61 protein-coding genes, 2 pseudogenes and 1 riboswitch (1 of these 64 running past the window's edge) are annotated in these 57,671 nt (G+C 32.6%); of the genes and pseudogenes, 23 read left to right on the forward strand and 40 right to left on the reverse strand.

The annotated features are described in order from the left end of the window. The first annotated feature begins 306 nt into the window (after window positions 1-306). Window positions 307-1,080, forward strand: a complete 774-nt coding sequence (locus BG261_RS03615) for a GntR family transcriptional regulator (protein ID WP_070791812.1) — start codon at window positions 307-309, stop codon at window positions 1,078-1,080. A gap of 52 nt (window positions 1,081-1,132) precedes the next feature. Here the strand turns inward: BG261_RS03615 and BG261_RS03620 are convergent, their stop codons facing one another. Further along, window positions 1,133-1,933, reverse strand: coding sequence for an alpha/beta hydrolase (locus tag BG261_RS03620; RefSeq protein WP_070791813.1), 801 nt, complete (start codon window positions 1,931-1,933; stop codon window positions 1,133-1,135). 302 nt (window positions 1,934-2,235) lie between these two features. On the opposite strand from BG261_RS03620, the gene BG261_RS03625 reads away from it, so the two are divergent. Next, the gene (locus BG261_RS03625) at window positions 2,236-3,759 is read left to right on the forward strand and encodes an ABC-F family ATP-binding cassette domain-containing protein (RefSeq protein ID WP_070791814.1); all 1,524 of its coding nucleotides are present in this window, start codon (window positions 2,236-2,238) and stop codon (window positions 3,757-3,759) included. Between the two features lie 51 nt (window positions 3,760-3,810). On the opposite strand, the gene purD is transcribed toward BG261_RS03625, so the two are convergent. The 14 genes and pseudogenes from purD to BG261_RS03695 form a co-directional block, all read right to left on the reverse strand. Next, window positions 3,811-5,061, reverse strand: a complete 1,251-nt coding sequence (gene purD, locus BG261_RS03630) for a phosphoribosylamine--glycine ligase (RefSeq protein WP_070791815.1) — start codon at window positions 5,059-5,061, stop codon at window positions 3,811-3,813. 254 nt (window positions 5,062-5,315) lie between these two features. Next, window positions 5,316-6,860 carry a bifunctional phosphoribosylaminoimidazolecarboxamide formyltransferase/IMP cyclohydrolase gene (gene purH / locus BG261_RS03635; protein ID WP_070791816.1) on the reverse strand — a complete coding sequence of 515 codons (1,545 nt, stop codon included), beginning with the start codon at window positions 6,858-6,860 and terminating at the stop codon, window positions 5,316-5,318. A 2-nt stretch (window positions 6,861-6,862) separates the two neighbouring features. After that, window positions 6,863-7,447, reverse strand: coding sequence for a phosphoribosylglycinamide formyltransferase (gene purN, locus BG261_RS03640; RefSeq protein ID WP_070791817.1), 585 nt, complete (start codon window positions 7,445-7,447; stop codon window positions 6,863-6,865). Then, window positions 7,437-8,480 carry a phosphoribosylformylglycinamidine cyclo-ligase gene (purM, locus tag BG261_RS03645; RefSeq protein ID WP_070791818.1) on the reverse strand — a complete coding sequence of 348 codons (1,044 nt, stop codon included), beginning with the start codon at window positions 8,478-8,480 and terminating at the stop codon, window positions 7,437-7,439. The genes purN and purM overlap by 11 nt, the downstream gene beginning before the upstream one ends. 10 nt (window positions 8,481-8,490) lie before the next feature. Beyond that, the gene (gene purF, locus BG261_RS03650) at window positions 8,491-9,930 is read right to left on the reverse strand and encodes an amidophosphoribosyltransferase (protein WP_070791819.1); all 1,440 of its coding nucleotides are present in this window, start codon (window positions 9,928-9,930) and stop codon (window positions 8,491-8,493) included. Further along, complete coding sequence (gene purL / locus BG261_RS03655) at window positions 9,915-12,137, reverse strand: phosphoribosylformylglycinamidine synthase subunit PurL (RefSeq protein WP_070791820.1); 2,223 nt, start codon at window positions 12,135-12,137, stop codon at window positions 9,915-9,917. Before purL ends, purF begins: the two co-directional genes overlap by 16 nt. Then, the gene (gene purQ, locus BG261_RS03660) at window positions 12,130-12,816 is read right to left on the reverse strand and encodes a phosphoribosylformylglycinamidine synthase subunit PurQ (RefSeq protein ID WP_070791821.1); all 687 of its coding nucleotides are present in this window, start codon (window positions 12,814-12,816) and stop codon (window positions 12,130-12,132) included. The genes purL and purQ overlap by 8 nt, the downstream gene beginning before the upstream one ends. Then, window positions 12,816-13,064 carry a phosphoribosylformylglycinamidine synthase subunit PurS gene (purS, locus tag BG261_RS03665; protein ID WP_070787064.1) on the reverse strand — a complete coding sequence of 83 codons (249 nt, stop codon included), beginning with the start codon at window positions 13,062-13,064 and terminating at the stop codon, window positions 12,816-12,818. The genes purQ and purS overlap by 1 nt, the downstream gene beginning before the upstream one ends. A 43-nt stretch (window positions 13,065-13,107) precedes the next feature. Beyond that, window positions 13,108-13,818, reverse strand: coding sequence for a phosphoribosylaminoimidazolesuccinocarboxamide synthase (gene purC / locus BG261_RS03670; RefSeq protein WP_070791822.1), 711 nt, complete (start codon window positions 13,816-13,818; stop codon window positions 13,108-13,110). Between the two features lie 205 nt (window positions 13,819-14,023). Next, window positions 14,024-15,388, reverse strand: a pseudogene (locus BG261_RS03675) (aldehyde dehydrogenase family protein); the annotation flags it as partial. Between the two features lie 162 nt (window positions 15,389-15,550). Then, on the reverse strand, window positions 15,551-16,681 hold the full coding sequence (purK, locus tag BG261_RS03680) for a 5-(carboxyamino)imidazole ribonucleotide synthase (RefSeq protein ID WP_070791824.1): 1,131 nt from the start codon (window positions 16,679-16,681) through the stop codon (window positions 15,551-15,553). After that, window positions 16,665-17,153, reverse strand: a complete 489-nt coding sequence (gene purE / locus BG261_RS03685; RefSeq protein WP_070791825.1) for a 5-(carboxyamino)imidazole ribonucleotide mutase — start codon at window positions 17,151-17,153, stop codon at window positions 16,665-16,667. Before purE ends, purK begins: the two co-directional genes overlap by 17 nt. Window positions 17,154-17,248: 95 nt before the next feature. Beyond that, window positions 17,249-17,707: a GNAT family N-acetyltransferase gene (locus tag BG261_RS03690; protein WP_070791826.1), complete on the reverse strand. Its 459-nt coding sequence runs from the start codon at window positions 17,705-17,707 to the stop codon at window positions 17,249-17,251. Window positions 17,708-17,720: 13 nt separating this feature from the next. Beyond that, the gene (locus BG261_RS03695; protein WP_324609671.1) at window positions 17,721-18,134 is read right to left on the reverse strand and encodes an HIT family protein; all 414 of its coding nucleotides are present in this window, start codon (window positions 18,132-18,134) and stop codon (window positions 17,721-17,723) included. A gap of 111 nt (window positions 18,135-18,245) precedes the next feature. Between BG261_RS03695 and BG261_RS03700 the strand changes: the two genes are divergently transcribed. The 5 genes from BG261_RS03700 to BG261_RS03720 all read left to right on the forward strand — a co-directional run bounded on the left by BG261_RS03700 (window position 18,246) and on the right by BG261_RS03720 (window position 22,066). After that, window positions 18,246-19,133: an ABC transporter ATP-binding protein gene (locus BG261_RS03700; RefSeq protein ID WP_070791828.1), complete on the forward strand. Its 888-nt coding sequence runs from the start codon at window positions 18,246-18,248 to the stop codon at window positions 19,131-19,133. Beyond that, on the forward strand, window positions 19,130-19,975 hold the full coding sequence (locus tag BG261_RS03705) for an ABC transporter permease (protein WP_070791829.1): 846 nt from the start codon (window positions 19,130-19,132) through the stop codon (window positions 19,973-19,975). Before BG261_RS03700 ends, BG261_RS03705 begins: the two co-directional genes overlap by 4 nt. A 15-nt stretch (window positions 19,976-19,990) precedes the next feature. After that, entirely contained in the window at window positions 19,991-20,443 is a 453-nt protein-coding gene (locus BG261_RS03710) for a LytTR family DNA-binding domain-containing protein (RefSeq protein ID WP_070787073.1), read from the forward strand. An 8-nt stretch (window positions 20,444-20,451) separates the two neighbouring features. After that, window positions 20,452-20,844 carry a DUF3021 domain-containing protein gene (locus BG261_RS03715; protein ID WP_070791830.1) on the forward strand — a complete coding sequence of 131 codons (393 nt, stop codon included), beginning with the start codon at window positions 20,452-20,454 and terminating at the stop codon, window positions 20,842-20,844. 244 nt (window positions 20,845-21,088) lie between these two features. After that, window positions 21,089-22,066, forward strand: a complete 978-nt coding sequence (locus tag BG261_RS03720) for an LTA synthase family protein (protein ID WP_070791831.1) — start codon at window positions 21,089-21,091, stop codon at window positions 22,064-22,066. Window positions 22,067-22,373: 307 nt separating this feature from the next. Here the strand turns inward: BG261_RS03720 and BG261_RS03725 are convergent, their stop codons facing one another. From BG261_RS03725 to BG261_RS03740, 4 genes are all read right to left on the reverse strand, one after another. Continuing rightward, window positions 22,374-22,649 carry a hypothetical protein gene (locus BG261_RS03725; protein WP_070791832.1) on the reverse strand — a complete coding sequence of 92 codons (276 nt, stop codon included), beginning with the start codon at window positions 22,647-22,649 and terminating at the stop codon, window positions 22,374-22,376. Window positions 22,650-22,802: 153 nt separating this feature from the next. After that, window positions 22,803-23,228: a GNAT family N-acetyltransferase gene (locus BG261_RS03730; protein ID WP_070791833.1), complete on the reverse strand. Its 426-nt coding sequence runs from the start codon at window positions 23,226-23,228 to the stop codon at window positions 22,803-22,805. Window positions 23,229-23,271: 43 nt separating this feature from the next. After that, a complete protein-coding gene (locus BG261_RS03735; RefSeq protein WP_070791834.1) occupies window positions 23,272-23,649 on the reverse strand; it encodes a VOC family protein in 378 nt (125 codons plus the stop codon). Between the two features lie 46 nt (window positions 23,650-23,695). Next, entirely contained in the window at window positions 23,696-24,958 is a 1,263-nt protein-coding gene (locus BG261_RS03740) for a hypothetical protein (protein ID WP_070791835.1), read from the reverse strand. 176 nt (window positions 24,959-25,134) lie between these two features. Here BG261_RS03740 and BG261_RS03745 point away from each other — a divergent pair, with 176 nt between their 5' ends. Then, the gene (locus BG261_RS03745; RefSeq protein WP_070791836.1) at window positions 25,135-26,256 is read left to right on the forward strand and encodes an NAD(P)/FAD-dependent oxidoreductase; all 1,122 of its coding nucleotides are present in this window, start codon (window positions 25,135-25,137) and stop codon (window positions 26,254-26,256) included. 47 nt (window positions 26,257-26,303) lie between these two features. Here the strand turns inward: BG261_RS03745 and BG261_RS03750 are convergent, their stop codons facing one another. The 3 genes from BG261_RS03750 to BG261_RS03760 form a co-directional block, all read right to left on the reverse strand. Beyond that, entirely contained in the window at window positions 26,304-27,164 is an 861-nt protein-coding gene (locus tag BG261_RS03750; protein WP_070791837.1) for an NAD(P)-dependent oxidoreductase, read from the reverse strand. Window positions 27,165-27,239: 75 nt separating this feature from the next. Further along, complete coding sequence (gene gdhA, locus BG261_RS03755; protein WP_070791838.1) at window positions 27,240-28,589, reverse strand: NADP-specific glutamate dehydrogenase; 1,350 nt, start codon at window positions 28,587-28,589, stop codon at window positions 27,240-27,242. A gap of 122 nt (window positions 28,590-28,711) precedes the next feature. After that, complete coding sequence (locus BG261_RS03760; protein ID WP_070791839.1) at window positions 28,712-30,622, reverse strand: fructose-bisphosphatase class III; 1,911 nt, start codon at window positions 30,620-30,622, stop codon at window positions 28,712-28,714. Window positions 30,623-30,825: 203 nt separating this feature from the next. Here BG261_RS03760 and BG261_RS03765 point away from each other — a divergent pair, with 203 nt between their 5' ends. Further along, entirely contained in the window at window positions 30,826-31,368 is a 543-nt protein-coding gene (locus tag BG261_RS03765) for a biotin transporter BioY (protein ID WP_070791840.1), read from the forward strand. 9 nt (window positions 31,369-31,377) lie between these two features. Continuing rightward, window positions 31,378-31,695 carry a CHY zinc finger protein gene (locus BG261_RS03770; RefSeq protein WP_070791841.1) on the forward strand — a complete coding sequence of 106 codons (318 nt, stop codon included), beginning with the start codon at window positions 31,378-31,380 and terminating at the stop codon, window positions 31,693-31,695. A gap of 46 nt (window positions 31,696-31,741) precedes the next feature. Here BG261_RS03770 and BG261_RS03775 read toward each other — a convergent pair whose 3' ends face one another. Next, on the reverse strand, window positions 31,742-33,211 hold the full coding sequence (locus BG261_RS03775; RefSeq protein WP_070791842.1) for an MDR family MFS transporter: 1,470 nt from the start codon (window positions 33,209-33,211) through the stop codon (window positions 31,742-31,744). Window positions 33,212-33,465: 254 nt separating this feature from the next. Then, window positions 33,466-34,038, reverse strand: a complete 573-nt coding sequence (locus BG261_RS03780) for a GNAT family N-acetyltransferase (RefSeq protein ID WP_070791843.1) — start codon at window positions 34,036-34,038, stop codon at window positions 33,466-33,468. Between the two features lie 122 nt (window positions 34,039-34,160). On the opposite strand from BG261_RS03780, the gene BG261_RS03785 reads away from it, so the two are divergent. From BG261_RS03785 to BG261_RS03795, 3 genes are all read left to right on the forward strand, one after another. Then, window positions 34,161-34,661 (forward strand): GNAT family N-acetyltransferase, encoded by a 501-nt coding sequence (locus BG261_RS03785; RefSeq protein WP_070791844.1) that lies wholly within the window; start codon window positions 34,161-34,163, stop codon window positions 34,659-34,661. 10 nt (window positions 34,662-34,671) lie between these two features. Beyond that, window positions 34,672-35,283 carry a thiamine diphosphokinase gene (locus tag BG261_RS03790; protein ID WP_070791845.1) on the forward strand — a complete coding sequence of 204 codons (612 nt, stop codon included), beginning with the start codon at window positions 34,672-34,674 and terminating at the stop codon, window positions 35,281-35,283. A 70-nt stretch (window positions 35,284-35,353) separates the two neighbouring features. Next, window positions 35,354-35,842 carry a hypothetical protein gene (locus tag BG261_RS03795; RefSeq protein WP_083318262.1) on the forward strand — a complete coding sequence of 163 codons (489 nt, stop codon included), beginning with the start codon at window positions 35,354-35,356 and terminating at the stop codon, window positions 35,840-35,842. Window positions 35,843-36,288: 446 nt separating this feature from the next. Here BG261_RS03795 and BG261_RS03800 read toward each other — a convergent pair whose 3' ends face one another. From BG261_RS03800 to BG261_RS03830, 6 genes are all read right to left on the reverse strand, one after another. Beyond that, complete coding sequence (locus tag BG261_RS03800; RefSeq protein ID WP_070791847.1) at window positions 36,289-36,774, reverse strand: GNAT family N-acetyltransferase; 486 nt, start codon at window positions 36,772-36,774, stop codon at window positions 36,289-36,291. A gap of 10 nt (window positions 36,775-36,784) precedes the next feature. Next, window positions 36,785-37,300 (reverse strand): AAA family ATPase, encoded by a 516-nt coding sequence (locus BG261_RS03805; protein ID WP_070791848.1) that lies wholly within the window; start codon window positions 37,298-37,300, stop codon window positions 36,785-36,787. A 61-nt stretch (window positions 37,301-37,361) separates the two neighbouring features. Further along, window positions 37,362-39,965, reverse strand: a complete 2,604-nt coding sequence (mgtA, locus tag BG261_RS03810; RefSeq protein ID WP_233278893.1) for a magnesium-translocating P-type ATPase — start codon at window positions 39,963-39,965, stop codon at window positions 37,362-37,364. Between the two features lie 163 nt (window positions 39,966-40,128). Then, window positions 40,129-40,295: riboswitch (M-box (ykoK) riboswitch) on the reverse strand. Window positions 40,296-40,356: 61 nt separating this feature from the next. Further along, window positions 40,357-41,163, reverse strand: coding sequence for a hypothetical protein (locus tag BG261_RS03820; RefSeq protein ID WP_070791850.1), 807 nt, complete (start codon window positions 41,161-41,163; stop codon window positions 40,357-40,359). A 9-nt stretch (window positions 41,164-41,172) separates the two neighbouring features. Next, window positions 41,173-41,583 (reverse strand): SRPBCC family protein, encoded by a 411-nt coding sequence (locus tag BG261_RS03825; protein ID WP_070791851.1) that lies wholly within the window; start codon window positions 41,581-41,583, stop codon window positions 41,173-41,175. Beyond that, on the reverse strand, window positions 41,584-41,907 hold the full coding sequence (locus BG261_RS03830; protein ID WP_070791852.1) for an ArsR/SmtB family transcription factor: 324 nt from the start codon (window positions 41,905-41,907) through the stop codon (window positions 41,584-41,586). It abuts the gene before it with no gap. A 126-nt stretch (window positions 41,908-42,033) separates the two neighbouring features. Between BG261_RS03830 and BG261_RS11440 the strand changes: the two genes are divergently transcribed. From BG261_RS11440 to apf, 5 genes are all read left to right on the forward strand, one after another. Then, window positions 42,034-43,074 (forward strand): GNAT family N-acetyltransferase, encoded by a 1,041-nt coding sequence (locus tag BG261_RS11440; RefSeq protein WP_070791853.1) that lies wholly within the window; start codon window positions 42,034-42,036, stop codon window positions 43,072-43,074. 16 nt (window positions 43,075-43,090) lie between these two features. Continuing rightward, window positions 43,091-43,840 carry an HAD-IIB family hydrolase gene (locus BG261_RS03840; protein ID WP_070791854.1) on the forward strand — a complete coding sequence of 250 codons (750 nt, stop codon included), beginning with the start codon at window positions 43,091-43,093 and terminating at the stop codon, window positions 43,838-43,840. Window position 43,841: 1 nt separating this feature from the next. Next, complete coding sequence (locus BG261_RS03845; RefSeq protein WP_070791855.1) at window positions 43,842-44,432, forward strand: hypothetical protein; 591 nt, start codon at window positions 43,842-43,844, stop codon at window positions 44,430-44,432. A 27-nt stretch (window positions 44,433-44,459) separates the two neighbouring features. After that, the gene (locus tag BG261_RS03850) at window positions 44,460-44,639 is read left to right on the forward strand and encodes a hypothetical protein (RefSeq protein ID WP_070791856.1); all 180 of its coding nucleotides are present in this window, start codon (window positions 44,460-44,462) and stop codon (window positions 44,637-44,639) included. A gap of 499 nt (window positions 44,640-45,138) precedes the next feature. Next, complete coding sequence (gene apf, locus BG261_RS03855; RefSeq protein WP_070791857.1) at window positions 45,139-45,774, forward strand: aggregation-promoting factor; 636 nt, start codon at window positions 45,139-45,141, stop codon at window positions 45,772-45,774. 113 nt (window positions 45,775-45,887) lie between these two features. Here the strand turns inward: apf and BG261_RS03860 are convergent, their stop codons facing one another. From BG261_RS03860 to BG261_RS03870, 3 genes are all read right to left on the reverse strand, one after another. Then, the gene (locus BG261_RS03860; protein WP_070791858.1) at window positions 45,888-46,820 is read right to left on the reverse strand and encodes a terpene synthase family protein; all 933 of its coding nucleotides are present in this window, start codon (window positions 46,818-46,820) and stop codon (window positions 45,888-45,890) included. Between the two features lie 34 nt (window positions 46,821-46,854). After that, a complete protein-coding gene (locus BG261_RS03865; protein ID WP_070791859.1) occupies window positions 46,855-47,808 on the reverse strand; it encodes a hypothetical protein in 954 nt (317 codons plus the stop codon). A gap of 105 nt (window positions 47,809-47,913) precedes the next feature. Next, window positions 47,914-48,339 carry a CsbD family protein gene (locus BG261_RS03870; protein ID WP_070791860.1) on the reverse strand — a complete coding sequence of 142 codons (426 nt, stop codon included), beginning with the start codon at window positions 48,337-48,339 and terminating at the stop codon, window positions 47,914-47,916. Between the two features lie 200 nt (window positions 48,340-48,539). Here BG261_RS03870 and BG261_RS03875 point away from each other — a divergent pair, with 200 nt between their 5' ends. The 4 genes and pseudogenes from BG261_RS03875 to BG261_RS03890 form a co-directional block, all read left to right on the forward strand. Then, complete coding sequence (locus tag BG261_RS03875) at window positions 48,540-49,544, forward strand: YeiH family protein (RefSeq protein ID WP_099098640.1); 1,005 nt, start codon at window positions 48,540-48,542, stop codon at window positions 49,542-49,544. Window positions 49,545-49,648: 104 nt separating this feature from the next. Beyond that, entirely contained in the window at window positions 49,649-50,245 is a 597-nt protein-coding gene (amaP, locus tag BG261_RS03880) for an alkaline shock response membrane anchor protein AmaP (protein ID WP_070791862.1), read from the forward strand. A gap of 18 nt (window positions 50,246-50,263) precedes the next feature. Then, window positions 50,264-50,440 (forward strand): DUF2273 domain-containing protein, encoded by a 177-nt coding sequence (locus BG261_RS03885; RefSeq protein WP_070791863.1) that lies wholly within the window; start codon window positions 50,264-50,266, stop codon window positions 50,438-50,440. A gap of 46 nt (window positions 50,441-50,486) precedes the next feature. After that, window positions 50,487-51,008, forward strand: a pseudogene (locus tag BG261_RS03890) (Asp23/Gls24 family envelope stress response protein); the annotation flags it as partial. Between the two features lie 292 nt (window positions 51,009-51,300). On the opposite strand, the gene BG261_RS03895 reads toward BG261_RS03890, so the two are convergent. The 6 genes from BG261_RS03895 to BG261_RS03920 all read right to left on the reverse strand — a co-directional run bounded on the left by BG261_RS03895 (window position 51,301) and on the right by BG261_RS03920 (window position 56,301). After that, window positions 51,301-51,663 (reverse strand): EamA family transporter, encoded by a 363-nt coding sequence (locus tag BG261_RS03895; protein ID WP_070791865.1) that lies wholly within the window; start codon window positions 51,661-51,663, stop codon window positions 51,301-51,303. Further along, window positions 51,663-52,040: an EamA family transporter gene (locus BG261_RS03900; protein WP_233278894.1), complete on the reverse strand. Its 378-nt coding sequence runs from the start codon at window positions 52,038-52,040 to the stop codon at window positions 51,663-51,665. The genes BG261_RS03895 and BG261_RS03900 overlap by 1 nt, the downstream gene beginning before the upstream one ends. A 2-nt stretch (window positions 52,041-52,042) precedes the next feature. Further along, complete coding sequence (locus BG261_RS03905) at window positions 52,043-53,032, reverse strand: alpha/beta hydrolase (protein ID WP_070791867.1); 990 nt, start codon at window positions 53,030-53,032, stop codon at window positions 52,043-52,045. Window positions 53,033-53,070: 38 nt separating this feature from the next. Then, window positions 53,071-54,381, reverse strand: a complete 1,311-nt coding sequence (locus BG261_RS03910; protein WP_070791868.1) for a bifunctional folylpolyglutamate synthase/dihydrofolate synthase — start codon at window positions 54,379-54,381, stop codon at window positions 53,071-53,073. A 151-nt stretch (window positions 54,382-54,532) separates the two neighbouring features. After that, window positions 54,533-55,705, reverse strand: a complete 1,173-nt coding sequence (locus BG261_RS03915; protein ID WP_070791869.1) for a DUF998 domain-containing protein — start codon at window positions 55,703-55,705, stop codon at window positions 54,533-54,535. A gap of 77 nt (window positions 55,706-55,782) precedes the next feature. Further along, entirely contained in the window at window positions 55,783-56,301 is a 519-nt protein-coding gene (locus BG261_RS03920) for a 2'-5' RNA ligase family protein (protein ID WP_070791870.1), read from the reverse strand. Between the two features lie 127 nt (window positions 56,302-56,428). On the opposite strand from BG261_RS03920, the gene BG261_RS03925 reads away from it, so the two are divergent. Continuing rightward, window positions 56,429-56,980: an NADPH-dependent FMN reductase gene (locus BG261_RS03925; protein ID WP_070791871.1), complete on the forward strand. Its 552-nt coding sequence runs from the start codon at window positions 56,429-56,431 to the stop codon at window positions 56,978-56,980. Between the two features lie 72 nt (window positions 56,981-57,052). Here the strand turns inward: BG261_RS03925 and BG261_RS03930 are convergent, their stop codons facing one another. Further along, window positions 57,053-57,671 carry the end of an acetate--CoA ligase family protein gene (locus tag BG261_RS03930; protein ID WP_070791872.1) on the reverse strand. Its footprint extends 1,499 nt past the window's final position, so the window shows 619 of its 2,118 coding nt (coding positions 1,500-2,118); its start codon lies beyond the right edge, outside the window; its stop codon occupies window positions 57,053-57,055.

Raw genomic sequence — 57,671 nt, forward strand, 5'->3', positions numbered from 1 at the left:
CTGCTATACCAAATAATAATGGTACTGACGCAAGTGCAACAAATGGACTTAACTTTTTAGTCATGATCAGAATCATGAACACAACGATAAGAGCATAAGCCATAAATGTTATCATAAATAAATCCTCCTTCTTTTATGTTAAATATAGCACATACACCAATTGAAAGCGCTTCTTTTATTGTTTTTGAGTTGTACTCCTTGTTTTTCTGTTGTTTTTTTACAAACAGGATGAAAGCGTTTTTTAATTGTGATAAAATAGAAATGACAACTAAACTCAAATGTTTAATTTTAAAAGGGGGGATTAAATTGAGTGATTTTAATTATAAAAATGAGTTAATAAATAAGATAAACTTCAAACAGCATAAACCATTATCTGATATTGTCTATGATGCTCTTAAGGATGCAATTTTAGATGGTACAATACCTTTAGGAGAAAGAATTAACGAAAATTATTTAGCAGAACTTCTTTCAATTTCAAGAACCCCAATTAGAAAAGCAGTAAAAAAATTGACCGAAGAAGGTTTAACTGAATCAATTCCTCAATATGGAACTGTAATCAAATATGTATCTACAGATAAGATTGATGAAATTTATAAAATAAGACTTGCATTAGAATTAGTTTTACATCAAGAAGTTCTTAAAAAAATAAGTAATTCCGAACTAAAAGAATTAAAAATTCTATCTGAATATATGATTAAATATGAAAAAGATGACAATATAGAACATTTAACTGAAATACTAAATAAATTTAATAACATGATTTCAACAATTGCTAATATGAGTACATTAAATATTTTACTTGAAGACTTAAATACATATTTTAAAAATTTCAGAAATTTTTCCTTTGCTTCAAAAGAAAGAAGGAAAATTGCCACAAAAGAACATGCAATGATTATAAGAGCAATTGAATCTGAAGATATTGAAGTACTTAATAAAATTGTAAGTAAACACATTAGACATGCACACAAGGCTGCGATTGATACTTTTGCAAGAAATGATAATTCATATATAAAAGATAATATTGTAAAAATTTCATGTGATAATCTAGAGTGTCCCATTCATAAGCATCATAAAAGGTAGTTTACCCATATAAGGATAAACTACCTTTTTATAATTTATTGTAATTTACTTATTACCTAACTAAAGATTCAGCATAGTTAACAACTTTTTTATTTACTAAAAGTTGAACATGCCCCACTTCATTCTCATTACCTTTAAATTCCTTGTAATGAATATTATTTTTTGGGTATAACTGCTCTGACTTCTTTATTGTAGCAAGCGTTACAATTGTATCATTTTTTCCACCGTTTACATTTCCATAGAGATTATATAACTGAACGTTCTGTGGAATTCCACTAATATTTTTTTTCCATGCTTTCAGATAATCACTATCTTTTGTATCATTTGCATTAGCATATGAAATATCATTATATGGTGCTGCAATAGCAACAATCTTATTGATATTGAAGTATTTAATTGGCTTAACTTGAGTGAAATAGCTCGTTAGAGCTACAGGTCCATTACTGTGTCCTATAAAATTAACATTAGAAATATTATATTTTTTTTCCAAATATTCAAAAGCAGTTTGCAAATATTTTGATTGGCGAAGCATTGAATCAATATCATCATCTGCATCCGAAAAAGCAATCACAATATTTTTTATTTCACTGGGCTTTAAACTAACCTTTTGAGACTCTACTACATTGTTATTCTCATCAATATTAATTTTAAGTATCCCATCTTGTTCTATCCTTGCTATTTTAAAGTAATCATCAAAATCATTTATAGTACCATATGTTCCAGGCACATAAATACTAGGTAATTCTTTTATTGAAGATGATCTTGATGACACACTTATACCGTAAACTAAAGATCCAACTAATAATGTGATAACGATAATGCTTAAAATATTTTTTTTATCATCTTTTTTCATATTAATCCTCTAAGATAATATAACACATTTTAAAAAATAATACAGTATTAGACATCGAGATATTTTTATGTTATTCTGTATTACTGAGGTATATGACTTATGAACAGGAAAACATGTTTAAAATTTACTAGAAAAATAGCTCTTTACATAAGATAATGATGAAGCATTGTTGAGAGCATTATATAAAAGCTTCATCGAAAATGGAGGCTTTTTTATGTACTCTTTTTTCGGTGAAGTCAAGAAGCTACGAAAACAATGAATTCGTAGCTTTTTATATGCAGTGAACTAGGAAAGGAAAACAAATGTTAAAATTAACAAATATTAGCCAACAATTTGGCGATAAAATACTATATCAAGATTTAAATTTACAAGTAAATAAAGGGGAACATGTAGGTCTTATTGGGCAAAATGGTGCCGGAAAATCCACATTAATAAAGATCATTACCGGTGAAGTACTTCCAGATGAAGGAAATGTATATTTTCCACCTAGCATGCAGCTTGGATATCTAGATCAGTATGTAGAAGTTGATGAAAACTTGACAATCATGGAATTTTTACAAACAGCTTTTCAAAAAGACTTAGATAAAGAAAAGCAAATTAATCAACTATATATTGATTATGCTGAAAATATGGATGACAAACTTTTAAATAAGGCTGGAGAACTTCAAAATCAATTAGACCAGGGTGATTTTTACCAAATGGATACTCTTATTCATGAAATGGCGACTGGTCTTGGAATTGATGTGTTAGGACTTGATACCAGTCTCAAAAGTCTAAGTGGTGGTCAAAGATCAAAAGTTATACTGGCAAAACTTTTGCTTGAAAAGCCAGATACTCTTATACTTGACGAACCAACTAACCATCTCGATGATACTCATGTTGAATGGTTAACTGAATTTCTAAAAAATTTCGATGGTACTTTCCTCGTAATTTCACATGATAGAAATTTCCTAAATGAAATAACAACTCATATTGCAGATATTGAGTTTGGCAAACTGACTAAATATACTGGTAATCTTGATAAATCACTTAAGCAAAAAGAAGTAAACCGTGAATCATATATTAGAAATTATGAATCACAAAAGAAACATATCGAAAAAACCGAAGCCTATATTAGAAAATATAAGGCAGGATCTCGTTCTACAATGGCCAAAAGTCGTGAAAAGCAGCTTGATAAAATTGAACGTCTCACTCCACCAGACCATGCTGCAAAAGCAAACTTTAACTTCCCATATAGAGAAATTGTCACTACTCTTGCACTCACCACTGATGAGCTATCAATCGGGTATGAAAAACCTTTGCTTGATCCAATCAACTTAACAATTCGTTACGGTGAAAAAGTCGCTATTAAGGGATTCAATGGAATTGGTAAATCTACGCTTTTAAAGACGCTTTTAGGTGTTATACCTAGTATTTCTGGTGAATTTGCCTTTCCAGCAAAAACTTCAATTAGCTACTTTTCTCAGGATTTAGATTGGGACTCTCCAATGCAAAGTCCTCTACAATATTTAAGTAATTTATATCCAAAAGCTACTATCAAGGATTTAAGAGGGCAATTGTCACGTGCTGGTCTTGTCAATGAATTAGCCCAGGAACCACTTAAACGACTTAGTGGTGGCGAACAAACTAAGGTAAAACTTGCCCAAATGACAATGGATGAATCTAACTTTTTAATGTTAGATGAACCAACCAATCACATTGACCATGAAACTAAAGAAAGTTTAAAAGAAGCAATCGAAAAATTCCCAGGAACCGTAATTATCGTTTCCCATGAGCAAGATTTCTACGAAGATTTTGTAGATCGTATCATTGATATAGCTGATTAATATGTTATCCAAAAAAAGTTCCCCCAAATCTCTTGATTTCAGGGAACTTTTTTATTTTGCTTTATCTCCAATATCACTTCGATAAAACATATCTGGTAATGAAACTTCTTTTAGAGCAGAATAAATTTTATTTTGTGCATCTTCAAGTGAATTTCCTGAAGCTTCTACAAGGAATATTCTTCCACCACTTGATACTAATTTACCATCTTCTCTTGCAACTCCTGCATAATATACTTGGATATCTTGATTATCAAATTTTGGAATTTCCATCCCTTTTTTATAATCATTTGGATAACCATCCGCTGCCACAACGACACCAAGTGTTATGTCATCATTCCATTCTATTTGGGGAACCCTATCATTTAATAGGTCATCAATAATTTGAGCAAGTGATGAATCAAGTCTTGGTAAGACAACTTGTGTTTCAGGATCTCCAAATCGAGCATTGAATTCAATAACTTTTGGTCCATCAGTAGTTGCAATCAAGCCAGCATACAAAATTCCTGTAAATTCTTTACCATCTAGTAGCATTCCATTTGCTGCAGGTTTTAATACCGTTTCAACTGCGGTATCAACCATTGATTGAGGGATTTGTGGTACTGGAGAATATGCTCCCATTCCACCAGTATTCGGTCCCTTATCACCATCAAATGCTCGTTTGTGGTCTTGTGAAATTACCATTGGATATACATCTGCACCTTTAACAAAGGCAAGAAGTGAAAACTCTTCACCAGCCAGAAATTCTTCGATAACAACTTTAGCACCAGACTGTCCGAATTTGTTACTTTCAAGCATATCTTCGACTGCTTCAATAGCTTGGTCTTCTGTTTCAGCTACTACTACACCTTTACCAGCAGCCAAACCATCTGCCTTAATAACTATAGGAGCCCCTTGAGATTTGATATAATCTTTGGCTTCATTAGGGTCGGTAAAAGTTTTATATGAACCAGTAGGTATATCGTATTTATCCATTAATTGTTTGGCAAAATCCTTTGAACCTTCAATTTGAGCTGCTGCTTTTCTAGGACCAAAAATTTTCAATCCTTCCTTTTCAAAATCATCTACAATACCATTCGCAAGTGGAATTTCAGGACCAACAAATGTCCAATCAATTTCGTTTCTTTGGACAAATTCAATTAATGAAACATGGTCATCTTCAGCAATATCTAGAATCTTAATTCCATCTTCAACCATACCTGGGTTACCCTTAGCACAGTATACTTCTTGAACTTTATCATCTTCAAGAAGTTTTTTTGCTATAGCGTGTTCTCGACCACCACTACCAATAACAAGTAATTTCACTCATTCTCCATTCTATTTAATATTAATAAAAACAGTCATTTTAACGCTTCTTTTTTTGTCACACAAACGGCTATGAACCGTGTGCTCACCTATTAATTGATTATTAACATTCACTACACACTTCCTCTTTGTCATGCTTCAACTCCTAGAATTTTCAACATAAGTATGTTTACAGCTTTGAACAGCGTTCAAAGTCAATAAACTGTAAACCTACCTTATGCTCAAATTCTGACCAGTCATTTCAGCACTTCCTTTTAATGTCTGAAGTGTCTTACGTCGGTAAAGATCATTGCGATTCCATATTTGTTTGCCATATCGATTGAATCCTGATCCTTAATCGAACCACCTGGTTGGATAATTGCTTTGATTCCATGTTCTCCTGCGAACTCTACACTATCATTCATTGGGAAAAAGGCATCACTAGCAAGTACTGCTCCTTCAAGTTTACCAGCTTCCTGTGCTTGATTAATGGCAATTTTAACAGATCCCACACGATTCATTTGTCCAGCACCGATACCGACTGTTTGTTCTTTATTTGCAAGCAAAATAGCATTTGATTTAACGTGCTTAACTGCATTCCATGCAAATTCTAAAGCTTCTAACTCTTCGTTTGTTGGTTGACGATCAGTTACAACGTGCCAATCTTGAATTTTATCAGCATGAGGAAGGTCCTGTTCTTGAACCAATAGACCACCCAAGACAGAAACATACTCTTTTTCTCTAGTTACAGTGTTCGTGAAATCAAGAGTCAAGAGTCTAACATTTTTCTTTTTAGTAAGAACTTCCAAAGCTGCATCAGTAAATTCTGGAGCAATAATAATTTCTAAGAAAATTTTACTCATTTTTTCTGCAGTTTCTACATCAACTGGACGATTTAGAACAATAATCCCTCCAAAAATTGAAACTGGGTCTGCATCAAAGGCAAAATCGAATGCTTGATCAATATTAGAAGCAGTTCCGATACCACATGGATTCATATGTTTAAGAGCAACTACAGTTGGTTTGCTGTATTCACGCGCAATACGTAAAGCTGCATCTGCATCCTTGATATTATTGTAAGATAATTCCTTACCATGTAACTGCTCAGCTTGAGCGATTGAATAAGGTGTTGGAAGTTGATTCTTATAAAAAGCTGCTTTTTGATGTGAATTCTCACCATAACGTAAATTTTGTTTTAAGTCATATGAACGTGTTAATTTTTCAGGAGTTTCAAGACCAACCAAGTCTGTTAAATATTCAGAAATCAAAGCATCGTAAGCTGCAGTATGTCTAAATGCTTTTGCAGCTAATTTTTTCCTTGTTTTGAGGGTAGTAACCCCTTCCTCCGTAAGCTCTTTAAGAACTTGCTCATAATCAACTGGGTCAACTAGAATTGTCACAGAATCACTATTTTTAGCAGCAGAGCGAATCATACTCGGTCCACCAATATCAATATTTTCAATTGCTTCTGCCTCTGTAACTCCATCTTTTTGAATTGTTTCTTTAAATGGATAAAGGTTAACAACTACTAAATCAATCGGTTTGATATCATGGTCTTCCATTGCCTTAACATGTTCTTCATTATCTCTTTTCGCAAGAAGTCCACCGTGAATTTTTGGATGTAAAGTTTTAACACGACCATCCATCATTTCTGGAAATTCCGTTACACTATCAATTGCAATCGTTGCAAGACCAGCATCATCTAGTGCTTTTTTTGTTCCCCCAGTTGAGATAATTTCAAAACCTAAATTTGCTAATTCTTCAGCAAATGCTACGATTCCTGCTTTATCTGATACGCTAATTAGTGCTCTTTTAGACAATTTTATTCTCCCTTATTAATTAATTTCGCTAAAGTGTCTGGATATATAATATGTTCAGTCTGATGAATCTTTGCTTCTAAACTTTCTAAATCATCATCAGGTGCAATATCAACTACTGCTTGATTAATGATTTTACCGGTATCAATTCCTGAATCTACATAATGGACTGTCACACCTGTGTATTTAACCCCATAATTAAAGGCGTCCTCAATACCATGAAGTCCAGGAAATGATGGTAGAAGTGATGGATGGATATTAATAATTCTTTGTGGAAATGCATCTAATAGTTCATTACCTATCAGACGCATATAGCCAGCAAGTATCAAAATATCAATCTGATTTTCCTTTAAAATTTTTAGTAGTTCTTGCTCATATTCTAGCTTTGAAGAAAAATCCTTAATCATAAATGAAGTAAAAGGTATTTTATGATTTTTAGCTCTTTCAAGAACATAAGCATCTGGTTTGTCAGAAAATACTAATTCTACACTACAGTTAATTCTTCCTTCTTCAACAGCTTGGATAATTGCCTCAAAATTGCTACCATTTCCTGATGCCAAAACAGCAACTCTTTTTAAACTATTCCCCATGAAAAATTACCTGTTTATCATCTTCTTTTTTCACAACCTTACCAATTTCATAGAAATCAGAGTTTATAGCATTTAATTTTTCTTTTACTTCTTCAATTTTAGATTCGTCAATTGCTAGAACCATACCGATTCCCATGTTGAAAATTTCGTACATTTCCATACTTGGAATTTGACCAAATTTCTCTAAGGCTTTAAAAACTGGTAGAACTGGCCATAAACCAAGTTTAATTTCAGCTGCTAAATCTTCAGGAAGCATGCGAGGAATATTTTCTACAAAACCACCGCCTGTGATATGTGAGATTCCATTTACTAACTCTTCTTTAACTAGAGGAAGTAGGTCATTGACATAAATTTTTGTTGGTTTGAGTAGTTCTTCGGCGACACTCAATCCTTTGAGTTCTTCTGGTTTATCAGAACCTTTGAAATCATTGGTTTGGAAGAAAACTTTTCTAACGAGTGAATAGCCGTTTGAATGAATCCCAGTAGATGGGAGTCCAATAAGGATATCTCCTTCTTTAATTTTTTCTCCTGTGACCAACTGAGATTTTTCAGCGATGCCGACAGCAAAACCTGCCAAATCATAGTCTTCTTGATCATACATTCCAGGCATCTCAGCAGTTTCGCCACCGATAAGAGCTGCTCCCGCTTGAACACATCCCTCAGCAACTCCAGCTACTACCTGTTCAAGACGAGCTGGGACATTTTTTCCAGTAGCAATGTAATCAAGGAAATAAATAGGTTCAGCACCCTGAGCTACGATATCATTAACACACATTGCCACACAGTCAATACCGATAGTATCATGTTTGTTTTCTTGAATGGCAAGCATCAATTTTGTGCCGACACCATCAGTTCCTGATACTAAAACTGGTTCTTTAAGGTCAAATTGACTAATATCAAAACAGCCACCAAATCCACCAAGAGCTCCCATAACACCCTTACGTTCTGTTCTCTTAGCGTGTTTTTTAATTCTTTCAACTACTTCATAGCCAGCTTCAACGTCAACACCAGCTTTTGCATATTCATTTGCCACGTTTTTCCTCCTAGAAAAATTTAGTCGTTTCTTCAAGTGATTTTTGGTATTCTTCTTCGTAATCATAAAGTGGTGTTGGAAAATCACCAGTGAAATATGCCATACATAAACCACCATATGGTGCATCATAATCTAATCCAACTGAATCAACTACACCATCAACCGAAAGGAAGCTTAGAGAATCTGCTCCTATATATTGACGAATTTCTTCAATTGAGTGATTAGCTGCAATCAACTCATGACGAGATTGAATATCAATCCCATAGAAGCAAGGATATTTTAGTGGTGGAGATGCAATTCTTACATGGACTTCCTTAGCTCCCGCTTCTTTAAGTAATCTAACGATTCTTCCAGATGTAGTACCACGAACAATTGAATCATCAACCATGATAATTTTCTTGCCTTCAACAACTCCTCGTACTGCAGAGAGCTTCATACGAACTCCTTGTTCACGAAGTTCTTTAGTTGGTTGGATAAAAGTTCTTGCTACATATTGATTTTTCACAAGACCAAGCTCATAAGGAATACCTGATTCCTCAGCATATCCACTAGCTGCAGAAAGAGATGAATTAGGAACACCAATTACCATATCAGCATCTATATATGTTTCACGAGCCAAGGCGCGTCCCATATTCTTTCGAGCAGTATGTACATTTACTCCAGCAATATTTGAATCAGGACGAGCAAAGTAAATATATTCCATTGAACAAATGGCAGGCATTACATCATCAGTATAGTTTTCAATCGTAATACCTTCGTCATTGATATAAACAAGTTCACCAGGTTTTACAAACTGAACAAAGTCAGCTCCAACCGAATCAAGGGCACACGTTTCAGAAGCGACAACATAAGCTCCGTTCTTCATTTGACCAATTGAAAGGGGTCTAAAACCATTTGGGTCAAGAGCTGCAATCATTGAGTCTTTAGTCATCAAAAGATAAGCAAAACCACCTTTAACTTCATTCAAAGCTTCCTTAAGTTGTTCACGGAAAGTATCCTTGTGACTTCTTCTGATTAAATGCATGAGAATCTCTGTATCTGAATTTGAATGGAATATTGCTCCATTTCGTTCTAATTCTTCACGAAGAGATTTAGCATTTGTTAAATTTCCATTATGAGCGAGAGCTACTTGCCCATCATAAAAATCGAAAAGGAAAGGTTGAATATTATCAACGCTTCCATTTCCAGCAGTAGCATAGCGAACATGTCCAATCGCACCATCGCCACTTAACTTACCAATCGTCCTATCATCAGAAAAAACTTCCGATAAAAGACCAAGATTTCTATATCCTAAAAGTCTGCCCCCATCGTTAGAAACAATACCAGCTCCTTCTTGACCACGATGCTGTAGGCTGTGAAGTCCGAAGTAGGTTACACGAGATGCATCGGTGTGCCCCCATACTCCAAAAACCCCGCATTCTTCGTTAAGACTTTTCACTTCATAAGACATGGAATGGCTTCCTCCCAAACTTTCTTAGCCTCTTTCGTTGAAATAGATAATTCAGCATCAACAGTTTTAATTACTAGTTTTCCAGAGTTAGTTACATTTCCGATTTCAACTGCATGACTTCCAAAAACTTCTTCAATCTGTGCTTTATTTTCGGGTTTTACAGATAGAATAAAACGAGATTGAGTTTCTGAGAAGAGCTTTTCTTTTTCAAAGTCGACTGTTACGTCAAGACCAAATTCATTTTTGAAAGCTGATTCAGCTAGTGCAATTGCAAATCCACCTTCTGCTAAATCGTGGGCTGAAACAACGAGTCCCTTTTGGATTGAAGAAAGAACTAAATCTTGTATTTCTTTTTCATAGTCAATATCAAAGTTCATCAACTTCCCTTCAATTCGACCTTTTTGCATTTTTTGGATCTCACTACCGTTATAATCAGCTTCAGTTTTTCCAACTATATAGATTAAATCACCAACATTTTTAAACTCTTGAGTAGTCACATCTTCGAGATTTTGAATTAGACCAACCATACCAATCATTGGAGTTGGATAAATAGATTTTCCGTCAGTTTCGTTGTACATTGATACATTTCCTGAAATTACTGGTGTATCAAGAACTCGACATGCTTTAGAAATACCATCTGCTGATGTCCAAAGCTCCCAGAATCCTTCAGGTTTATCAGGTGAACCATAGTTTAGACAGTCAGTGATTGCAAGTGGTTTACCACCAGAGGCTACGATATTACGTGCTGCTTCTGCAACTGCAATTTGCCCACCAATTTCTGGATTTAGATACAAGTAACGACCATTACAGTCAGTAGTCATAGCTAATGCTTTATTAGTTCCACGAACACGAAGGACGGCAGCATCAGAACCTGGGCGAACAACTGTATTCGTTAAAACTTGAGAATCATATGTTTCGTAGATTGATTTTTTAGAAGCAATTGTTGGTTGTGCTAGAAGATCCAAGAGAGTTTGTCCAGCATCCTCAACAACTGGAACAAAGTCTTCCATTTGAGCAAATTCAGCAATACGTGTTGGCTCAGTTTTTTCTTTGAGATATTCTGGAGCATCCTCTGCAAGGGCATCAACTGGTAAATTAGCTACTTCAACTCCTTCATGGTACAAGCGATATTGTCCATCATCTGTAACATGACCTATAGTTACTGCATCTAAATCATATAGTTTGAATAAATCAACGACTTCATCTTCATGACCTTTTTCAACACAGATGAGCATGCGCTCTTGCGATTCTGAAAGCATCATTTCGTAAGGAGTCATGTCAGTTTCGCGTTGAGGAACATCATCAAGATAAAGTTTAAGACCTGATCCTGCTTTTGAGGCCATTTCAGCACTTGATGAAACTAGACCAGCAGCACCCATATCTTGAATTCCAACAAGAATATCAGAATGATCAAGAATTAATTCAAGACAGGCTTCCAATAAAAGTTTTTCCATAAATGGATCACCAACTTGGACTGCTGAACGTTGTTGTTCTTCACCTTCATTGAATTCTTCAGAGGCAAAAGTTGCTCCGTGAATTCCATCACGTCCAGTTTTTGCTCCAACATACATGATTGAATTTCCAACACCCTTAGCTTGACCTTTTTGGATATCTTTATGGTCAATTAATCCAACACACATTGCATTTACTAATGGGTTTCCTGCATAACATGGATCAAATGATACTTCCCCACCAACTGTTGGAATTCCAATACAGTTACCATAACCTGAAATACCAGCAACAACTTGTTCAATTAAATATTTTGTACGAGGATTATCAATTTCACCAAAACGAAGTGAGTCAAGAATCGCAATAGGACGAGCTCCCATTGAAAAGATATCACGAATAATTCCACCTACACCAGTTGCTGCACCTTCATAAGGTTCAACTGCTGATGGGTGATTGTGACTCTCAGCCTTAAATACAACTGCTTGATTATCACCGATATCAACAATACCTGCTCCCTCACCTGGTCCTTGAAGAACTTGAGGTCCACTTGTTGGAAATTTTCTTAGAACTGGCTTTGAGTTTTTATATGAACAATGTTCACTCCACATTACTGAAAATAGTCCAGTTTCAGTGTAGTTTGGTAAACGTCCAAGAATATCTTCTGAAATCATACGATATTCTTCATCAGTAAGTCCCCACTCACTATAAATTTTTTGGTCTTTAATTTCTTGTGCTGTTGGCTCAACTATTTTAGACATTTACTGCTGCTCCCTCTGAAAAGTTTTTAAGTAGTGATTTAAAGAATTTCTTGCCATCTTCTGAACCAAGAATAGCTTCCATTGCACGTTCTGGATGTGGCATCATTCCCAAGACATTACCAGCTTTATTTGTAATTCCTGCGATGCTTTCACGACTTCCATTAATATTTTCTCCGTCGTACGTAAAGATAATTTGATTATTAGCCTTTAACTCTTCAAGAGTTTCATCATCACAGTAGTAATTTCCTTCACCATGTGCAACAGGAATATTGATAATCTCATTTGCATCATATTCACTTGTGAAATTAGAATTATTATTTTCTACTTTCAAAGGAACTGTTTTACAGATGAATTTAAGGTCACGATTTCTAAGCAAAACTCCTGGTAGAAGACCAGCTTCAGTTAGGACCTGAAATCCATTACAAGTACCGAAAACTGGCTTTCCTTCTTCTGCAAAACGTTTAACCTCATCCATGATTGGAGAAAAGCGGGCGATCGCTCCACAGCGAAGGTAGTCTCCATATGAGAAACCACCTGGGAGAAGAACTCCATCAAAACCTTCAAGACTTGTAGCATCATGGCGAACATATTCAGCATCTGCCCCCATAATATCTTTGATTGCCCAGTATAGGTCCATGTTACAGTTGGAACCAGGGTAAACGATAACAGCAAATTTCATTATGCTTCCTCCGTGATTTCGTAAGAGTATGTTTCCATGTTCACGTTAGCAAGTAACTTGTCACAGATTTCTTCAATTACAGCCTCAACATCACGATCAGATTTTTCTACTTTGAACTCAAAATATTTACCAATACGCACATCCTTGATTTCATCATATCCAAGATTATGGATGGCACCCTTAACTGCTTCACCTTGAGGATCTAAAACTGATTCTTTGTAGGTAACATAAACTTTAACGAAATACATAATTTTCTCCTGATTTTCTTTATTTTATTAAAAATGTTAATTCTTATAATGTGTTAAGACGATTTAAAACTTCCTCATAAACTGGAATCAAATCTCCCAAATCACGACGATAGATGTCCTTATCTAAGTGGTCATTTGTATCCATATCCCACAAACGACATGTATCTGGTGAGATTTCATCTGCTAAAAGAATATTTCCTTGTGCATCACGACCAACTTCAATCTTAAAATCAATTAGTTTAATATTCACTGAAGCAAAAAGTTTTTTCAATTCCTCGTTAACTTTAAGTGCTAACTCTTTAATTTCCTTTACTTCTTCATCACTTGCAATATCTAATACCTTAACATGCATATCATTAATAAATGGATCATCTAGTGCGTCATCTTTATAGTAAAATTCAACAATAGGAAATGGTAATTTAACACCTTCTTCAACATTCAAACGTTTTGAAAATGAGCCAGCAGCAAAATTCCGAACTACAACTTCCAAAGGAACAATCCCAACCGCTTTAATCAATTGTTCGGTATTTGATATTTTTTCAATGAAGTGACTTTCAATTCCTTGGTCAGCTAAAATTTCAAATATTTTTGACGTAATTTGATTATTCATTTGACCTTTACCAACAACTTTATCTTTCTTTACACCATTGAGGGCAGTAGCTTGGTCTAAATATTCAACCCAAAGTACTTCTGGTTGATCAGTCAAATAAAGTTCTTTTGCTTTACCTTGATAAATTGAATTACCTTTTTCCATTTTTTCTCCATATTCTTAATTTTAATTAGTAATTTGCAGATAATATTCGTTTTTCTGTAAATAAAGTATAACACCAGCAAAATGGTATAGTCAATTTAATTCTTATCGTTTTGATAAAATTTATTCTTAACGTTCGTTTTTTTAAGATAAAAAAAGCACATTTTTATTAAAATGTACTTTTTACTTATTTAAAAATATTTGTTTATAAATCTTCTTTTCTTAGAGCTATTCTCTTAATGTTTAGTAAATCCATCGCTGTAGTATTATGTGATAGTGAATTGCGTCCATAAGAACCACATCCTAAAGTAAGCGAAGGTGTCAAGTTATTAAATAAATCTCCAATCGCTCCTTGTGAAGATGGTGAATTAACTAAAATTCGACAAGCTTTTATTCTACGACCAAATTCTTTCTGTAATTCTTTATCTTCAGTATGGATACACGCTGTATGTCCAAGACCGGCAACATTAAGCATTCTTTCAACCTTGTCAATTCCGTCTTGGCTATCACTTGATTTAACCATTGCAAGAACTGGTGATAATTTTTCTCTTGAAAGTGGATAATCAACACCTACATCATCAATTTCTGCGATTAACATTTTTGCAGTTTCAGGAACATCTGTAATTCCTGCCATTTTTGCAATAACTGTTGCTGGAAGACCAACAATCGCTCCATTAACCATTGTTTTTTCTTCATTCAGAACAACATCTTCTAGACGCGAAATATCTCCATCTCTAACAAAGTATGTATCCCTTGCTTCAAGTTCACTTTTTACTTCATCATAGATATCTTCATCAACAATCAGAACTTGCTCAGCAGCACAAATCATACCATTATCAAATATTTTCGAGTTAAAAATATCCTCAACAGAACGTTTGATATTTGCAGATTTTTCAACGTAGGCTGGAACATTTCCAGGTCCAACTCCAAGTGCTGGTTTTCCTGTAGAATATGCTGCTCTCACCATAGCTGCGCCACCTGTGGCAAGCACTATTGCTACTCCAGGATTATTCATTAATAGGGCAGTAGCTTCAATTGATGGTTCAGGAAGCCACTGGATACAATTTTCCGGAGCACCAGCTTCAATTGCAGCATCACGCATTAATCTTGCGGTTTCAGAAGATGATTTTTGAGCTGCAGGGTGGAATGCAAAAATAATTGGATTACGAGTTTTTAATGCAATCAGTGATTTGAAGATAGTTGTAGATGTTGGGTTTGTTGTAGGTACAACACCACAAATCACTCCAACAGGCTCAGCAACATACAATAAACCTTTTTCAGTGTCTTCATTAATTATTCCAACAGTGTCTTCATTTTTGATATCGTTATAAACATTCTCCGCAGCAAAGGTATTTTTTATTACCTTATGTTCATAAACACCTCTTCCTGTTTCTTCGTGAGCCATTTTTGCTAATTTTTCAACATTTTGCATTGCAACTTCTGCCATTCGATCAACAATTTTATCAACTTGAGTTTGATCAAAATGGTTCATTACATTTAAGGCTTCATTTGCATTGATAACAAGTGAGTCAATTACTTCACTTAGTTCCGTTTTTTGAATAGTTTCTAACATAAAAATTCTCCTTCTTTTTTTGTTTTATAAGCTAACTAAACAATATCACAAAGCAGTTTTGTTGTAAAACATTACCATCATTGTTTTGCAACAAAGAACACTAAAGTACAAATTTTTATAGACAAACAAAAAAGAACAACAAAATTGTTCTTTTTATTAACATTACCAGATTTTAGTTTTTTCTACTTCACCTAAAGTTTTTTCAATACAATCATTTAAGATTGTAATATGACCCATTTTACGATTAACTTTTGATTCCTCTTTTCCGTAATTATGGAAATGCCAGTCATTTTTTTGAGGAATTAAATCATATGTGCCTTCAATGTGTTGTCCAAGAACATTGACCATAAGCGCTGGTGATAAAAGTTCAACATCTGCAAGTGGCCAGCCAAGTACTCCTCTAATATGTGCATCAAATTGACTGAAATTACAAGCTTCAATTGAATAGTGGCCTGAATTATGAGGTCTAGGAGCAAGCTCATTAACATAAATTTTTCCATCTTTAGTTAAGAACATTTCAATGGCTAGTACTCCTCTTAAATCAAGCTTCTCAGCAATTATCAAGCCAATTTCTTTTGCTTTTTCAGATATGTCATCGCTAACACGAGCAGGAGCAATTGTTTCATGAAGGATATTATTTACATGAATATTTTCTACAACAGGAAATACCTTAAACTCATATCCATTACCAGCAACTATAACTGAAATTTCCTTATCAAAAGGAACCCATGCTTCAAGCTCACAAACTGCACCTGTGCTTAACAATTTTTCAGCATCAGAAATATCTTCAACTGATTTGAGTACATATTGACCTTTTCCATCGTAGCCACCACGTATTGTCTTAAGAACAGATGGATACCCAATTTCCTCAAGAGCGTTTCCTAGCTGCTCACTTGTTTCAACTTGCTTATGTGGCGCAATATCAACTCCACATGATTCTAAAAATTCTTTTTCAGTAAGTCTATCCTGAGTCTTGGCAAGTAAATTTGTACCCTGAGGGAGATTTATTGTGTCTGACAATTTTTCTAGTGTTTCAACTGAAACATTCTCAAATTCATAGGTTACAACATCAGATTTTTCAGCTAGCTCTTTTAAGGATTGAAAATCATCATATGAAGCTACAATTTGACTATCAGCCATTTGTCCTGCGGGACAATCAGCCGTTGGGTCAAGTACTATAACCTTATATCCCATTTCTTTTGCTGAAGTTATCATCATTTGACCCAGTTGACCGCCACCAACAATTCCAATGGTTGCTCCTGGTAATATTAAATCCTTAGTCAAGTTGATCACTACTTTCTAATACTTGTTCTTCAAGCTTTTTTCGACGATTATCTAGTTTTTCTGCGAGTTCAACGTTAGTAATTGATAGGATTTCTGCAGCTAATAATCCTGCGTTTGTAGCTCCTGCAGCTCCAATAGCCGTAGTCGCTACTGGAACTCCTCCAGGCATTTGAACAATTGATAAAAGAGAATCCAAACCATTTAATGTTCGACTTTTAACAGGGACTCCGATAACAGGTAAAGTAGTTTTAGCCGCAACCATTCCTGGTAAGTGTGCCGCTCCACCTGCACCTGCAATAATTGCTTTTAGTCCACGCGCACGTGCACTTTCCGCAAATTCAAACATCAAGTCAGGTGTTCTATGAGCAGATACAACCTTCTTTTCGTACGAAATTTCAAGCTCTTCCAATATATCACAAGCCAACTTCATAGTCTCCCAATCGGAAGTACTTCCCATTATCACTGCAACTTCAGCACTCATTATAAATAAACTCGCCTTCTATTATTGATAATTTAATTTTAACAAGGCTTAAAGTTATTGTCAAAGTTTTTACGAATGATTTTAGACAAAAATAATTAATCGTTCGTTTTTATTTTGTATTCATACATTCTAGTCAACATATTATCATCATCTCTTACCTCAGTTAAAAAATTCCAATTTAATTTTTCATATAAATTTACATGGTCGGTAATCAAATATAGTATATCAATATCTAAAGAGTGCATATCTTTATAAACAAAATTTAGAAGGTCACGAGCTATACCTTGTGACCTATATTCCTCCTCCACATATAGGGCACAAATATTAGGTTTCAAATCTTTTCTTTCATGAAAATCATTTTCAATAACTCCGACTCCAGCTATGATTTTATTTTCATTGACGACTAAGTACCACTGAGGAATAGCTCCAATGCCTTCCATCATTTGAAACATACTTTCAATATATGCTTCCTTTGGAATATCCCACTTTTGACTAAACCAAACTGCTGCATTTTGAATAAAATCACTTTTCTCTCTTAATTTAATAAATTCCATAATTATTCCTATACTATTTCTTAAGTACCAAAGATAATTTTTCTAAATCCATGTGGACTTCTTTAACATGAAAATTATCCCAGAAGCCATCCTCCTTGTACCTAGGAATAATATGCTTATGAAAATGCACTCCTTCATCCATTGTAAGTCCGTTATTTTGAAATATTGTCACATCGAGGATATCAAAGTTTTCTTTTAGTATACCTACAATCTCTTTTTCAAATTTAAGCTCATCAAGTAAGACTAAATCAGGAATATCTTCTAAACTTTCATAGTGTTTCTTAGAAATAATCAGTAAATGTCCGATTTGATTAGGGTTAATATCTAAAACCAAAAAGAAGTCATTAGATTCACGTAAAATTTGCTTCTTATCAATTTGACTACAAAAGATACACATATAACACTCCCACCCTTTTTTTGTAATTATAGCATGATTTTTTCACCACTCATAATTGCAATTTTACCTCTTATCTAATCCTACGATATTTTTCAAATGAACTAATTTATACTTGGTCTATAAACTTAAAGGAGGAAATATATGTTAGAAGCAAAAAATCTTTCCAAGCGTTATGGGAAAAATATTGTTGTAAATAATGTGAATTTGAAGATTGATTCAGATAAATTCATTGCTATCCTGGGTCCAAATGGTGCAGGAAAATCTACTTTGATAAATATGATGATTGGTCTTCTTGAACCATCTAGTGGTCAAATTACTTATGGCAATTTAAAGGTAAATTCTTCAGAGTATAAACAAAAAATTGGAGTTGTTTTCCAAGATAGTATATTAGATGAAAACCTCTCAGTAAAAAAGAATCTTACTTATCGCCTGCAAATGTATAAAGATATTGATAATGCTTGGTTTGAAGATTTATTAGATGAATTTATGTTAAGAGAACTTCTAAACCAAAATTATGGGAATCTATCTGGTGGCCAAAAAAGACGTGTTGATATTGCTAGGTCTTTATTAAACAAGCCAGAAATTCTATTTCTTGATGAACCTTCAACAGGTCTTGATATACAAAATCGTAAGCTTATTTGGGATATTCTGATGAAACTAAAATTAAAATATAAATTTTCAATTGTATTAACCACTCATTATCTTGAAGAAAGCGAAGCGGCAGATTTTATTTATATAATTGATAAGGGAAATATTATTGCAAGTGACAGTGTTGGAAATCTTAAAAATGAATATGTTAAATCAATTTTAACTCTTAAAACTAAAAATCATGAATCTCTTAATAGAATATACGAAAAATACAAAGCTTTTTCGCAAAAAAAAGACGAAGATACTTTAGTAATCAAATTAGATGGTGCCAGACAAGCATATAAAATACTCGAGGATGCTGACTGGATTGATTTTGAATTTCAAAAAGGGACAATTGATGATATTTTCTTAACACTTACTGGAAAGGAGCTTAGGGCATGAAATCATTCATAAATAGAAATTTGAGACTTTTCTTCTCACAACCCAAAAACGTTATACTTTCACTTTTTTCATCAATTATTTCATTGACACTCTATCTAGTTTTTCTTAAAAATAATTTGCTTGATAGTATGTCAGGGATTAGTAATACAGATAAAATACTCGACCTTTGGTTGATAGGTGGTATTCTTACAATTACCGCTATGACCACGAGCTTTACCGGTATTAGTCAAAGCGTCTATGATAGAGAAAAGGGAGTATTAAAGGATTTATCGCTAACATCTCTAAAATCAAGTGAAGTTTCCTTATCTTATCTATGTTCATCTGTGATAATTTCCTTTGTCATGCAAGCTATGGTCTATCTATTGACCTTTGCTTTATTCTTCACCCTTGATGACCTTAAAATAGACGTTGAAACAAGTCTAATACTACTTCCAATTTTTATCCTTAATAGTCTGGTTTGGTCAGGGTTTAACCTACTTGTCATAAAAAATATTAAGAATATAAAAAGTTTAGGCCGAATTGAAGCACTTCTATCAACTGCAATCGGATTTTTCGCAGGTGCCTATATACCACTAGGTGTATTTTCCAAATCAGCTTACTCAATAATAAAGCTAACTCCTGCTCCTTATTCATCTTCCCTTTTTAGAGAAATTCTTTTAAAAAGACCTTTGGAAAAAATAAAAATTCCAACTAGCGAGGAATTTGATTTTAGGAAATTATTAGGTATTGGAATTGAGTTTTATGGAAAACTAACGAGTGGCTATCAAAATGCTTTGATCTTAATATTCTTTTGCCTAATTTGTCTAATCGGTGGTATGATAATAGATAAAATAAGAAAGTAAAAGAAAAGGATAATTATGGATATAAAGTACCGGGAAAATCCTAAACTGGCAGAAAATGAAATAAAGGTAATTATTGAAGCAAGTGAATTAGACAAGGATGTTATGAAACTTATGTCTGATATTGAAAATTTAGGAAGTAAGAGAAGCATTCTAGCTATTAATACGGAAGATAGGCTTGAAATGCTTTCTTACAACCAAATAATATTAATTGAAGTATTTACAAATCAAATTATCATACAGTCAGTTGACAAAATATATGAAACAAAGGGTCAACTCAAAACTATATATAATCAACTACCTAAATCAACATTTATTCAAATTTCTAAAAATACAATAATTAATATCGACCACCTAGATTATTTAGAAGCAGCATTTTCTGGTAATATGACTGCTTTCTTGACAAATAAAGTTAAGACAAATGTTAGTCGCAAGTATCTTCCTGACCTAAAAAAATTAATTGGATTGTAGGTAATAATATGAAAAAAATTTTAAAATACGGAATAATGGGAATGCTGATGTCAAGCTTTGGATTTTTAGTAGGTTCATTATTCTATCTTGATTCTTCTTTGGATAAAAAAACGGTAATTACTGTCTTTATCATGGGATTTATTGTTGGAATGGTAACAACAATTTTTGATATTACTAGTTTAAGCTATATAACCGCAATAATTATCCACTTCTTCATTACATTTACTATTATAACCCTTTCCAATTTCATATTAGGAAGTGGGACATTTATTTCAAATCATATCTTCACATATTTAGCACAATTTATATTCATCTATGTAATCATTTGGATTGGGATATACTTTTTCCAAAGAAAAGATGTAGATACCATAAATCAACAATTGAAAAAAAGGAAAAAATGATAGTTAAAAACTTCCGCAGGTTGTGAATTCAAGTACAATAGTTCGGAAACTTCATTTATCACGGGAAAAAATGGTAGTGAAAAATCTACATTAACGAAGATGACAGATGGTATTCTTTTACCCAATGTTGGAAACTTTGAAAAAATTAATGGAATTGAATATGTAATCTGCAACAATAATATAAGCACTTTAATGAAATAATGGTGTTTTTAAATGTGGAAATAATCAGATAAGAGGAGTAAATATGCGTAGTATTATTGATAATTATTTATATGACGTAGTGAAACATTTGGATTATCCTAAACGAGAAAAAGTCAAAAAAGAATTGAACAGCTTAATTTTAGACAAGTTAGAGGAAAGAACGTCGGGAAGAGAAGCCATGGAGACCGATGTATATGCTGTCCTTGAAGAGCTAGGTAGTCCTTATGATGTGGCAGAAAAGTATATGGGAGATGGAAAAAATACATTATTATCTGGCATATATTTTAGATATTATAAGCGTATATTACTATTGGTGTTGCCATTGGTTGTCATTATTAGTGTAACTGACTCTTATATAACGAATGCCTTTTCACAAGAGGACTGGATGAGTAATTTGAAGGCTTGCACTGAATCAGCTATATATGCATTTTGCTTCTATTTCTGTGTAATTACCGCAATATTTGTACTTTTACAAAGATACAATGTAAAATTCAATAGTTATAATATTGGTACTCTTCAAAAGACATCCGATGAAGCGAGAAAAAACATAAATATAAAATCGATTTGTATTCTAATAATTTCTTTTGTAATCGGTATTATTACATATATCAAACCATCATTGATATTTTATGCAGAAAGTCATGGGAAACGAATTAGTGTTCTAAATGAAGATTTGTTCCTGCAGTTGAGGTTTGTAATTATTGGAATGCTAGTTGTAGTTTTAATTCGTGAGTGTAGTGTGATTGTGAACAGATACATGAATGGAAAACTATACATTTGGGTAACGATATTAGATGTAGTAAATCTTATTTTGCTCTGTGTATTGTTCTTACGTCATAATATCATCAATCCAAACTTTTTGAATATATTTAAAGAAATGTTTGTGGATGAACCGATTATTATAGAATTCTTTTCTAATATAATAAATTATTGGATTGTTATATTATTTTCCGTGTTAATATTGTCAGTCAACCTAGGTGATTTTTTTCGAATTAAAAAAAAAGAAATAAAGTTATTTTAAAGGGTAAGTAGAGTAATTAAATGCCACAAATACAAGAAACTTTTGCTTATTTATCTGCTGTAGCGGGGTTTGAAAGCAAACATCTAGAAAGTGCTACATAGTAAAAAATAAATTTTATTTGCTGATGTGGTTACCGTAGCATTGGACCCTACGAATGGAAAAATGGTTGGTGAATTACTATTTTCATTACCAGATGTGGTTTTGGAAATTGCTCATCATATTGACGATAAAGAACGATATGATAAAATAATCAACTTAGATAAGTTAAAAAACTTCAGACGAAAATCTGAAGTTTTTATATTTTATTTTAATAATTGTATCTTGTTACACGATTAATGTAGTATTCCAATTCCTTTAGTTCATTTTCAGCACCATACTCATCATAATCAACAAGCATATTTGAATATTTAAGGATTTTCTTAATTTCATGGAGTGCTTTTTTAGTTTCATACCACTCTCTAATTCTTTGAGAGCGCCCATCAAGTGGTTGACTTATATATTTACTATCTGATTCATCGAATCTCGAAATTTCATTCATAATTTTATTAACAATCTTTTCTTGATTTACTTGATAATTTGACATAGACAACTCCTCCTCATAACATTGTAAGCGCTTAATAGGTAAAGCTTATTAAGATAATATACTTTTTTATAAGTAATTACAATTAATATGGAGTAATTAACTAACTTTTCAGAAAATTAGAACACATAAGTGCATATTTTAGTTGAAAAATTTTTAAAGAGCTTTAACAAAGAAATACTCTGTTATTCCCACTTTCTTGTGTTCAATTTTCCCGAATTGGCTATATCCTTGTGCTTCATAGAATTCAGGTCCTTGAAAATCAAAAGTATCTAGATGACAGTTCTCACATCCAAACTCTCTTAAATCATTTTCAATTGCATCTAGTAATTTATGCCCTAATCCCTGTCTGCGATATTCATCAGATACCCATAGAGTTTCTAAATATCCAATATAATACATTGACGAATAAGCGACTGCTCCAGCGATTACTTTTCCTTCGTTATCACGAATAACTCTTATAAAGGGAACATAATCATAATCTTGCATAAGTGGTCTTTTAGATAAATTATACTCTTCTAGTTTTTCATCAAGAACTTCTGCTTCTTGACGTCCACCTTTTTCTACTTTTAAATTATTCATGTGAAAACTCCTGTTATATATATAGTTATTTATTTATTTAATATTATATTACCACAATTTCGATTTTTATCCTGTCTGGATCTTCAAAAAATAATGCATAATGATCTTTGCCACCTGCATAAGGATATTTTTCATCATAAAGTAAAACAATATTTTCCTCTATGCATCTATCTCTCAATACGTCTAACTGCACATGACTATCAATATTTAAGGCCAAATGATTTAGTCCAATATTTGTCCGATTATATTTTTCATCAAGATTTTTAGATTGAACAAAAACGATATAGAAGCCATTTTTTTTATAACTAATCCCTTCACTCCACTCTTGATAAATCTCAAAAGATAAATTATCAACTAATAAAAATTCATAAAAATCTTTTGTCTTCATCAAATCTGACACATAAATTTCAATATGATCCATATATTCTCCTTATAAAAAGCGCTCAAACGAACGCTTTCTTAAATTCCTATTCTTCTTCAAGATAATAATATTTTCCATCATCAACGATTATTTCAACATCCTTGTCCAAATAATCTTTTGGTTCCTCTAGTTTAAGGATTTTATCCTCACGTTGGGTATTAATTTTTTGAACGGTATCTTCAGAGACATCTTTATACTTCCATTCTTCACGAATAGCACCCTGTGCTCTACCGAATAAATCTCTTTTTTCTCTTCTTTTATTTTCAAGGTCAATGTTAAAATGCTCAATTTGAAATTCATGCCAGTCAGCAAGTAAATCACGTGTTAAATTTGACTGTTGAAGATACTTATTATAAATTGAGTAACTCATTTCGTTTGAAACTTCTCCTTTTGAAAGAAGATAAGTGAGTTGACTAATTTCATTTAAAATAGTCAGAAGAATTGATTGGTACTGAAGAAGAGTTGAAATTTCATTGACTTCCTGATTGTAATTCTTAAATCTACCATCTTCTTCGACAGTTGAAAGCTCCTCAATTGAGATATTCACTTGTTGAATAAGTTGTGTTGCTTCTCCTTCAAGTGCCTCAAGAGTCATCAATTTACTTTTTCTAAGGTCGTCGTTATAAATAATCTCTTTACTGAACTCGGTAATTTTTCCGACACGCGCAACTAGGGCAAGAATCTTACTCTTGAACTCTCTTTCTTGGAAATCACGAACCTTGGAGATACTTCTTGAAACATTTTCAAGTTTCTCACTGACTTCTTCCATATAGTATTGACCAACCACCATAGCACCTATGTTCATAACAGCTGCAAGACTAAATATTGAAGAACCGGCGTTAGCAATTGATTTTGGGTCAATTTTGTTAAGGCTCAACTGCTTTTCGATTCCTGATGCATCCTTATAAATTCCTTTTACTGCATCACTTGCTTTGGCTGCTTGGGAAACATTTGAAGTTCCTGGAATGATAACCTTGTACAATTCCATATCTTTAATACTTTTATTACTTGTTCGCTTGGTAAGAACGTCAACCGCCCCTGAAACAAGGTCTGAGAGTTGCGAAATAACTTCCTTATCAGTTATTTCTGCTAGATTAGCATGGTTGAAAGCATCTGTCGCAAATAACTCTTCAATTACAATAGCAGGGCTATTATCCTCAATCTCGAAAATTTCATCATACATACCTTTTTCATCTGATGGATTAGCCGTGTTCTCAACTGTTTCTTGCTTATTTCTATTTTTGTAAAAAACGTATCCTAATACTCCTAAGAGTAAAATTATTATTAAAATCAATATATTATTTTCCATTATTAACCTCGTATGTAAATAATTTTATTTATATACAAATTATAACACAGAAGGTGTCGGAGTCTATCTTTAAGTGTTTAGGTCATTTTATTGATAAATCAAAAACAAAAATACAAAACTAGATTTTCCACTTTAATTATGGGAAAATAGGTAAATAATAGATTCAGGAGATTAAGATGAAAAAAATAGCTATTATTGGTGGTGGTATTATTGGACTTACCGCTACTAACTATCTAGATACTGATAAATTTGATATAACACTTTTTGACGATGGTCTTGGACAAGCTACCAAGGCAAGTGCTGGAATAATTTCACCATGGTTATCAAAGAGACGAAATAAAAAGTGGTACCAACTAGCCAAGGATGGAGCAAAATTCTATCAAAAGCTAATTGAAGATTTTCAGCTAGATGAAACAATATATAAAAAATCAGGAACCATAATTATCAGACCTCAAAAGAATCTGGATGACTTATTTGAGCTTGCAAAAGAAAGATTGATTGATGCTCCTGAAATGGGGCAAGTTGAGTTACTAAGTCCAAGCCAAACAAAAGAACAACTTCCTTTATTAAAAGAGATGCCATCTTTAAAATTATCTGGTGGCGGTAGACTTGATGGTCTTAAGTATCTCGAAAAGATGAGTCAGTTAGCTAGTTCTAAAGGAATACAAATTGTTAATGAAAAAGTTAGTATTGAAGAGATTGATGGTAAGCTACATATTCTTACTAAAGACAAAAGGGAAGAATTTGATTATTTAATACTAACGGTCGGTCCCCACTTAAAAGACATTCTTCTAAATTTAGGATATGAAACAGATATCAGACCTCAAAAAGGGCAACTTTTATCCTTTGAAACAAATCTTAAAGAATCAAATGATTGGCCAGTTGTCGTGTTAGATGGTGAAGCTGATTTGATACCTTTCTCAGAAGGTAACATTCTAATCGGTGCCACTCATGAAAATGATGGTGGATGGGATTTAACACCAACAGAAGATGCCTATAATTTCCTTACTGAATACTCAAAAGGATTTTTAGATGAAAGTAAATCAGACGAACTACTATCAAGTCCTTCTGATTTCAGAGTGGGAACACGCGCATATACAAGTGACTTTGCTCCATTTTTCGCTCCACTGGAAGACAATGAAAAGATTGTTGCTGCGAGTGGCTTGGGTTCATCAGGTCTTACTACTGGTCCATATATGGGATATCTAATTGCCGATTATTTTAATAATGGTAATTGGGACACCGAAGAGTATCAAAAATCTATTTCAAATTACATCAAAAAGAAGAACGTTGATTAAATTCAATGTTCTTCTTTAATTTTATACAAAAATATTTTTATATTAATCTAATCCCACCAAAGTTTAATTAGCGCTTGTGTTCCATCATTTTCAAAGCCTTTATCTGCAAGTTCTACATATAATTTACGGGCAACTTTTGTGGATGGTAGATCAATATTCATCCTTTCTGCTTCATCTAGGGCAATTCCCAAGTCCTTGATAAAGTGCTTAACAAAGAAGCCAGCAGAATAGTCTTCTTTAAGAATTCTTGGAGAATAATTAGCAAGAGACCAGTTGGCTGCACTTCCACCACCTACAGTTTCAATTACTTTCTCAACATCAAGACCAGCAGCTTTTGCATAAACTAAAAGTTCTGTCATTCCTGTCATTGTTCCTGCAATCATAATTTGATTGGCCATTTTTGTATGCTGACCACTTCCAGCTTTTCCTTGATATGCAAATGTTTTACCCATTACTTCAAACAATGGGAGAACTTTTTCATATGTAGATTCATCTCCACCTACCATGATAGTTAGTGTTGCATTTTTTGCTCCTAAGTCACCACCTGAAACAGGGGCATCTAAGGCGCTTGCTCCTTTTTCTTTTGCTGCATCATATATATCAACTGCTAAACTTGGTGTACTTGTGGTTAAATCAACAAGGATTTTATCATTTACATCTGCTTGAAGAATCCCTTTTGGACCAAAATAAGTCTCTTCAACATCGCTTGGATAACCTACCATAGTAAAGATAATTTCTGACGCTTCTGTTATTTCTTTTGGTGTATCTTTCCATTCTGCTCCGCGCTCGACCAAATCATAGGTTTTTGACTTAGTACGATTGAAGACAAAAAGTTCATGACCTGCATCCATTAAATGGCCTACAATGGCATGACCCATAACGCCAGTTCCAATAAATCCTATTTTCATATTTGTATCTCCTTCATAAGTAAAAAAAGTTTATATCTCTAGTATAAACTAAAAATATAAACTTTTGTAATTTTATTATACTAATCCTTGAGCAAGCATTGCTTTTGCAACTCGTTCAAATCCTGCAATATTAGCACCTAGCATGAAGTTATTTTCAGCGCCATGTGCATTAGCAGTATCGCGACAAGCTTCAAAGATATTTTTCATAATATTATCTAGCATTGAGTCAACTTGGTCTTTTTCCCATTGAAGTCTTTGAGAATTTTGACTCATTTCAAGTGCAGATACAGCTACTCCACCAGCATTTGCTGCCTTACCTGGACAATAGAAAATTCCATTTTCAATAAAGTATTCAGCTGCTTCAAGAGTTGATGGCATATTAGCTCCTTCAGCAACAACTTTAACACCATTATCAGCAAGAATCTTAGCTTGATCAATGTTGATTTCATTTTGAGTTGCACATGGGAAAGCAAGGTCTGCTTCAACTTTAAAGTTCCATACTGAATCACCATCGAAATATTGTGCAGATGGGCGTTCTACAGCATATGCAGTTAGACGTTCGCGGCGAACTTCTTTGATATCTTTTAATAGAGCTACATCGATACCTTCTGGATCATATACAAAACCAGATGAGTCAGATGCTGTGATTGCTTTTGCTCCAAGTTGTTCAAGTTTTTCGATAGCATAAATTGCTACATTACCAGAACCAGAAACAATTGCTTTTTTACCTTGAAAATCTTGGTCAAGATCAGCAAGTAAATGCTTAACAAAATAAACTGCACCATAACCAGTTGCTTCTGTACGTCCTTTTGAACCCCAGAAATCAAGTGGTTTACCAGTTAGAACTCCAGCATCATATTGTTTTAGACGTTTGTAAGCACCGAATAGGTAACCAATTTCTCGTCCACCTACTCCGATATCCCCAGCAGGTACATCTGTATCAGGTCCAATATGTTTAGAAAGCTCAGTCATAAAGCTTTGACAAAAACGCATGATTTCAGCATCAGATTTTCCTTTAGGATCAAAGTCACTTCCACCTTTACCACCACCGATTGGTAGACCAGTTAAGCTGTTTTTAAATATTTGCTCAAAAGCTAAGAATTTCAAAATGCTTAAGTTTACGCTTGGATGGAAACGTAGTCCACCTTTATAAGGTCCCATTGCAGAGTTAAATTGGATACGGTATCCACGGTTAACTTGCCACTTACCTTTATCATCTTGCCATGGAACACGAAACTGAATCAAGCGTTCAGGTTCAGTAATTAAAGACAAAATGTCAGATTCTACATATTCAGGATGCTCTTCCAAGAATGGAATTACTGATGGTAAAAACTCATCAATAGCCTGTAAAAATTCAACTTGGTTTGGATCATTTGAATGAATTTTATTTTGAATACTTGTTACATACTCTGTTACTTTGCTCACGAAAAAGCCTCCTTCTGTTAATAAATATATTTTACCGTATTTTAATTAAAAAAGCACTCACTTTTGACAAGAAACTGGCTAAAAGTGAGCATTTATATATAAAATTCTTTAATTATTCGACTTTAAAAATTCAAATATAGTTCTTCTAAATCTTCTCTTTCTTGAATTAATCTTTTTCCAATGTTAGTTTGGCTAACTGTCGTTCTTTGATCAACTTTATCAACAAGTCGTTTGGTAGATAGAATATCAAATCCATTTTTTATGGTATCTTCAATTGAGGTAAAAGGTTGATGGGCAGCAAGCTGTATTCCATATGAGTTTGAGAGCAAAGTATAGCCTGCAAGTCCTGTTTGTTTTTGATAGGCTTTTGCAAAACCACCATCAATTACAACTAAGTGTCCATTAGCTTTTATTGGATTTTCCCCATCTTTCTCTTTTACAGGAGTATGTCCGTTTATTATGTGTCCAGATTCAGGAAGTTCAAATGTTCTCAAAATATAGCGACAAACATCTTCTTCATTTCTAAGTTTATAATATGAGTTCTTCACTTCCTCATGAGTAGCTTTATCCTCAATGTAATATCGCTCAAATGTTGTCATGGCATCTTTACCAAATAAGGATGAGCATTCCCCCGTCCAAAGATACCACATCAAATCTGTAGGAATATCATCCGTTACCTGAGGGTTTCGATAGGAAATACGGACTTGTCTTTCAAAATAATCTAATAAATCTTTACCAGAATAGTGTCTACCTTCTAGAGTCAGTGACTTATAATCACCATTTTCATGAAGCGGAATACATCCGTGTATCAAAAGATTACCATTATAGCAAAGATACATGCTACCTTTTTCCATGAGAAAGTCCATATGCTTTCTTAATCGGTCTGATGACTGAAAAGATACTTTTAATTTTTCAAGGATTGCTTCCTCTTCTAGAGTTAGTTTACAAGGATCATCAATATCAACTGTTGGTATAGAAAAATTTTTCAGTTCATAGCAAACTCCACCAATTTCAATAGTGTTGTCTTCATAATTTACTTTTGATAGCATAGCACGATCTTGCATTTTAAAACATTTACGTCTAGTAATTAACTGTCCTTCAAGTTTAAACTGGAGAATTGCGGTTGTTTGTTGAACAAGATTTAATGTTCTTTTTTCAGTTTCAGATACAGAATTATCTCCTGCTAAAAGTTTTGGGGCAAAGACATCTAATGGTTCATAATATTTCTTGGCATACTCCACAATAGGACGTAAATTAATTCCATAGCCCTCTTCTAGTGTATCTAGATTTGCATATCTTGCAGAAATTCTAATTAAATTTATTATTGAAAGCAATGATCCAGACACAGCAGCGATCCATACCATATCATGGTTTCCCCATTGAATATCAACTGAATGATAATCAATTAATCGATCCATTATTAGATCAGGTGATGGTCCACGGTCATAAATATCTCCAACTACATGAAGATGATCAACAACTAATCTTTGAATAGTTTCGGAAAGATCATGTATTAAAGCAGGTGCTTGATTTAACTCAATAATTTTATCTATGATTGCGTGATAATATTCATATTTATCTTGGTCTGAAACTTCAGTTAAGAGTTCTTCTATTATATATGAAAAACGTTGTGGTAAAGCCTTTCTAACCTTAGAACGTGTATACTTACGACTAGCATAATTTGTAACTCGTGTTAAAAGCATAATATTTTTTTCATACCAATCGCTAAGTTCACTAGGTGAAATCTCTTCCTTAACTTGTAATATCTTCTCTTCTGGATAATATATAAGTACAGCTAACTCATTTATATCAATATCATCTTCTAAGCACTCTTTTAACTTCTCTTTCACACTTCCCGAACCATTTCTCAAAACATGATCGAATGCATTGAATTCGCCATGTATATCACTAACAAAATGTTCGGTCCCCTTAGGTAATTGAAGGATTGCTTCTAAATTAATTATTTCAGTTAAGACTGCTTCTCTGCTTCCGTAATTTTCCCTTAGTAATTGGTAATATTTGTCTTGACTCATATTCTCCACCTTTACAACTTGTATTTTAAAATTGGTACAACTTTGTATTCGCTTTCATTATAGCAATTTTTTTCAAAAATTTGTGAATTTTAAAGAGAAAGTTCAGAAAAAAAACACTAAGTGTTTGTGAAGTGTATTGAAATATTCCTTTTTTTCTGTTAACCTATGTAAGTAAAATAAGTTAACAGAAGGAGATTTTTATTTTGAAAATCAAACGACTCACAATTTGCGCCATGATGCTTGCTATTATAGTAGTATTAGGTTTCTTTCCACCAATTCCATTAGGATTTATTCCAGTACCAATTGTTATTCAAAATTTAGGTATTTTGCTTACTGGACTTTTACTTCGTAAGGGTGAAGCATTTACAGTAGTTGCTGTATTTTTACTTATGGTTGCGGCAGGTCTACCTTTCTTGTCTGGTGGTCGTGGAGGACTTACACCATTCTTTGGTCCCTCAGTAGGATATTTAATTGCTTATCCGATCTGTGCATTTTTAATTGCATGGGCTATGGAATATGTTCCAAAACCAAATAACCTTTTCACTGCATTAATTGTTACATTTTTAATTGGAGTTCTTTTACTTGATGGTATTGGTGCAATCGGTATGCACATTAATATTAAAGGTATGTCTCTTGCTTCTGCTTTTAAAGCACAACTTGCTTTTATTCCTGGAGATACAGTTAAAGCGGTAGCTGCCTCAGTGGTTTACTCACTACTTCCTTTATCAATTATTGATAAAAAATAAGAAAAGTTTATGGAAAAAGTTTACGGTTTTCTTGTTGATAATCAAGGCAGATGTCAACACTATCATACAGACTTAGATATTATTGCTAATAGATGCCAAATTTGTAATAAATTATATTCCTGTTTTAAATGTCATGATGAAAACGAATTGCATAGTTTTGAAGGTTTTGACTTTAATTCAAATAAATTATCTGTAATGTGTTGCGTTTGTGGGCAAGAGTTCTCATATAAAATATATAGTGAACTGACTAACTGCCCTTCTTGCAAATCAGCATTTAATCCAAGATGTAAACTTCATAAAAATATTTATACAAAAGCGACTAATTAAGTTGCTTTTTTTGCTCAAAAAAACCAGTCAATTGACTGGTAAATTTTTATTTTACTTTTTTTGGACTTTTTATAAGTTGAACTACAAGTATTGATATTAATACAAGTGATAAGGCAGTTAAGAATACACCGTGAAGACCTTGGAATAAAACATTTTTCAATGGTTTAAGGAGGTCAGCAGGGATACTTGAAGCTGTATGTGGATTTACAAGTTGATTCATAATTCCTTTATCTACGTTTATATTTTCTTTTACGAGTGTTGCTTTCATAACTGTATTTAGAACGATTCCAAATACAGAAATCATGATTGTTTGACCAATTGTTTTAGCAAGAGTATTGAATGATGTAGCTACACCAAGCTCATCTTGAGGCACGCTATTTTGAGAGATTACAGTTGTTGAGACGATTACTGCTCCAAGTCCAACTCCTAGTAAGCTTGAAATTAGTACAAACACTATAAACGGTGAGTTTGCAGGAATCAAAACAAGTGCTAAACCTGCGATGAATGTAATAGTCGTACTAACTGTAAGAACCCATTTTACTGATTTTGTTGCTAGCCATTTACTTGAAAGGTTACTTCCATAGATCCATAAAATAGACATTGGAGCAAGTACAAGCCCTCCTATACCAGCACTATATCCTAGCACCCCCTGCATCCACATTGGGATGTAAACGTCTAGGCTCATTAGGAAACCACTGACCAAGGCAGCAACTAAGTTAGCAATAATAAATGTTTGGTTCTTAAATAGTTCTAGAGAGATAACAGGGTCTTCTGCTCTTTTTTCTACAATTACAAATAAAATGAAGAAAATAATTGTAGCAAACAATAAACCAATTACTACAAAGTTAATTCCAGAATCTCCTAAAATTTGGAAGGCAACAAGTAAGGACATAAGAGCCAACATAAGTGTTAAACTTCCCAATATATCCATCTTCTTAGCTTCAACTTCTCTTTTTCCTTCAACAAGATAAAGACCAATCATGGCGATAAGTAAAATACCTATTGGAACGTTGATAAAGAAAATCCAATTCCAACCAACTGAATCAACGATTAAACCACCAGCCATAGGACCGACAATACTTGCAATACCCCAAGCTGTACTTGTTAATCCAATAATCTTAGCGCGTTTTTCAGGTGAGTACATATCAGCAATGATAGTAAGTGAAACAGGCATCATCGCACCTGCACCGATTCCTTGTACTGCACGCGCAAGTATCAAAGTCATCATTGAGTTTGAAAAACCACATAATGCTGAACCGATAATAAAAATTAAAGTACCAAAAATAAATACAGGTTTACGACCAATCTTATCAGCAAGTTTTCCATATATAGGTGTCACCATTGCACTAGTCAATAAATAGATTGAAAACACCCAGTTCATTATTTCAATACCATGTAATGTCCCAACAATTGTTGGCATGGCTGTTGTTACGATAGTTCCTTCAATAGCTGTCATAAAAGTTGCGATAAACACAGCCACAGTTACTAAAAGAACATTTGTTTGTCTTTTTTGCATTTCTACCTCCATTAAAATCTATAATCAAAAGTCAATTTTTCCCAAAAAAACGACTCCTACTACAAAATATGCAATAGGAGTCGCCTCTATCTTCTCGGATAGGCAAAAAGTAAATTACCTACCATCTGTACGACTTTAAATATAATAACCTAATTAGTATAACACACAAATAATTGTTGGCAAATAATTTAAACTCGTAACCGTGTTCAAATTTTGTTCTATAAGTTTAAGTATTTAATTTAATAACAAAAATACTACTTATTTTCATTGTTTAAATTTTCTTCTGATGCTAATTCTGCTTCATACTCTTCACGAAGCAAGCTATATTCTAGTAAATCATGATATTCGCCAAAACGGAATATTTCCTGTCTCAATCGACCATCTAAATGAAAATTAAATTTTTCGTATAACTTAATAGCAGGTTCATTAAAATCAAATACTTCAACTTTAATTTTATTAACTGGTAAATTATTGAAAATATGTCCTAGAATAAGTTCAAAAGTTTCAGTCCCTACCCCTTCACCCTGCCAATATTCTGATATTGAAAGTCCAATTTCACAGTTTGAGTGAACGAGATTAACATTAAAAACAGCAACACTTCCGATAATTTCACGGCGTTCAGAATTATAAATCCCTAAAAATTGATTTGGACTCTCAACAGCAAGTGTATTTTCTAATTCCTCTCTTGTTTGCGGATAAGGCAGCTCATCATCAGCTAGGAATTTTGTCGCATATGAATTCTCAATTGAAAGCAATTCGTCTATATCTTCTTCTTTTACACGGTCTAAATAAATAGTCTCTCCGACTAAATAATTCTTGGTATCCAATTTCTTACATCTCCTTCTTAGTCCCTTAAGATTCTACATGTGCTTACTTTATAAGCTTTGCTTCTTACATAAGTATAACAAATTTTGATATAATGAACAAAAGACACAAAATTGGAGGTCAAATGACAGTTAAGATTATTAAAAATAAGCAGATTGAAGCCGATAAATTATTTCAATTAATGTCGACATTGGATAAAGAAACGAACTACATGCTTTATCAACCTGAAGAAAGAAAATACGATAGGAAAAAGCTAGAAACTTTTATCCAAAATACCTCGGAAAATGGTCTAATTTTAGTTGCTGAGGAAGATAGTGAGTATAACGGATACATATTTGCACAGGTTACCCCTCTTACAAAAATCAAACACTCTGCTTACTTGGTAATTGGTGTGCTGTCAGATCATGCGGGCCAAGGTCTTGGCTCTGAATTATTAGCTCAAGTGATTGACTGGGCACGTGTTTCAGGTATCCATCGCTTAGAACTAACTGTTGTCACCGAAAATTCTGCAGCCATAGGCCTATACAAAAAATTTGGCTTTATCCAAGAAGGTGTCAAGAAAGACTCTCTTTTGGTAAATGGACGATATTATGATGAGTTTTATATGGCTAGAATATTAGATTGAGGATTATATAATGAATGAAAAGATTTTAATTGTTTGTAGTAAATCGCATATTGATTTAGCGCGTGAATATAAGGATTATTATAAGATTGGTGTTGAAAGAGGATGTTTGGATTTGATAAAAGCTGGGCTTCCTATCAACTATGCTGTTGGTGACTTTGACTCAGTATCAGAAGATGAATTTAAGGAAATTGAAGCATATAGTGATGAATTAGTCCGTTTTCCAGCAGCAAAGGATTTGATTGATGGTGAGATTGCTATTCAATATGCTGTTTCTCGTAAACCTCAGGAGGTTGTGTTTATTGCTGATGGAAGTCGTATTGATATGACCATTGCAGCCGTTGGCCTTGTTGCGGAATATGATGTGATTCTCAGAAACGATGACAACTACTGCTATTTATTAAAAGAAGGAAATAATTTTGTTCCTTATAAGGAAGGGTATAAATATATTTCTTTCTTATCTTTTGACAAATCGTTAGTCAATATCCGAGGGTTCCTATACAATGCAGAGAATCTTGCTGTTTCTTGGAAATCTGTCAATGCAACAAGCAATGAATTTGTAGATAAAGTTGGTGGAAATGTCGAAGTTTTCAGTGGTCAAACTCTCGCCTTCTATTGTAATTAATCTGCAGTATTCTTGAAAATAAATCACAAAGTACTATAATATTCTGAAAGAAAATATAGAAAGAATTATCATGGAAAAATTTATTGTAATAATTTCATTTATTGCCAAATGGCTACTTTTTGCTTTTCCACTATATCAAGCTTATATTGAATTATCAGAACAAGAAAGAGTTGTAGGTAGATTCACCAAAAAGTCAAAAAAATATCCAAAGGTATCTCCTTGGTACTGGATACTTCCTCCTCTCAAACTTGAATTAGAGAAGAAACGTGGCATGGCTATCCTAAGTGAAAGTTTGATTAGTAATAAGGACTTTGAGGAAGCAATCGTCTTTGGCAGAAAGGCAACTGCCTGGTTTTATGTAGCACTAGCTGGAATGTTAGAAGGAATTACTGCCATTTATGAACTAGCTCATGCTTTTGATTATCACATCAGCTTTTTAATACTAATACTGTTATCAGTGCTAATGATTATCATCTGTGTGTTGAATATTCGTCATCGTATTAAAAACGTTGATATTAAACGATTCAGGGAAAAATTAAAAGAAACTAGAAAGAAATAACGGTTGTATAATTTTTTCGCATTACCAAGATACTAAATATTTTATTTTCTTAATATAGAGTGATAGAATTTACTTATATTGAAGTAGATAATACCAATAAAGGAGAATAAACATGTCATCAACTAAAGAAACTGTAGATAAAATCAAAAACAAAGCTTCAAATATTTCAGAAGAAGGAAAAAATTAGGTAAGAAATATGCTGAAGATGGTAAGAAATTAGGAAAACAATACTCTGAAAAAGGAAAAAGTATTGGTAATGAATATGCTGAAGAAGGCAAAAAAATCGGTAAAGAATATAAAAAAATGGGAAAAGAAATCGGTAAAGATTTCAAAGACATGGCAAAAAATATAAAAGATAGCTTTAAATAATTTGCATTAATTAGGTATAAAAAAGCACTTGAAAGTTTGGTTTTCAAGGGCTTTTTCTATGTTGAATTATAGCCTATCTAAATATGTTTTTCCAAATATACAATATCCATACCATCTTTAATTGGTTCTACTTTTCCTGTTAACTCATAACCAAGATTTGAATACAAATGAACGAGTTTATCTTCTTGTTTAATTGTCTCAATTTGCCACTTAGAAACTTGAGGATTTTCTTCTTCAATCAATCTCATTGCAGTTTTGGCATATCCATTATTTTCATGTTCAGGAACTACTCCAATTATCGCGATTCTTGCACTGGTTGGTGTTTCATCAAAGATATCAACCCTAAAATAACCCACAACTTCTTCTTTATTCTTAATAAAATAATAATGAGCATGCGGTCGATTAAATTTTACAGTAATCCAGGCTAAATCTTCTGCATAAGGATTTGTATCAACATCTTTATACTTGTCAAAAAGTTTCTTAAAACACGCTTTCTGAATGTTCAGTAACTCTTCAATTTGGCTAGACTCAACTTTTGTAATTAAAACTTCATTCTTTTTCATAAATATTCTCCTAATCTAAATTAAGACGTTCAATAATTTCATCAACCGTCTCAATAGGTTTTCTTCCATCATTTTTTATTCTTTCTTCATGAGTCATCTTTTCAAAACTTTCATTAATGTCATTCAGACGATTAGCTCCCCACTCTTTCAACCCTTCTGATCTGTTAGAAAGTCGTTTAAGAACTTGGTCTTTATCTACTTCAAGAATGAAATGTCTGATATCAACATTTTCTTTTCTCAATCTACCAATAATACTTTCAAAAGCATCTTTCTTATAGAGTGTCATTGGAGCAATAACGTGACCTTCATATTCATCATTTAATTTCTTCAAAATATGGAAATTCCAATCACGCCATTCATCATAATCCTGAAAGTCATCCTTTTGAATTGACTTTGGTAGGTTATGCCTGAAAAAATCACCAATTTCTTCTGGATCATATAAATAAGAATTTGGAATTTTTTTATTAAGTATCTCTGCAATAGTTGTTTTACCAGCACCAAATGCACCATTTAACCAAATAATCATATATTCTCCTTTTTTCATTATTATAACAAAAAAACGCTAGTTTCCTAGCGTTTTTCTGATTTTAAACCCATTCATTTCCAAGTTTAATATAAACTCTTTTTGCAAGTTCAACGGTTACAAGGTAACCCAGAGTAATTGCAATGTACCATGGCCAGTAGTTAGTTGGTAGTGGTTGGAAATCAAAATATTCATTGATTGGAGTAAGCATTATAACAAACCCTGCTCCAATAGCCAATACTCCTGAAATCCATACTGGAAGTGATGCATTTGATTGGATAAATGGAATTTTCTTAGTTCTGATAATATGCATGACAAGTGTTTGTGTTGTAAGACCAACCATAAACCATCCTGCTTGGAACATTCCTTGCTTAGCATCTGAATTGAAACCAAGGATATTCCACATTACTAAGAAAGTGATAATATCAAAGATACTTGATACTGGTCCAATGCAAAGCGTAAATTTAAGTAACCCGTCAATTCTCCATTTAACTGGTTTAGCTAATTCTTCTTTATCTACATTATCCCAAGGAATAGTAAGTTGTCCCATATCGTAGATTAGGTTTTGAACTAATAATTGAATTGGAAGCATTGGAAGAATTGGTAGGAAGGCACTTGCTGCCAAGATAGAGAATACATTACCAAAGTTTGATGAAATTGTATTTTTAATATATTTCATCATGTTTGAGAAGACCTTACGTCCTTCTACAACACCTTTGTCAAGAACATCTAAACTCTTTTCAAGAAGAATGATTGAGCTAGCATCTTTTGTAATATCGGCTGCTGTATCCACTGAAATACCTACATCTGCTGTCCGAAGTGCTGGTGCATCATTAATCCCATCACCCATAAATCCAACTGTATGTCCATCATTTTGAATAGCTGCAATAATACGTGATTTTTGCATTGGATTTAATTTTGCAAATAAGTTTACAGTGCGTGCTTTTTCAGCCAGTTCTTGGTCAGTCATTTTTTCAATTTCAGTTCCAAGAATTGAGTCTTCAACTTCAATACCAACATCACGACAAACTTTAGAAGCAACGATCTCATTGTCACCAGTTAATACTTTAACAGTTACACCGTGATCATGTAGTGAACCGATTGCAGTTTTTGATGATTCTTTAGCTGGATCAAGGAATCCCATAAATCCAATTAAGGTCATGTCGCTTTCATCAGCAACTGAATAAATTGCGTTATCATGTACGTCTTTCTTAATAGCTACTGCAAGTACACGCATACCTTGCTTATTAAGCTCAACGTTAACTGCACGCATTTGTTCGCGTAATTCAGGAGTAAGTGCAACCACTTCACCATCAATTTCAGCATGAGAACAAACTGCATCCATCTCTTCAACTGCACCTTTTGTAATCATTAATTGGTGGCCATCTGCCTTAACAACGACTGTTAAACGACGACGTGAAAAGTCAAAAGGAATTTCATCGATTGTTTCAACATTTGTAAATGGTTCTTTACGACCTGTCTCATCATAATAGTTAATAACGGCAATATCCATAAGGTTTTTCCAACCTGTTTGATATTTAGAATTCAAGAAAGCCATATCAAGTACATTTTCGTTATTTTCACCAAGTGGATTTAAATGTTGTACAAGTACTACACGATCCTCAGTAATTGTTCCAGTTTTATCTGTACAAAGGACGTCCATTGAACCCAAGTTTTGAATTGAAGGAAGCTCTTTAACAATAACTTTTTCCTTAGAAAGAGTCATAGCACCTTTTGCTAGATTACTTGTAACAATCATAGGCAACATTTCAGGAGTTAAACCAACTGCAACTGCAATTGCAAAGAAGAAGGCTTGTCCCCAATCTCCTTTTGTTACACCATTAATTAAAAGTACAATAGGGAAAAGAATTAATGACATACGAAGTAATAGTCTACTTACCTTGTATAGTCCGTTATCAAATGCTGTCTTACCACGTTTCTTAGTAGAGTTAAGAGCAATATCTCCGAAAAACGTTGATTGACCAGTTTTCAGAATAACAGCACGTCCCTTACCACTTAGTACGTCTGTACCCATGAAGACAAGGTCTTTCATATCAATTGCAGAACCTTCTGATTCATCTCTAACACCTGCATGAACAAATTTTTCTACTGGAAGTGATTCTCCAGTCAATGAAGACTGATTAACAAATAAGTCTTTTGTCCATATTAATGCTGCATCTGCTGGAATCATGTCTCCTGTTGCAAGATTAACAATATCTCCAGGAACAACTTCATCCATAGGGATTTCTTTCGTTACACCATCACGAGTAACGGCACAAGTATTTTCAATCAGTTCTTTTAATTCAAGACTTGCTTTTTGTGAACGATATTCTTGAACAAAGGTAATTGTGGCACTTGCCAAAATCATAACAGCCATAACAAATCCTGCTTGATAATCACCTGTTGCAAATGATACGAGCATTAAACCAGCTAAAACGAGAACGAATGGGTCCTTAAGTGCCTCTAAAAATAGAATAATTGCAGGTGTTGGCTTTTCAGCATCAACCTTATTAGGACCAAATTCCTCTAGTCTTTTTTCTGCTTCTTCCTCAGTTAATCCTTGTGAAGAAGTTTTGAATGTTTTGAAAAGTTCATTTTCAGATAAAAGAGCAAGTTTCTTTAGTTCTTTTTCTTTTCCTGAACTTTTCTTGATATCCATTTTTTTCATTGTCTTTACCTCCAAGACTCCTGATTAATTTTTATCCCTACTTGATGTATCAAATAATTATAAAAACCAATCAATATATTTTTAGAAAAATAAATGGCGGTGTGCTTTATGGAACGGCTTTCACAAAAAAAGCACGCCCCAACAAAGAGCATGCTTATACATTCATCATGATCAATGTTGAGCTTTAGCACTATAGGGCGTAGATACACCGTATCAGCTACTTTATGAATAACCTTCACGATTATTCCTGTTCTACCAACTAAGAGTCTCTCGATTCTTTCGCGGCAGTAGCTTGTGTCCATATAGGAGCCTCACCTAACAAATATTTAACTGTAATTTTAATATAGACTACTTTTTTTTATATGTCAAGAAATAAGTAACAAACTTTTTATTATTTCACAACTGTATAATCATCAATTGTTTTTCCGTCTTTATCCTTTAGTTGAAGCCATGAGTTGGTTCCAGCATAGTAAAGGAAAAGTCCTACTTCATTAACACTTTTGAGAATAATATCAGTCGTTGTTACAAAGTCTTTGAAGTTTCCTTCTTGTTCTTGACGAAGTTGGTCTCCTACTCTTTCACTAAATCCAACAGAACCATCTTTATTTTTTGGAGCTTCCGCAAGCATTGTAGCTCCTTTTTTTATTAACATTTCATTTCGTTTTTGCCAGTATACTTCTGCTTGGCAACCCCTAAAATCAACTGTAAATTTAATCTTTGCAACATCCTTATTCCATCTGTGTTGTGCTTTTGCAGGCTTAGCCTTAACTGGGGCTTTTTCTTCTTCTGTTTGTGCATTTGGACTAAATGAAATATTGAAAATAGAAAGTAAAGATACAATCATGTCAATAAAGTCAGCAACAGTTTTTCTTTGGTTCTCTGGAATTGCTTTAACACGAGTTTTTTTAATTTCAAGCTTGTTTTCTTCAGCAAGATTCATTAGTCCACGTGTTACATAAGCAGTTTCTAAATCCCAGTTAGGATAAATTTTTACTACTTGTGTTGCTCCCATATCTTTAACGACTTTTTCATGTAATTTTTGCTGAATAGCAATAACTTGACCATCTTTTACGGAGATATAAGTTCCTTCACTATCATCACTCATAAAAACGTTTGTGATAACAATTTTCCCTTGGTCATCAGGAAGAGCAAACATAACTCCGTTATCACTAATTTTAATATCAGTTTTGTAATTCATTGTCTTTCCTTACCCTTCAAGAAGTCCACTTAGTTTTCCAATATTTTCAGTCCAAGCGTATGTAGCACCTGCAATTGCACCTTCACGCGCCTTAGTTTCAGCTGAGAATCCATCTTGTTCAAAATGAAGTTCAGTTGTTCCATCTCCATTGTCAGAAAGTAACCATGTTATTTTGGTTGTTTCTCCCATTGTTGCCCAAGTATAAACTAATTTTTCTGGTTTTTCAGCAACCAATGTTTCAATATTTACGACTCCGTCCCACCAATCAGTAGCTGGTGCACGAAATTCTGATTTTTCTCCCACTTCTGAATTAAAATTGTTGTCCCAAATCCACTGTGACAGAATTTTGGGATCAGTGAGTGCTTCCCATACTTTGTCAATTGAATTTTTAATCGTGAAATCTAGTACTACATCTGCCATTTATTCTTCCTCCAATAAATTTTTCAAATCACCAATCTTTTTAGTCCAAAAGTTTTCATAGAAGGCTATCCAGTCTTTGACTTCCTCTAAAGGTTTTGGTGTAAGGTGATATCTTGTTTCCTTGCCTACTTTTTGCTTTTCTACCAAATCCGCATCTGTCAGTATTCTCAGATGCTTTGATACGGCCGTACGTCCCATATCCAAATGAGGTGTAATTTCATGAAGTGCCATCTCTTCTTGATTTGCATCTGATAATAATCGCAGAATCTGACGTCTATTTGAGTCTGCAATGGCAAAAAAAACATCACGTTTTGCTTCCTGCATACTTTATGATACCCCTTTCATTCTATAAATAAATTATAAGACACCAAATGGTGTCTTGTCAAATAATAAATATGTTTAATTTACTATTTCTGTTACAATAAAATAAAAAGGAAATGGGAAAATTTTATGGGGAATATTAAGTTAGTAAGGGCAGAAATAGTTTATCTAAATCAATTAGAAAATTTAATTAAAGAGTTCACTGAAAATAAAGAGCAAATTCACGGGGCTTCTAGAGTTACAGAGTATAAAAACTTGGTTAACTGGGTAATTGATGTTAGAGATTTTGAAGAAAAGAACAAGGTTCCAGATAACCTTGTTCCTGCTATTCAATACTATGCAATTCGTGAATCAGACGATAAGTTGATTGGTCTCATTAACCTAAGGCTTGAGTTAAATGACTATTTATTAAATTTTGGTGGTCACATCGGATATTCTGTTTTGCCAAGTGAGCGTAAAAAGGGTTATGCCAAGGAAATGCTTGGTTTAGTTGTTGACGAGGCAAGAAAAGAGGGACTAAGCAAGGTTCTTATAACTTGTGATGAGAATAATATTGGTTCAAGAAAAACTATTGAGGCTAATGGTGGTGTGCTTGAAGATGTAAGATATGATCCACATGACAATGAGAATACATGTCGTTACTGGATTGATACTGACCCTGTTGTTTTAGTTAAACCATCATTAGAGTATGCAGAACAACTTATTGAATATAAAAATGAATATGATACACCATACATTGTTGCTGGTTCAAGGCTTCAAGATTATGATGATATAAACAAGTGGATTGAATATCTCAAAACTCAAGAAAATATTGATATAGTTAAACAAGGAAGGGTTCCATCGCTTGAATATTTAGCTGTCAGAAAATCCGACAAAAAAATAATCGGACTAGTTAATATTCGCTTACAACTGAATGATTACTTGAAAAAGTATATTGGACATATCGGTTATTCAGTCTCACCTAATGAACGTAGAAAAGGATATGCATGCAAAATGCTTGAACAAGCATTAAGTATCGCCAATTCTTATGAGTTAAAGAAGGTTCTTTTGGTTTGTGATGACGATAATCTAGCATCTGCTAAAACAATCGAAAAAAATAATGGAATTTTAGAGAATAAAATATTTAATGAAGATAAAATTCTTCAAAGAAGATATTGGATAAATTTATAGAAAGAAAATTAATAAAATGAAATTTGTATTTGACCTTGATGGAACACTTTGCTTCAATGGTGTATCCATTGACCAAGATATTATTATGGCTTTAAAGAAACTGGAAGAAAATAATCATGAAGTAATATTCGCCTCAGCCAGACCTATCAGAGACCTACTTCCACTCATTCCACAGTTTAAGAACAACAAATTAATTGGCGGTAACGGTTCAATAGTATCTGACAAGGGCGAAATAAAAGTCGTTGAACTTATAGATGAAAACTCATTTGAACAAATTCAAAAAATAATCATCAAACATCAATTGAGTTATATCATTGATGACAAGTTTGACTATGCAGCTAGCGTCGACCCTTCGAACAAAATTTTCAAACAACTTGACCCAGATAAGTTAGCTAAAAAAATACAAATAGCTGAAATCAAGCAACCAATTAAAATAATTCTTCTTGATGCTCCTGCTATTGTAGAAAGTGAACTGGCTGAATTATCATCTGATATTTCAGTAATCTCACATGCTAATGAAGGAAACTTTGATATTACATCTGGTGGAATCAATAAATTCACTACCTTAAATAAGCTTTTTGAAATTGATGATTACATAGCATTTGGAAATGACCATAACGATATAGAGCTATTAAAAAATGCTAAATCTGCATATTTAGTAGGTGACCAAGAAAATGCTAAAAACCTTTGTCTGGAAAAGCAAGTAAATATTATTCCTAAGGACAGTATGGAAGTTACTAGAACAATTATGTCATTAGGTAAATAATATGAATAAAATATTTTCCATACAAGGTTCAATGGCTGTCGGTAAAACTAGCGCACTTAAAAAATTAAAAGAACTTCATCCTGAAATAAATATTATATTTGAAGATAATAATCAAGTAATTAAAGAAATTAAAAGAAGAAAACTAGATAAAGGTGTCTATGAGGATTATCTGGAGATTCAAAAAATTTTCATAGAAAATGAAATTAGAAAGTATGAGTCGGTTAAGGCACAGAATATATCAATATTTGATTTTGGAGCTGAAGAGATTGATTTCTACACCTTAAATTACCCAATTTCACTTGGATATAATTGGCAAGTTAGTAGAGATTTATCAAATGAACTAGAAAATCTACATAAAGCATTTCCTGATAGAATTTTATTTTTAAGAGCTTCTAAAGAAAAATTAATTAGCAATAAGAGTGAAGATAAAAGTCGAACAAGAAATTTTTTCGATTTTTATCTTGAAAATCTTCTGCCACTTAAAGAAGAATACTTTAAAAATCTTAAAAATGTAGATTATTTGGATGTTGAAGACTTATCTATTGAAGAAACAGCAAAAGCCATTTATACTTGGATAAGCAACAATAAATAATAAGATTTAGGAGTCAGATAAATATAAATGAAAACACTTGAGGAACTACAACGACTTTTGGAGTCTAACTATATAAACCGTGAGTACGGATTCAATCCTGAAATTGAGTTAGATGGATTCGAGGCAAGCATTGATGAAATCGAGGAGCTTGCGACGGACTTTGGATATAAGCTTAAAATTAAAGACAATACAGTGTATTTTATCTAGATTAATGGTTCATTATTGAACCTTTTTATTTTTGTGTTAAAAATAGTACAGTTTTATACTTTTTCTTTAAAATCGATACATCATTCTTCATCTGTATCCTTATTATTGTATGTTTTGTTGACTATTTTTAATTATTTAAACAAATATTTTAAACAAAATATAGGAGAGATTTAATAATTAAATTTCAATATGTCATATCATAATCTTTCGAAAGCTTAAAGTTTTCTTAAAATATAAGGATTTAACCAGTAAAATATAATTAATTTAATAACAATAATGGAACTTTCATTATAATTAAAATATCATCTAGATTGTTATAATAAAAGGGTCTAAGTAATACAGTTTTACATAATATTCTTAAATTCCAGAAACTGTTGTAATAATTAGGAAATATTTGAAATCAAAATCTCATCTAGCGTATATATCACTGTAATATAAATTTGTTTTAATATATCTTGTACAAAAAACAAACAAACATAAACAAAGGGGATACACATATATGAATTTCAGAACAATTTTAGCAACAAGCGCAGTTTTAGGAACGGCAGCTTTCGGTGCAACAACTGCAAGTGCTGATACTATTTCTCACACTGTACAATCTGGTGATACATTATCATCAATTTCACAACAATACATGGGAAGCTCAGACTATATTACTGCAATTGCTAATCTAAATAATATTCAAGACCAAAACGTTATTTACGTCGGTCAAGTTATCACTTTCGATACTGATAATATAAATACAAATACTACGCCTACTGTTCAAGCACCAGTTGCTGAGCAAGAAGTTGTAGAAACTTATACACAACCGACTGCAGAGGTTTTAGTTGAAACTTATACTCAAGCTACAGTTGAGCCGACATATACTTATACTCAAGAAGTTGCTCAGCAATCAGCACAAGTTAGTTCAAGTAATTCATCTTCAGCTAAGGAATGGATTGCCAATAAAGAATCTTCAGGTTCATATTCAGCAACTAATGGAAGATATATTGGTCGTTACCAATTGGATTCATCATACCTAAACGGTGACTATAGTGCTGCTAACCAAGAACGAGTAGCTGATCAATATGTTGCTGGTCGTTACGGATCATGGGATGCTGCTAAATCATTCTGGTTAGCAAATGGTTGGTACTAAGATAAATTCTTAAATACATAAATTATTAGACATAAACAACCTACAAAAAACGTACTTTAATATTGAGTACGTTTTTTTATTATTCATTTTTATATATTCATTTCAGTACTAAATTAGACGCCATACCTTTTTGACTCAAGCGACCATTTAAGATTACCTACAATACACTTCTCATGTCCTTTTAGAATTCTTAATAAATCAGACTTATATCTTGATTCATTTGCCTCAATTTCATAAATAATTTTTTTAAATTTTTTAAAATATAATTCATGTTCGTTAATAAAGAAATCAATCGCCTCTTGTCTTCCACACTTGAATTGTTTTTCATATAGTAAAACCATATTGAACATATTATTTTCAAGTTCTTCTCTTTCTAATGAAAGTAAATCGTTCTCAATTCCAATTAATTTGGTAGTGCAAAAAGATAAATTATCTAATAATTTATTTATCTCACTCGGAAACCCGTTTGATTGACTGGTTAATGACATGAGAGTTAATCCAGGCAAAACACCTACTGAATTTAATCTATTATCAATATAGTTCTCATAATTTAATTCTTCTGTACCTTCCGAACAACCAATCTCCCAAATAAAGGAATCTATGTAAGCAATTATATATTCTAAGAACTCTTGCCATTGCTGCTCATTCAACACTTTTTCTATATGCTGACAAAAATCTTGCCATGCTCGTAAATAACCATCATTGTATAAATTTTGATTCGCATCATTAAAAATACTAATTAAATTCTCTTTTAAATTAAAAAAGTAATTTACTTTACCCTTATCTTCACTAATATCATCTAAAGAAACAGATAATATAAAAAACTTACATAAACTTTCTAAGCCTAATAAATTATCACTATATGTATATAATGCAAGATTTTCGATATTTTGATTACGCAGTACATAATAATAATTATCAATTCCAAATTGAGCACACCACTCCTTTAAATTAGAATAAAGTGATTCTGTGATAATATCATCAATAAAAAAATCAAATCTAAATAAACACTCTTCAAAATAACCCTTTAATAATGCGGTCTCCATCCTATACCTTTCTCATAACAATTCATTTTTCAAGCTACAGTTTTTTCAAAACTTTCTCTTTAAATGAGTTTACTTCAAATTCTTTTATATTAATCGGCAATGTTTCATCAATTAAATAGTTAATAAAAAATATGAAAATATATGACTCTCTATTTTTATTGTCATATTTAAGATTAAAATTTCTAAATAGTCTATCAAATAAATAATCATACTTACCTCCTAAATATTGAAAGATATAATCATTATTTAGAACATCAAGTTCATTCCAGAAAAATCGAAAGATATCATAAAAAAATACATAATTATTTGCAGTATCCCAATCTATATAGTATAAATCATTAGACTTCTTTTCTCGTAAAATATTTGACGACCACAAATCTCCATGTAATTTAATAAATGGTAGCTCTTGATTTAAGATGTTGTCATTAGTACTATTTATTAATATACTTATTAGATTTTTGAATGGGTGATTACTATATTGAATCTCTATAAAGTTAATATTTTTAATATCTTCGATTTTTAGATTTGCAAAATAGTTATTATAGTCTTCAAAAATACTTTTTAATAATTCTTCACCCTGATTGTGTTCTTCAAAATCAATTAACTGCTCAGAAAGAATCATATTTTTTTGGTCATAGATTTTTAGTTTTGGAATTCTAAAATATTTAGAAAAATAATTATAATTATCTAATTTTGTATCAAACTCTACCCTATTATCTACAAATGAAAGGACCTGTAGCTTAGAAAATATTTTATACCCTCCGCCTGCAGAAAACCATACTATATCACCCATGAACTTTTTGTTTTCACTTTTCACTAAAACTTCTTTTGTAGCAAAATTTTCTTCACCGATTTCGGACTTATATTTTTCTACAATCGAGCTTTTCTCAAGTTCATTTTTAAAAATGATTCTATTCATTGAATCATTTTGATATTTCCCATTAACCAAATATCCTTCAAATTGGTTAACTAAATTATTTTCATTCATACAAATATTTTTCCTTTACAAATACAAAAAGTATACAGCTTCACATTATTATACAAGAAAATACACAAAAAGACTTGGACAATATCCAAGTCTTACTTATATTAATTATTTACCTTCAACAGCATCTTTTGCATCGTCAACTTTATCAGCCACTGCATCTTTAGCGTCTTCTGCTTTGTCTGCTACTGCATCTTTAACATCGCCTGCTTTATCAACAACTGCATCTTTGGCATCTTTTGCTGCATCTTTAGCGTCTTCAACTTTTTCAGGAGCTTTATCTTTAGCTTCTGAAACTTTTTCTTTAGCTCCATCAAAAAGATCTTCTGCTTTATCTTTAACGTCTTCAAAAACGTCTCCAGCTTTGTCAGCAACATCTTTTGCTACATCACCAGCTTTTCCAGCAAACTCTTTTGTTTTACCAACTACTTGATCAAAGAAACCTTCAGCTTTTTTACTGTTGTCGCCTGTTACATCACCAACAACTTCTTTAGCTTTACCTTTTACTTTATCTACTGTTCCATTATCTGTCATTTCGACAACCTCCTGTATTTTTTTGTATTTTGTTTACCCTCTTAATGTACCAAATTAAAAAAATTTTTGCAAGAATTTAGCATATTAATTAACAAATTCAAGTTTATCAATTAACTTATATAAAATATGACTTTTACTTTATATTTTTTGAGTTAATAGTATATACTAGTCATTGAATATATGGAGAAATGGAAGTTAAAATGAACAAAAATCAAATAAAAAATTTAACACCAGGTTTACTTTTATCTCTAGGCGTAGCCGTACTAAGTAAAATTTTAGCAATTTTTATCCCTAAATTAGGAGCAACAACAATAGCAATCCTACTCGGAATCATTCTTGGAAACACAATTTTTCGTCAAAAAGAATTAGATGCTGGAACAAAATTCTCAGAAAGCAAGTTACTCGAAGTTTCGGTCGTGCTACTAGGTGCAACAGTTAGTTTCCAGACAATAGCTCAAATGGGACCTAAAGCACTTATTTACATTCTGCTACTTATGGCGTCAACTATTTCTTTTATTGCTTGGTTGGGTCGTAAAATCGGCTTTAACAAACAGATGTCACTAATGATGGCAGGTGGATGCGGGGTCTGTGGGTCTTCTGCTATCGCTTCTATTGCTCCAACTATCAATGCAGATGATGAAGAAAAGGGACAAGTTATTACCTTAGTCAATTTATTGGGAACTGTAATGATGCTGACTCTACCTTTTCTAGCTAAGCTACTCTTTCCTGACCAAATTATGGCTCAATCTGCCCTATTAGGTGGAACCCTTCAATCAGTTGGGCAAGTTGTGGCGGGGGCAAGCTTCCTGGGAGAAAGTGTCATCCAGATGTCTATGTTATTCAAGATTATGCGTATTATCATGCTAACTGTGGTGGTTTTAGTTATGGGCAGACTTGTGAAAAATGAAAATAATGTTGAAACACAAAGTATCAATGGAAACAAGAAAAAGTTGATTCCTTGGTATGTTCTTGGATTCTTGCTAGTTTGCACATTAAATAGCCTATTACCACTACCGGAATTTTTAGCTAGTTCAGCAAAGTTTATCAGTGGATGGTTTGAAACAATCGCTCTTGCAGCTATCGGATTAAGACTTGATCTTCAAAAATTTATTAAAGAGGGTCCTAAGTTCTTAATTTATGGATTAACAAGCGGTGCTTTTCAAACAGTCATGTCCTTAATTCTTATATATTTATTAATTAAATAAAATTTTTTATATTTATAATTTGCACCAATTTGTCTTTTATACTACAATGATTTGTGTAAAGGTATACAAAACCTGAACTATTTTTATGGAAAGGAGAGTAACTTATGGGAAAATTATCTAAACTTTTTTGCAGCATCTTGTTAATACTTCTAGCTTTTGTTCTATTTTCAGTAACAATTACCTATCAAAAATTTGGTGATATGCCGTTTACGCTCATTAGATACGATAGCTACGCTTATATAGGAAAGTATATTCCACAAATTTTATTTTGGTTAAGTTTGTTCTTCATAGCTTTAATAATAATACTTCTTATATTCGTTATCTTTGCTCCTAAAAAAACAAACAGATTCAAAATCAGTAAAAATAAAGGTTCTTTAGTTATTGATAAAAAAGCAATTGAAAATTTTGTACTTAATATCATTAAAAAAGACTCTGATATTGAAAATCCATCTGTTAAGGCTAAGATGTACAGCAAGAAAATTAAGCTTAATATCTCTGGTGATTTACAACCCGGAACGAATGTTATTGAGAAGAAAGAATATCTAATTGATGAAATCTCAGAAAAGATTGCAAGTCTTCTTGGTGTAACAAGCAATATTAAGTCAGATATAAGATTTAAAAATTTCCAAGTTCCTGAGAAAAAATCAGAAAGCAACTCAGAAGTCCACCGCTCAAAAGGTCGTAAGCCAAGAGTAATTTAAATTGTAAGGAGGAAACGTATGAAAGATTTTGTCAATGAATACAAAATACCTATAATATTTGCATTGTTAGGTCTACTCCTAGCAATACTAATTATGAGTGTAGGTTTCTTTAAAACATTATTAATTTTAGCATTAACTATAGCTGGTGCATTTGTAGGATTTATAGTAAAAGATTTAGATATTTTCAACAATTAATTTGTAACTAATCAAATCATTTATATAGTGTCAAGGAGGACATATCATGGAAAACAAAAATAATAATCAAGTTGCTACTAAAGATGAAACAAAAAACGTTGAGACAAAAGGTCAACTAACTTTTGATGATAAAGTATTGAAGAAAATCATTGGAATTGCACTTGGTGAGGTTGATGGCCTATTAGATTTAGATGGTGGGTTCTTCTCAAATCTTGCAGGAAAAATTGTTAATACAGATGATGTAACTAAAGGAATTGATGTCGAAGTTGGTAAGGAACAAATAGCCGTTGACATGAAAGCCGTTGTAGAATATGGTCGTGATATTCAAAACATTTATGAAAATATGCAAAAAGTAATTTCTCAACAAGTTAAAAAGATGACAGGACTTGACCTTGTTGAATTAAATGTTGAAGTTATTGATATTCAATCTGCTGATGAATACGAAAAAAAATCAGAAACTCTTCAAGATAAAGTAACTGGTGCTGCTGAATCAACTGGTGAATTTGCTTCTAAACAATTTGATAAAGTAAAAGATAAAGTTGGCGATGCTAAAGATGTTGTCGTTGAAAAAGCAGGTGACGCAAAAGACGCAGTTGTAGACAAAGCTAATGATGCAAAGGATGCAGTATCTGATAAGGCAAATGACGCTAAAGACAAAGTACAAGATACAGTTGATAACACTAAAAAAGAACCCGCAAGAGTTCAATAATAGTATATAAATAACTCGAGAAAAATTCTCGAGTTATTTTTTATATCTATGGAAATGATCAATAAATAAAGATTAGTTACCTGAATAAAATAAAGCGATTTGTAGTATCAGTAAATCAGTCAATATATATAGTGAACACTATTACTTAATACTAGCTAACTCCCCCTGCACTTCCAAGAAATGCAATACCAATGACTATTAATATAATTGCCAAGATTTTTTCTTTGGTAATTTTTTCTTTGAATACAAAATATGAAATTAAAATTGTCCATATATATCCAATTGAAGTCATTGGGAACCCAATTGAATAATCCAAATGTTTATAAAGTTGAATATTAGTTTGAGCACTAAGGATATATAGGAAAGCCCCAATGTAAAAATCTACTGAGGTAGCAATATTTTTTAAAGTAAATGAAGGCATTTTATTCATTGCTTTTTTTAGATATATAGCACCTATACTACCAGATAAAGTTGATACTAAAAGCCAGAAAGCAATAGCAAAGAAATTTTCCATTATTTAAGTTCTCCCTCTGTTGTAGTATCATTTGTGTCCTCTGGACTTCTTGAAAGAACAATTGTTCCTGCTACTATAAAAATTACTCCAAGTATTTTAGCAATTGTAATTGGTTCATGAAGAAAAATGAAACCTAGAAAAACTGAGAATGCAAAACCAATAGACATCATTGGTTGTAATACAGATACCTCACCATAGGCAAATGATGCCATAAGAATAAACATACCAGCTGCTGCTAAAACATATCCAATTATTGTAAATAAAGTATATGACATCCCAGATGCTTCTGCTGCAAATTTCCATAGTAACTGACCGAGACTTGCACATGTAGCAGCAATTAACACAAGGATATAACCTTTAGTTTTGTTATCTTTCATTTTTAACCTTTCTTCCATACGAGATTGTCTAAGAAACCATTAACAGTTTTAAAATAATCGTCTTCATCATATATATATGATGATAAATGAGGAGCATCTTTAACAATTAACATGTCTTTAGCACCTTTGTTCGCATCAAAGTTTAATTTAGCCATACTAACATCTACAAATTTATCGCCCGTTCCATGTATTACTAAGAATGGTAATTCATTTTTATTTAAGCCTGGCCTAACATCAACGCTTTTCAAATCAAAATTCCCTTTTGTTCTTACAAAGAAATTCATGAAACTTAAAAGCGGAAAACTAGGAATTTTAAGAGCGTTTTTAATTAAAAGCTCAAATTCCATATAAGCTGAAGTATAGCCACAGTCAGCGACAATCCCTTTAACATTTGTCGGAAGATCAAGTTCTGTTGTTAACATTACAGTAGATGCTCCCATTGATCCGCCATATAGAACAATTTCAGCATTCGGTTCTTTTTTAAGAAGCTCATTAGTCCATTGCAGAATGTCCTTCTTTTCATTATGACCAAAAGTTATTAGCTTTCCTTCGCTCTCACCATGAGACCTATGATCTGGAATTAATATATTATATTCGCCAGAACGGGCTAGATGTTCCATAATAACTTGCATATCACGTCTTCCAGTAGAACGATATCCGTGCACACCAAGTAACCACTTATTACTACCAGGATTAATTTTAAAAACATTTCCAACAAGCTTAAGTCCATCGAAACTAGTAATCGTAACTTGTTCTGTTAGATTTTTATCCCAAAAATCATTTGCAATCTTGTTTTGTGCGTTTTCAATAACTGTATACGGATCGTCTTCAGCAACATCAAACAAATCTGGGTTTGCCAAACTATGTCCCATTTTATTATACCAATTGTTATCTCGATCCATAACTGCATTAGCTAAAAAACTACCTGCATATAGTAAAAGTGCAAAAATTATCATTAAAATAATGACCACAATAATTAAAAAAATCTTCATAAAACCTCCATCTTATATGTTGTATACGTTTACAATTATTATATCATACTTTGTGAACTTCTTTTAAAATATATTCTTACCAATGAAACAAAATAGAGTGATCCTGTCACCAGTACCAAATCATACTTGTCATTCTTAAGTAGCTCCTCAAGTGCTATTTCCCAGTTGGGTTCAAAGGATAAATTTAAATTAGAAAAATCGTGTTTAGAAATCTCCAATGATCTAGGAAATTCAAAACCAGTGACTATTAAATCTGTATTGTCAATATTCAATAATTCTTGAATCATTAGATCAATGCTTTTACTTTCAAGTGCGGAAAAAAGTATTGCTATTTTCTTATTCGCATACCGACTCTGTAAATTTTCAACTAATGATTTTACCGCAGGCATATTGTGAGCACCATCTAAAACCACTAATGGATTTTCCATAACTTTTTCCATTCTAGCAGGCCAATATGTTTTTTTTAGCGAACTTCTAACTTTTTTTATATTAAAATTTATATTTTTCACCTGACAATAAAGATAAAAAACTTCAATAGCTAACCCAGCATTATCAATTTGATGTCGACCTTGAAGAGGAGTATGTAAATCTACAATAGTTGCCTCTTCATTTTCAAAATAAAATGACTCACCCCATTCCTCTTTTGATGAAGATTTGAGTACCTTATATTCTTGACCTGAACGATAAATTGGCGCATTAAGCTGACGAGCCTTGTCTTCGATTACTTTTAAAGCCGAATGATCTATATTTCCAGTAACCAACGGAATGTTATTTTTGATTATTCCAGCCTTTTGATAAGCAATTTCCTCGATTGTATTTCCTAAAATATCCATATGATCCATACCAATTGTCGTAATTGATGTAATTAATGGGTTAACAACATTTGTTGAATCATAAAGACCGCCAAGACCTACCTCAAGAATTACTACATCGACTTTTTGCTCCTTAAAATACTCGAGAGCGAGGACTGTTAAAAATTCGAATTCTGGAATTCCTTCTGTTTTTGGATTTTCATCAATTTCCTCAACTAAAGGCTTTAATTTATCTACTAACCTTGTTAAATCAGAATCAGAAATAAATTTCCCGTTTATAGCAATACGTTCATTAAACATTTCAACATACGGCGAAGTAAATGTCGCAACCTTCAAGCCTTCTTCCATTAGAAGACTTCGTAAATAACTCACAGTTGATCCTTTACCATTTGTTCCAGCAATATGAATTATTTCCAAATCAGAATGAGGATTACCAATTAAGTCAAGAAGAGCTTCAACCCTCATAAGTCCTGGTTTTGGACCATATTTCTTTCGATTATGTATCCAATTTACTGCTTCAATTTCATTTTCTATCATATTTACCTCATCATAATTATAACAAACTAAAGTTTATTCTATGTAAATTCTATGTAAAGCTTTTCTTTATTATACTCTTATTTGAAGTTTATAAATTATATAACAAGATAATTAAATCAAAAAACCAGAAACAACTTCTGGTTTTCATTATTTAATCTTTAAAATATATCTTTATGTACTTTTCATCTTCCTTATCTATTAATAAACCTTGTAGATATTGAAAAAGCATTAAAAGCCATATGAATGCTACAAAAAATGCTAAGAGCTCAAATACAGTTAAGGAGAAATAATGAACTCCTTGGAAAAGAAAGACTATTAGTACCAGCATCCCCATAATAAAGTATGAGGCATATAGAAAGTCTTTTGAAAGTTTAGGCATTAGTATCGGAAGGGCTAAAATCAAAACAATAATCAGATATACTAAATTACTAGCCACTTGATTATGAATTACCGCATATATAGTTCCACCTCGATACGGAAATGCACCAACCGCACCAAGATTTATTGCAACTAATATCAATAACCATCTTAAAATAGATAATTTTTTACTTTTATATTTGTGTGCCAATGATACATACAAATAATCAACAAGTGAAACCATAAGTACACCAGATAAAACAAGTGTTAGATTAAATTGCCAACTATTTTTCGCCCTAAAGGTACCTAAGTAACTAAAATTATATTGCCACCACGCTCGATCTCGATTGGTCATCATAGCCCCAATTACACCGCCAATAATTACAATCGTTAATATATTGGTCAAGATTGTTGGAGTAAGTCTAAGCATGGTGAAAATCATTAAATAGTCAATAACAGCTACAATAATTAGAAAGAGGAATGTTGCGGTATATAGATCGAACCCCAAACCAGGTAACATAAAATCTAATATATCAAACAAATAAAGAGAGAATAAAAAAAGGATAACTGTAAATGCAACTAAAATTGCAGGAAAATTTCTCCAGTACAAAGTCGATGATTGTGCTAATATCTTACCTTTTTTAATAAAAATAAAGGTAATTAATAAAACAATTACTCCACTTAAAACTCCAAGTGTTGTTACAGCACTTCCGATAGAAAGCTTCCCATTCATCGGTATATAAATCATATCCTTATAATAAAAATATAAGTAAAATATTATAGTAGTTATCACTGAAGGAATAACAAATCCTCTCAAGGATACTCTTTGACTGTCCTCTTGATTTATATCTCTTTCAATAAATTCAAAATCTCCATTTGATTCATTTAATATAATGTTTTTGCCAGAATTTTCCTTTATTAAAGCTGACAACTGTACTGGAAACTTATACTTTTCTTCCTTGTCCATAACTATTCCTCAAATCTGTTAAATAATTAATTTAATACTAGCACTAAAATATATTTGGAGCAAAGAAAAGTTAAATATTACACATAAGATAATATATTTATAGTCTTATCTTGATTAATTGATATTAGAAGATAATTATTGATATTTCCTTTAAAGCTTATAAAATCATTTTCTAAAAATTCAAGTGTCTTTTTATGTTTACTTTGTTCAAGATAATTTGCAATCGTAAGGTGACTGATATATTTAAAACCACTATTTTCATGCCACTTATTATCAACTTTGTTGATGAGAAACAGCCTATCTTTATAAAATATTTCTGGAAAATATATTGCAAAATAAATTGCCTTAGAAACTCCAAATGATTCAATACCTTCAACATTAAAATCATATTTGGGGAGCTTAGAAAACTCATTTTTAAAAGTATAAATCACTTGCTCCATACTATTTTTTGTATCAAAAGATAAATATGTTATATGTGGAAACTTATCCCCGTCCAGATGATATGTAGATAAGTTAAAATCAAACATTCTTTTCCAGTGATTCCTTATGATACTTTCAATTCCTTCGTTTACTACCATTACTACTGAATATTCCACAGCTACTCCTTTTTAGGTATTTTAGCATATAAGTCAATAGTAGGATAGTAAATCAAAATCAAGCGTTTTCATGTACTTAGTGTTATACTTTATATATAGATAATTTTTAATTGAAAAGGAGATTAAAATGACAAAAATAGGTATTATTATTGGAAGTTTGCGTAAAGGTTCTTTTAATAGAAAAGTTGCTGAAGCAATTCTTCCCATGTTCAAAGGTGATCTTGAAGCAGACATTATCGAGATTGCTGATCTTGAAATGTATAATCAAGATCTAGATGATGAATCTACTCCAACTCAAGCATGGACAGATTTCAGAGATAAAGTTAAGACATATGATGGAATTGTATTTGTGACTCCAGAATATAATCGAAGTATTCCAGCAGTAATTAAGAATGCACTTGATGTAGGTTCAAGACCTTATGGAGCAAACGTATGGGATAAAAAACCAGCTGCCGTAATTAGTTCTTCAACTGGGGCAATTGGAGGATTTGGAGCTAACCACATTTTACGTCAATCACTTGTTTTCCTTAATATGCCAACACTTCAACAACCAGAAGCATACTTAGGACACATTGATTCATCAATAACAGAAGATGGTAAGATTGACCAAAGAACTTCTGATTATCTGCAAGGAATTGTAGATTCTTATATAGAATTCTTTAAACAATTAAATAAATAAGGCATTAAAAAGCGATTCAATAAAAATTGATCGCTTTTCTTTTTCTATTTATTATACAAATAACAAAAGTAACTAAATTATTTTTGTATCGTCTTTCAAGACAACTAAAGAGTCCGCAGCACAAACACCTTTGCCTTCTTCATAAACAAATATAGGATTAATATCTAGTTCTATTAACGAATCTTTGTTTTTTGCGGCTAAGTCTCCAATTGAGACAATTGCATTTGAGAGTGCATCGATATCAAGTTTCTTTTGCCCTCTATACCCATTAAATAGTGGCCAAGCCTTCAAACTCTTGATCATCTCGAGAGCCTCATTCTTGTTAATTGGAGCTGGATACAACGCTGTATCTTTAAACACTTCAACAAAGATTCCGCCCAATCCAACCATAACAGATGGTCCAAATTGAGGATCGTTTGAAACTCCAATTATTACTTCAGTTGCTTGGTCAACCATTTCTTGAACATTTATTCCATCTATCCGTGCTGAAGGCATGTATTCTTTTACACTAGATAAGATTTCATTATAGGCTTTTCTAACATTATCCTCACCATTGATAAATAATTTAACTCCACCAGCATCTGATTTATGTTGAATATCTTCTGAGGCAATCTTCAAAACTACATTACCACCGATTTCCTCAGCAAATTTAACTGCTTCATCTTCACTAATAGCAAGTTTACTTATTGGT

The sequence above is a fragment of the Floricoccus tropicus genome, assembly GCF_001832905.1.
GTDB lineage: Bacteria > Bacillota > Bacilli > Lactobacillales > Streptococcaceae > Floricoccus > Floricoccus tropicus.

Bases quoted from the DNA above. Each gene is read 5' to 3' on its own strand.
- BG261_RS03620 (WP_070791813.1), bottom strand. From the start codon at position 1,933: ATGAAAAAAGATGATAAAAAAAATATTTTAAGCATTATCGTTATCACA.
- BG261_RS03625 (WP_070791814.1), top strand. From the start codon at position 2,236: ATGTTAAAATTAACAAATATTAGCCAACAATTTGGCGATAAAATACTA.
- purN (WP_070791817.1), bottom strand. From the start codon at position 7,447: ATGGGGAATAGTTTAAAAAGAGTTGCTGTTTTGGCATCAGGAAATGGT.
- purF (WP_070791819.1), bottom strand. From the start codon at position 9,930: ATGTCTTATGAAGTGAAAAGTCTTAACGAAGAATGCGGGGTTTTTGGA.
- purL (WP_070791820.1), bottom strand. From the start codon at position 12,137: ATGTCTAAAATAGTTGAGCCAACAGCACAAGAAATTAAAGACCAAAAA.
- purQ (WP_070791821.1), bottom strand. From the start codon at position 12,816: ATGAAATTTGCTGTTATCGTTTACCCTGGTTCCAACTGTAACATGGAC.
- purS (WP_070787064.1), bottom strand. From the start codon at position 13,064: ATGTATTTCGTTAAAGTTTATGTTACCTACAAAGAATCAGTTTTAGAT.
- purC (WP_070791822.1), bottom strand. From the start codon at position 13,818: ATGGAAAAAGGTAATTCAATTTATCAAGGTAAAGCAAAAGAACTTTAT.
- purE (WP_070791825.1), bottom strand. From the start codon at position 17,153: ATGAGTGCTGAAGTTGCAGTGATAATGGGAAGTACTTCCGATTGGGAG.
- BG261_RS03690 (WP_070791826.1), bottom strand. From the start codon at position 17,707: ATGGAATTTATTAAATTAAGAGAGAAAAGTGATTTTATTCAAAATGCA.
- BG261_RS03700 (WP_070791828.1), top strand. From the start codon at position 18,246: ATGTTAGAAGCAAAAAATCTTTCCAAGCGTTATGGGAAAAATATTGTT.
- BG261_RS03705 (WP_070791829.1), top strand. From the start codon at position 19,130: ATGAAATCATTCATAAATAGAAATTTGAGACTTTTCTTCTCACAACCC.
- BG261_RS03710 (WP_070787073.1), top strand. From the start codon at position 19,991: ATGGATATAAAGTACCGGGAAAATCCTAAACTGGCAGAAAATGAAATA.
- BG261_RS03715 (WP_070791830.1), top strand. From the start codon at position 20,452: ATGAAAAAAATTTTAAAATACGGAATAATGGGAATGCTGATGTCAAGC.
- BG261_RS03720 (WP_070791831.1), top strand. From the start codon at position 21,089: ATGCGTAGTATTATTGATAATTATTTATATGACGTAGTGAAACATTTG.
- BG261_RS03725 (WP_070791832.1), bottom strand. From the start codon at position 22,649: ATGTCAAATTATCAAGTAAATCAAGAAAAGATTGTTAATAAAATTATG.
- BG261_RS03730 (WP_070791833.1), bottom strand. From the start codon at position 23,228: ATGAATAATTTAAAAGTAGAAAAAGGTGGACGTCAAGAAGCAGAAGTT.
- BG261_RS03735 (WP_070791834.1), bottom strand. From the start codon at position 23,649: ATGGATCATATTGAAATTTATGTGTCAGATTTGATGAAGACAAAAGAT.
- BG261_RS03740 (WP_070791835.1), bottom strand. From the start codon at position 24,958: ATGGAAAATAATATATTGATTTTAATAATAATTTTACTCTTAGGAGTA.
- BG261_RS03745 (WP_070791836.1), top strand. From the start codon at position 25,135: ATGAAAAAAATAGCTATTATTGGTGGTGGTATTATTGGACTTACCGCT.
- BG261_RS03750 (WP_070791837.1), bottom strand. From the start codon at position 27,164: ATGAAAATAGGATTTATTGGAACTGGCGTTATGGGTCATGCCATTGTA.
- BG261_RS03760 (WP_070791839.1), bottom strand. From the start codon at position 30,622: ATGAGTCAAGACAAATATTACCAATTACTAAGGGAAAATTACGGAAGC.
- BG261_RS03770 (WP_070791841.1), top strand. From the start codon at position 31,378: ATGGAAAAAGTTTACGGTTTTCTTGTTGATAATCAAGGCAGATGTCAA.
- BG261_RS03775 (WP_070791842.1), bottom strand. From the start codon at position 33,211: ATGCAAAAAAGACAAACAAATGTTCTTTTAGTAACTGTGGCTGTGTTT.
- BG261_RS03785 (WP_070791844.1), top strand. From the start codon at position 34,161: ATGACAGTTAAGATTATTAAAAATAAGCAGATTGAAGCCGATAAATTA.
- BG261_RS03790 (WP_070791845.1), top strand. From the start codon at position 34,672: ATGAATGAAAAGATTTTAATTGTTTGTAGTAAATCGCATATTGATTTA.
- BG261_RS03795 (WP_083318262.1), top strand. From the start codon at position 35,354: ATGGAAAAATTTATTGTAATAATTTCATTTATTGCCAAATGGCTACTT.
- BG261_RS03800 (WP_070791847.1), bottom strand. From the start codon at position 36,774: ATGAAAAAGAATGAAGTTTTAATTACAAAAGTTGAGTCTAGCCAAATT.
- BG261_RS03805 (WP_070791848.1), bottom strand. From the start codon at position 37,300: ATGATTATTTGGTTAAATGGTGCATTTGGTGCTGGTAAAACAACTATT.
- mgtA (WP_233278893.1), bottom strand. From the start codon at position 39,965: ATGAAAAAAATGGATATCAAGAAAAGTTCAGGAAAAGAAAAAGAACTA.
- BG261_RS03820 (WP_070791850.1), bottom strand. From the start codon at position 41,163: ATGAATTACAAAACTGATATTAAAATTAGTGATAACGGAGTTATGTTT.
- BG261_RS03825 (WP_070791851.1), bottom strand. From the start codon at position 41,583: ATGGCAGATGTAGTACTAGATTTCACGATTAAAAATTCAATTGACAAA.
- BG261_RS03830 (WP_070791852.1), bottom strand. From the start codon at position 41,907: ATGCAGGAAGCAAAACGTGATGTTTTTTTTGCCATTGCAGACTCAAAT.
- BG261_RS11440 (WP_070791853.1), top strand. From the start codon at position 42,034: ATGGGGAATATTAAGTTAGTAAGGGCAGAAATAGTTTATCTAAATCAA.
- BG261_RS03840 (WP_070791854.1), top strand. From the start codon at position 43,091: ATGAAATTTGTATTTGACCTTGATGGAACACTTTGCTTCAATGGTGTA.
- BG261_RS03845 (WP_070791855.1), top strand. From the start codon at position 43,842: ATGAATAAAATATTTTCCATACAAGGTTCAATGGCTGTCGGTAAAACT.
- BG261_RS03850 (WP_070791856.1), top strand. From the start codon at position 44,460: ATGAAAACACTTGAGGAACTACAACGACTTTTGGAGTCTAACTATATA.
- apf (WP_070791857.1), top strand. From the start codon at position 45,139: ATGAATTTCAGAACAATTTTAGCAACAAGCGCAGTTTTAGGAACGGCA.
- BG261_RS03860 (WP_070791858.1), bottom strand. From the start codon at position 46,820: ATGGAGACCGCATTATTAAAGGGTTATTTTGAAGAGTGTTTATTTAGA.
- BG261_RS03865 (WP_070791859.1), bottom strand. From the start codon at position 47,808: ATGAATGAAAATAATTTAGTTAACCAATTTGAAGGATATTTGGTTAAT.
- BG261_RS03870 (WP_070791860.1), bottom strand. From the start codon at position 48,339: ATGACAGATAATGGAACAGTAGATAAAGTAAAAGGTAAAGCTAAAGAA.
- BG261_RS03875 (WP_099098640.1), top strand. From the start codon at position 48,540: ATGAACAAAAATCAAATAAAAAATTTAACACCAGGTTTACTTTTATCT.
- amaP (WP_070791862.1), top strand. From the start codon at position 49,649: ATGGGAAAATTATCTAAACTTTTTTGCAGCATCTTGTTAATACTTCTA.
- BG261_RS03885 (WP_070791863.1), top strand. From the start codon at position 50,264: ATGAAAGATTTTGTCAATGAATACAAAATACCTATAATATTTGCATTG.
- BG261_RS03895 (WP_070791865.1), bottom strand. From the start codon at position 51,663: ATGGAAAATTTCTTTGCTATTGCTTTCTGGCTTTTAGTATCAACTTTA.
- BG261_RS03900 (WP_233278894.1), bottom strand. From the start codon at position 52,040: ATGAAAGATAACAAAACTAAAGGTTATATCCTTGTGTTAATTGCTGCT.
- BG261_RS03905 (WP_070791867.1), bottom strand. From the start codon at position 53,032: ATGAAGATTTTTTTAATTATTGTGGTCATTATTTTAATGATAATTTTT.
- BG261_RS03910 (WP_070791868.1), bottom strand. From the start codon at position 54,381: ATGATAGAAAATGAAATTGAAGCAGTAAATTGGATACATAATCGAAAG.
- BG261_RS03915 (WP_070791869.1), bottom strand. From the start codon at position 55,705: ATGGACAAGGAAGAAAAGTATAAGTTTCCAGTACAGTTGTCAGCTTTA.
- BG261_RS03925 (WP_070791871.1), top strand. From the start codon at position 56,429: ATGACAAAAATAGGTATTATTATTGGAAGTTTGCGTAAAGGTTCTTTT.